The following is a 56,866-nucleotide window of genomic DNA, read 5'->3' on the forward strand; positions in this document are numbered from 1 at the left end:
GCGGGCATCGAGCTCGCGATCGTCAAGCAGGGCCCGCTCGGGGTCCTGGGCGTGCGCGGCGACGAGTCGGTCGTCGTGCCGCCGGTGCCCGTCGACGTCGTCAACGGCCTCGGCGCCGGAGACGCCTTCGGCGGCGCGCTGGTGCACGGCCTGCTGACCGGGGCCAGCCTCACCGACACCCTCGCCGGCGCCAACGCGGCCGGCTCGTTCGTCGCGGGACAGCTGTCCTGCGCCGACGCCATGCCCACCGTGGCCCAGCTCGAGACCTATCTCCAGGAGAACGGCCGATGACCGCACCCACCACCGTGACCGCCGCCGACGTGCAGGCGATCACCACGACGCGTGCCACCGACCCGGGCCGCATCGCGCGCCTCTGGGCCGAGCGCCGTCAGCCCGCGAACGGGCTGGTCGGGCAGAACCCCGACGGACGGCTCATGCTGATCGCCGCCGACCACCCGGCCCGCGGCGCGCTGCGGGCGGGCGACGACGCCCTGGCGATGGGCGACCGGTCCGACCTGCTCGACCGCATGGTCCGCGCCCTGTCGCGTCCCGGCGTGGACGGCGTGCTCGGCACCGCCGACGTCATCGAGGACCTGCTGCTGCTCGGAGCGCTCGACGACAAGGTCGTCATCGGCTCGATGAACCGCGGCGGGCTCGCGGGTACGGTCTTCGAGATGGACGACCGCTACACCGGCCACGACGCCGCGACGATCGAGGCGTTCGGCTTCCAGGGCGGCAAGATGCTGTTCCGCATCGACCCCGACGACGCGTCGACGGTGCACACCATGGAGGCCACCGCGAACGCCGTGTCCGACCTGGCGTCACGCGGTCTGATGGCGATGGTCGAGCCCTTCATCTCCGGACGTGGCGACGACGGCAAGGTCCGCAACGACCTGTCGACGGCGGCCGTCATCCGCTCGGCGACGGTCGCGGCCGGCCTCGCGCCGACGAGCGCGTACACGTGGCTCAAGCTGCCGGTCGTCGACGACATGGACGCCGTCCTGGCCGCCACGACCCTGCCGGTGCTGCTGCTCGGCGGCGAGGTCTCGGCCGACCAGGGCGCGCAGCTCGCGACGTGGTCGAAGGCGCTGGCCAACCCCGTCGTGCGCGGCATGATCGTCGGCCGCAGCCTCCTGTTCCCGCCGACCGGCACCGTCGAGGAAGCCGTCGACGCGACCGTGGGGCTGATGCACCGATGACCGACGACGTCCTGCGATCGGGCGAGGCGGCCAACGGCCCGTTCTCGCTCGAGATCACCCCGGCGGTCGCGGGCTGGGAGTTCAGCGGCCTGCGGGTCCTCGAGCTCGCCGCCGGCCGCTCCGAGCAGCTCGACACCGGCGACTCCGAGGTCATGGTGCTGTCGCTGGGCGGCTCCGCCGACGTGACCGTCGACGACCACGCCTTCTCGCTCGAGGGACGCCACAGCGTCTTCGCCGGGCCCAGCGACGTCGTCTACGCACCCCGCGACGCCTCGCTGACGATCGCGAGCGCCGACGGCGGACGCTTCGCCCTGGCCTCCGCGGTGTGCCACGAGCGTCTGGAGCCGGCGTACCTGCCGAAGGGCGACGTGCCGGTCGAGATGCGCGGAGCGGGCCAGTCGAGCCGCCAGGTCAACAACTTCGGCGTGCCCGGGGTGCTCGACGCCGTCAACATCATCGCGTGCGAGGTGCTGACCCCCGGCGGCAACTGGTCGTCGTNCGAGGTCGCCGACGGCCCGAACGGTCCCGGCATCGGGTTCCAGCGCGTCTACGGCCACGAGGGCGCCGACATCGACGTCTCGGCCGAGGTGCGCTCCGGCGACGCCGTCCTGATCCCGCACGGCTGGCACGGGCCGTCGATCGCCGCCCCCGGGTACGACCTGTACTACCTCAACGTCATGGCCGGTCCCGGCGACGAGCGGGCCTGGCTCATCTGCGACGATCCGGCGCACACCTGGATCCGCGACACCTGGGCCGACCAGTCCGTCGACCCCCGCCTGCCCTTCACGGCAGAGTCCTTCGGAGGAGAAGCATGACCGTCCTGACCGTCGCCCAGGCGACCGTCCGCTTCCTCGAGGCCCAGCACACCGAGCGTGACGGCGTCGAGACGCCGTTCTTCGCCGGCTGCTGGGGCATCTTCGGCCACGGCAACGTCGCCGGCGTGGGCCAGGCGCTGCTCGAGCGCGAGCAGTCCGGCGACCCGAGCCACCTGCGCTTCTTCCACGGCCGCAACGAGCAGGCCATGGTGCACGCCGCGGTGGCGTACGCCCGTCAGCGCGACCGCCTCGCCGCGATGGCCGTGACGGCGTCGGTCGGCCCCGGTGCGACCAACATGGTCACGGGTGCCGCGCTGGCCACGATCAACCGGCTGCCCGTGCTGCTGCTGCCCGGCGACACGTTCGCGACCCGCGTCGCGAGCCCCGTGCTGCAGGAGCTCGAGAACGTCCAGCAGGGCGACATCTCGGTCAACGACATCTTCCGTCCGGTCTCGGTGCACTTCGACCGCATCGACCGCCCCGAGCAGCTCGCCTCGGCGCTGCTGCACGCGACCCGCATCCTGACCGACCCGGCCGAGACCGGCGCCGTCACGCTGGCGCTGCCGCAGGACGTCCAGGCCGAGTCGTACGACTTCCCCGACGAGCTGTTCGCCAAGCGGGTGTGGCACGTCGCGCGCACCGTCCCGCAGCCCGCGGCCCTGGCCCGCGCGGTCGAGGCCATCCGTTCGGCCCGCCGCCCGCTGGTCGTCGCCGGCGGCGGCGTCACGTACTCGCAGGCCAACGACGCCCTGAGGGCGTTCGTCGAGGCCACGGGCATCCCGGTGGGGGAGTCGCAGGCCGGCAAGGGCGCGCTCCCGTACGACCACCCGCAGTCGGTCGGCGCGATCGGGGCCACCGGCACGACGGCCGCCAACGCGCTGGCCGAGGAGGCGGACGTCGTGATCGGCGTCGGCACCCGCTACAGCGACTTCACGACGGCCTCGCGCACCGTGTTCCAGGACGCGGGCGTGCGGTTCGTGAACCTGAACGTCTCGGCGTTCGACACCCACAAGCACTCCGCCGTCGGCCTGGTCGCCGACGCCCGCGAGGGCCTCACGGCCCTGACGGACGCGCTCGACGGCTGGCGCGCCGACGAGGCGTACACGGCCCGGGCCACCGAGCTCGCGGCCGCGTGGGACGCGACGGTCGAGCGGGCCTACACCGGCGAGGGCGCCCCCGCGGTCGCCGACGGGCTCGCGATCCAGTCGCAGGTCATCGGTGCGGTCAACGAGCTGTCCGACCCGCGCGACGTCGTCCTGTGCGCCGCCGGCTCGATGCCCGGCGACCTGCACAAGCTGTGGCGCACCCGTGATCGCAAGGGCTACCACGTCGAGTACGGCTTCTCGTGCATGGGATACGAGATCGCCGGCGGCCTCGGGGTCAAGCTCGCGGCGCTCGACCAGGAGCACGCCGAGGGCGCCGCGGCGCGCGACGTCTTCGTGATGGTCGGCGACGGCAGCTACCTCATGATGAACACCGAGATCGTCACGGCCGTCGCCGAGGGCGTCAAGGTCATCATCGTGCTGGTGCAGAACCACGGCTACGCCTCGATCGGCGCGCTGTCGCAGTCATTGGGCTCCCAGCGGTTCGGCACGGCGTACCGTTACCGCACCGAGACGGGGCTCGACGGCGGCACGCTGCCGGTCGACCTCGCGGCCAACGCGGCCAGCCTCGGCGCCGACGTCCTGCAGGTGGCGGGCATCGACGACTTCCGGGCCGCGGTGCTCACGGCCAAGGAGTCGACCCGCACGACCGTCATCCACGTCGACACCGATCCGCTGGTGCCGGCGCCCGACAGCCCCGCCTGGTGGGACGTCCCGGTCTCCGAGGTGTCCGTCCTCGAGTCGACGCAGCAGGCCCGCCGCGTCTACGAGGACCACAAGTCCCGCCAGCGTCCCTACCTGACACCCGCCTCCGACACGAAGGACCACTCATGACGCAGTACGACCACTACCTGGACGGCGCGCCGTTCCAGGGCGAGAGCGACCGCTTCGGCGACGTGTTCGACCCCGCGCGCGGCGTCGCGAAGTCGCAGGTGCGGCTCGCGACGACCGGCGACGTCGACGCCGTGGTGGCGTCGTCGCTGAAGGCGTTCCAGACCTGGAGCGAGACGTCGGTGACGGCGCGCTCGCGCATCATGTTCGACTTCCGCCAGCTGCTGGTCGAGCACGAGGACGAGCTCGCGGCGATCATCAGCTCCGAGCACGGCAAGACGATCGACGACGCCAAGGGCGAGGTCGTCCGCGGCCGCGAGGTCGTCGAGTTCGCGGCGGGCATCCCGCAGCTGCTCAAGGGCGAGTACTCCGACAGCGTCTCGGGCAGCGTCGACTCGCACACGTTCCGTCAGCCGATCGGCGTCGTCGCGGGCATCACGCCCTTCAACTTCCCGATCATGGTGCCGCTGTGGATGCACCCCGTCGCGATCGCGACGGGCAACACGTTCATCCTCAAGCCGTCCGAGCGCGTCCCCGGCGCGTCCGACCTCGTCGCCCGCCTCTACACGAAGGCCGGTCTGCCCGACGGCGTGTTCAACGTCGTGCACGGCGACAAGGTCGCGGTCGACGCGATCCTCGAGCACCGCGACATCGCGGGCGTCTCGTTCGTCGGCTCCACGCCGATCGCCAAGTACGTCCACGAGAACGCGACCCGCACCGGCAAGCGCGTCCAGGCCCTCGGCGGCGCCAAGAACCACGCCGTCGTGATGCCCGACGCGAACCTGGACTTCGCCGCCGACCACATCGTGGCCGCGGGCTACGGCTCGGCCGGTCAGCGCTGCATGGCGATCTCGGCCGTCGTCGCGGTCGGCCCCGTCGCCGACACGCTGGTCGAGAAGATCCGCGAGCGCTCAACCGACCTGAAGGTCAGCGTGGGCACCGACCCCGACGCCGAGATGGGTCCCGTCGTGACCAAGGCGTCGCGCGACCGCATCGTCGACTACATCGGCCAGGGCGAGGCGGCCGGCGCGACGGTCGTCGTCGACGGCCGCGACCTGGTCGTCGACGAGTACGAGGAGGGCTTCTTCGTGGGCCCCTCGCTGCTCGACCAGGTCACCCCTGACATGTCGGTCTACACCGACGAGATCTTCGGACCCGTGCTCACCGTGCTGCGGGTTCCGACGCTGGATGCCGCGATCGAGCTCATCAACTCGAACCCGTACGGCAACGGCACAGCGGTGTTCACTTCCTCGGGTGAGGTGGCACGGACTTTCCAGCGGAAGGTCCATGTGGGCATGATCGGCATCAACGTGCCGGTCCCGGTCCCCATGGCGTTCCACTCCTTCGGAGGCTGGAAGGACTCACTCTTCGGCGACCACCACATCCATGGTCCCGAAGGTGTGAGGTTCTACACGCAGGCGAAGGTCGTCACCACCAGGTGGCCCCACGTCAGCGAGGAATCGCTCGCTCAGCTCAACTTCCCGACGGCTCACTAGCCCTGCCCTCACCGGCTCGGGAAAAACCCACAAGACAGGAACACATCCATCATGAAGAAGATCAAGATCGTCGGTGCGATCCTCGCCGCCGGCACCCTGCTGGGCGCGTGCAGCGGCACCGGCAGCGACAGCGGCACGGCCGACACGGCCTCGAAGGACTACACGTACGCCGTCATCACGCACGGCGCGCCCGGCGACGCCTTCTGGGACCGGGTCAAGTCCGGCGCCGAGCAGGCCGGCAAGGACTACGGCGTCAAGGTCAACTACGCCTCCGACGCCGATCCGGCCAAGCAGTCGCAGCTGATCGACGGCGCGGTCGCCGACAAGGTCGACGGCATCGTCGTCTCGATGGCCAACCCCGACGGTGTCGAGGCCAGCGTCAAGAAGGCCGTCGCGGCCGGCGTCCCGGTCATCACGATCAACTCCGGTGTCGACCAGTTCAAGGACTTCGGCGCCATCACGCACATCGGCCAGACCGAGACGATCGCGGGCCAGGCCGTCGGCGAGAAGCTCAAGGAGGCCGGTTCGAAGAACGCCATCTGCGTCATCCAGGAGGCCGGCAACGTCGGCCTGGAGGAGCGCTGCAAGGCGGTCGCCGAGACGATGGGCGGCACGGTCGAGAACCTGCAGGTCGACGGCACGGACGACAACGCCGTCCAGGCCACGATCACCTCGAAGCTGCAGAGCAACACCGACATCGACACCGTCGTGACGCTCGGTGGCCAGTACGCCATCGACGCCGTCGCCGCGGTCAAGGACTCCGGCAGCAGCGCCAAGGTCGCGACCTTCGACCTGTCCGAGGACGTCATCAAGGACATCCAGGCCGGGACGATCCTGTTCGCGGTCGACCAGCAGCCCTACGTCCAGGGATTCCTCGGCGTGACGGGTCTGTACCTCAAGTCGATCAACGGCAACGACATCGGTGGCGGCCAGCCCATCAACTCGGGCCCGGCCTTCATCACCAAGGAGAACGCGGACGCCGTCCTGAAGTTCGCCTCGAACGGCACGCGCTGACCTGATCCCCGGGGGCCCGGAGCGATCCGGGCCCCCGGGGGCCCGGCACCACCAGCACCACGGCACCGCCAGCACCACGGCACGACCAGCAGCACCGCACCACCTTCACCTTCTCCATCCGCACAGCTCTTCAGCCCACCCAGGGAGCACCCACATGACCACCGCCACCGTGACGGACGAGCGCATCGCGCGGACGTCCACCGTCACCAAGCTCTTGAAACGACCGGAGATCGGCGCGCTTGTCGCGACCATCGTGATCTTCGTGTTCTTCGCCGCCACGACGAGCGTCTTCGCGACAGCTCCGGGAGCCAGCACCTGGCTGCGCGGCGCCTCGACGATCGGCATCATGGCCGTCGCCGTCGCCCTGCTGATGATCGGTGGCGAGTTCGACCTGTCGGCCGGTGCCATGACGGGCTTCACGGGCCTGGTCGTGGGTGTCCTGACGACCGAGTACGGCCTCAACATCTGGGCCGCGATCGTCGTGTCGCTGGCGCTCGCGCTTCTCGTGGGCTTCGTCAACGGGGTGCTCGTCATGAAGACGGGGCTACCGAGCTTCATCGTCACGCTCGGCACGTTCTTCGTGCTGCAGGGCATCGACCTCGCCGGCACCAAGGCACTGATCGGCCAGGTCGCGATCCAGGGCATGTCGGACGTCCCCTACTACGACCAGGCCAAGAAGGTCTTCGGATCGGCGGCCGACATCGGTGGCGGACTCGTGTACGCCTCGGTCTTCTGGTGGATCGCCGTCACGGCGATCGCCACGTGGATCCTGCTGCGCACGCGCACCGGCAACTGGATCTTCTCGGTCGGCGGACAGCAGACCGCGGCCCGTCAGATCGGCGTCCCGGTCTTCAAGACCAAGGTCGGCCTGTTCATGACGACCGCGGGCGCCGGCTGGCTCGTCGGCATGCTCCTGCTGTTCACGACGTCGACCGTCCAGAGCAACACGGGCGTCGGCCAGGAGTTCATCTACATCATCTGCGCCGTGGTCGGAGGCTGCCTCATGACGGGCGGCTACGGCTCGGCGATCGGCGCCGCCCTCGGCGCCCTGATCTACGGCATGGTCAACCAGGGCATCGTCTACTCGGGCTGGGACAACAACTGGCTCAAGGCCTTCCTGGGAGTCATGCTCCTGGGAGCGGTGCTCCTCAACGAGTGGGTTCGCAAGCGAGCGGAGACGGCACGATGAGCAAGACATCCAACCAGTCCACCGACGGCGGCACGGCGACGGTCCTGACGGCCCCGGCGGCCAACGGCACCGCGGTCATCGAGGTCAAGGACATCGGCAAGCGGTACGGCAACATCATCGCGCTGAGCGACGTCTCGACGTCGGTGCGCGCGGGCGAGGTCACCTGCGTGCTGGGTGACAACGGCGCCGGCAAGTCGACGTTCATCAAGATCCTCGCGGGTGCCCACGAGCACAGCGACGGCAGCCTGCTGATCGACGGCGAGGCCACGACGCTCTCGAGCCCCCGTGCGGCCCTCGAGCTCGGCATCGCGACGGTCTACCAGGACCTCGCGGTCGTCCCGCTCATGCCGGTGTGGCGCAACTTCTTCCTCGGCAGCGAGATCACCAAGGGCGTCGGCCCGTTCAAGAAGCTCGACGTCGACGAGATGAAGCGCATCACCAAGGACGAGCTCGCCGCCATGGGCATCGACCTGCGCGACGTCGAGCAGCCGATCGGCACCCTGTCGGGCGGTGAGCGCCAGTGCGTCGCGATCGCCCGCGCCGTGTACTTCGGTGCCCGCGTGCTGATCCTCGACGAGCCCACCGCGGCGCTCGGCGTCAAGCAGTCGGGCGTCGTGCTGAAGTACATCGCCAAGGCCCGCGACCGTGGGCTCGGCGTCGTCTTCATCACGCACAACCCGCACCACGCCTACCCCGTGGGCGACCGCTTCATGCTGCTGCGTCGCGGCAAGAGCATGGGCGACTTCCCGAAGGCCGAGATGACGCTCGAGGAGCTGACGTCGATGATGGCCGGCGGCGCCGAGCTCGAGTCGCTCGCGCACGAGCTCGAGAAGACGATGGGTCCCGACTCCGAGGTGGCGCAGACGTTGAAGGCCGACGTCACGTGAGCGCCGGCGCAGCGACGGGACAGCCCGCGCTGCGCGTCGGGATCGTGGGCTTCGGCTGGATGGGACAGGTGCACGCCCGTGCCCTGTCCCGTCTGCTGCAGCACTACCCCGACGCGCCCCTGGCACCCCGTCTGGTGGCCGTGGCCGACAACGCACCCGACGACCGCACCAAGCGGGCCGCCGACGCGTACGGCTTCGAGCACCTGCTGTCCGACTGGCGCGAGCTCGTCACGCACGACGAGATCGACCTGGTCTGCGTGACCGGCCCCAACTTCATCCACCGCGACGTCGCCGTCGCGGCGGCCGAGGCCGGCAAGCACCTGTGGGTCGAGAAGCCCGCGGGCCGAGACGCCGCCGAGACCGCCGAGATCGTCGCGGCCGTCGAGGCCGCGGGCGTCCAGGCGGCCACGGGGTTCAACTACCGCAACGTGCCGGCGGTCGACCGTGCCCGCGAGATCGTCGCGTCGGGTCGCATCGGCCGCGTCGAGCACACCGTCGTGCGCTTCCTCGCCGACTACTCGGCCGATCCGGACGCCGCGCTGTCGTGGCGGTTCCAGAACGAGTTCTCGGGGTCGGGCGTGCTGGGCGACCTCGTCAGCCACGCGGCCGACCTCGTGCGGCACGTCGTCGCCCCGATCGACGAGCTCGTCGTCGACCGGGCCACGTTCATCCCGCAGCGGCGGGCGGCCCTGCCGGGCGCGATGCACTACGAGAAGGGCGCCGGCGACCTCGGCGACGTCGAGAACGAGGACTACGTCAACGCGCTGTTCCGCCTGACGGACGGCTCGCGCGGCATCCTGGAGTCGAGCCGTACCGCGGTCGGCGAGCAGAACACGTACGGCTTCGAGGTGCACGGCACGCACGGCGCCGTGCAGTGGGACTTCCGGCGCATGAACGAGCTGCGGGTCACGAGCGTCGACCCCGACGCGGGCCAGGACTACCTCAACAGCTTCTACACGACCGAGTACGCGGGCCCCGGCGACGGCGAGCTCAGCAGGTTCCAGCCCGGCACCAACAACCCGATCGGCTTCGACGACCTGAAGGTCGTCGAGGCGCGCCGGCTCCTCGAGTCGATCGCCACCGGCATGCCGGTGGGCGCGACGATCCACGACGCGCTGGCGGCGGCGAAGGTGCTGGACGCCATGATCGAGTCATCGAACGAACGAAAGTGGGTCTCGCTGTGAGTCTTCGCGTGGGTGTCATCGGTGCGGGCGCGATGGGCGCCGACCACATCCGGACCATCTCGACCAGCGTGCCGTCGGCGCGCGTGTCGGCGGTCTACGACTTCAACACCGACACGGCCCGTGCGGCCGCGTCGCCCGTCGGGGCCGAGGTCGTCGGATCGGCCGAGGAGCTCATCGACTCCTCGTCGGTCGACGCCGTCATCATCGCCTCGCCCGACCGCACGCACGCCGACCTGGTCCGCGCGTGCCTCGCGGCGGGCAAGCAGGTGCTGTGCGAGAAGCCGCTGGCCGTCACGGCCGACGAGGCCTACGGCGTCGTCGAGGCCGAGGTCGTCGGCGGACGCCGGCTGCTGCAGGTCGGCTTCATGCGCCGCTACGACCCCGGCTTCGTCGCGCTCAAGCGCACCATCACCGACGGGGTCGTCGGCGACGTGCGGCTGGTGCACGCGATCCACCGCAACGCGTCGAGCAGCACGAGCACCGACGACGCGGGCCTCGTCACGGGCTCGATGATCCACGAGCTCGACACGATCCCGTGGCTGCTCGACGACCAGATCTCGGCGATCCGGGTCGAGTCGCCCGTCGTCGGCGGGTTCCGCGACCCACAGCTCGCGACGATCTGGACGAGCGGCGGCGTGATGGTCACCGCCGAGGTCTTCGTCAACGCGGGCTACGGCTACGACGTCCGCTGCGAGGTCGTCGGCTCGAGGGGCACCGCCTCGCTCGCTCCGTCCGAGGCGGTCAGCACGCGGGTCGCGGGCGTCGACGGCGTGCCGGTGCGCGACGACTTCGTGGCGCACTTCTCCGACGCGTACCGCATCGAGCTGGCGACGTGGGCCGGCGAGGCCCTGGCGGGCCGCACCACGGGCCCGAGCGCGTGGGACGGCTACGTCGCCAACGCCGTGGCCGAGGCCGGTGTCGCGTCGCTGGCGTCCGGCGCCCGCGAGCCCGTCGAGCTGAAGCCCCGCCCGTCGCTCTACGCCTAGCCCGGCGAGCGGCGCAGGACGGCGTGCTGGGACCCGCTCAGCCCACCGGTCCTGTGCCACTCGCGGGGCCGGTGGTGCTGCGGGCCACGAGGTGAGGTGCCAGGACGACCTCGCGGGGGGCGCCGCCGTCCAGCAGGTCGAGAGCCCCGTCGATCGCGGCCTCGGCCATCTCGGCGGCGTTCTGCGAGATCGTCGACATCTGGGCGTGGGGTCCCACCGCCAGTCGTGAGTCGTCGTAGCCGATGACCGAGACCTCGGCGGGGACGTCGACGCGTCGCCGCACCAAGAGGTCGAGGACCCCTGCGGCGCACCGGTCGTTGAACGCGACGACGCCCGTGGGCGTCGTGGGGGAGTCGAGCAGGACCTCGACGGCGCGCGAGCCGTCGTGCTCGGTGGGCCCACCGGCGACCACGCGGGCGTCCGCGCCCAGACCGTGACGCTCCACGGCGAGGGCGAACCCGCGTCGCCGGTCGTCCGCGCCCGGGGCGTCGCCACCGTCGACGTGCACGAGCCGGCGGTGCCCCAGGGCCACGAGGTGGTCGACCGCCAGGGCCACGCCGCCCGCGTCGTCGCTGTGCACCGACGAGACGCCGGCGACCTCGCTGCGCCGGGCCACGAGCAGGAGCGGGACACGGTCGGCGGTCGTCGCGAGCTCGTCGTCGGCCAGCGCCGAGCCCAGCAGCACCGCGACCTCGCACCGCTCGCGCAGCAGGGCCTGGATCGCGACGTCCTCGCGCCGGCTGGGTGCCACCGCGCTGATCGCGAGGTCGTAGCCGCGGGCCGAGGCGGCGCCGTAGAGGTGCTCGACGAGGTCGCCGTGGAAGGCCTGCTGCAGGTCGAACGTCACGCCGATCAGCCGCGAGCTCGACTGGCGCAGCTTGCGGGCGCGCTCGTCGCGCACGTAGCCCATGTCGTCGGCGATGGCCCGCACGCGGGTGCGGGTCGCGTCGCTGGCGCCGGGCACGCCCCGCATCACGATCGAGACCAGGGCCGTCGAGACGCCGGCCTCGCGGGCGACGTCGGCGAGGGTCGGCCGTGCCGCGCCCGTCCGCCTCGTGCCGGGTTGCGTCATGCGTCGTCCTCGGGTCGTCGGGGGTGCGTCGACGTGGTTGACGACGCGGTGCGGGGAGTCTATCGTCGCTCATCTAGAACGTTCTAGTCACGAAGGAAGCCCATGACCACCACCCCCGTCCGCATCGGCCTGATCGGTGCCGGCCGCATCGGTGCCTCGCACGCCGACGTCATCGCCCGCCGCGTCCCCGAGGCGACCCTCGTCGCGGTCGCCGACCCCCGACCCGGTGTCGCGTCCGAGCTCGCCGGGCCGCTCGGGGCGCGGGGCGAGACGTCCGTCGACGCCGTGCTGGCCGCCGACGACGTCGACGCCGTCGTGATCGCCGCGTCCTCCGTCGCGCACGCCGAGCTGATCGTCGCCGCCGCCCGCGCGGGCAAGCACGTCTTCAGCGAGAAGCCCGCCGGCATGACGCTCGACGAGATCGACGCCGCGCGCGCCGCGACCGCCGCCGCAGGCGTCGCCTTCCAGGTCGGCTTCAACCGTCGCTTCGCCCGCGAGTTCGTCGCGGCGCACGAGGCCGTCGTGGCGGGCCGGCTCGGCACCGTCCGGCAGCTCCGGTCGCTGACCCGCGACCCGGGCCGCGGGCCGTCCGACCCCGACGTCGTCCCGCCGTGGACGATCTTCACGCAGACCCTGATCCACGACTTCGACACCCTCAACTGGCTCAACCCCGGTGCCCACGCGGTCGACGTCGTCGCGACGGCCGACTCGCTGACGGCCCCCGGCCACCCGACGCTGCTCGACCACGCGACCGTCGTGATCCGCTACAGCAACGGGGCCATCGCGACCGCCGAGGCGAGCTTCGCCGCGACGTACGGCTACGACGTCCGCGGCGAGGTGCTGGGCTCGGAGGGCATGGTCACGATGGGCGAGGGTGCGCAGTCGTCCCTGCGCCTGCACACCGCCGACGGCCGCGTGGCCGCCACGTCGCACAGCGACACCGATCTGCTGATCGACGCCTACACGGGCGAGTTCGCCGAGTTCGCGCAGGCCGTCCGCGACGGGCGCACGCCGTCCGTCACGGGCGACGACGCCTTCGCGGCGTTCGCGATCGCCCAGGCGTGCATCGACTCGATGACGTCCGGCGCGCGGGCGGAGGTCGCACGATGACCTTCGACCTCGCGATCTGCTCGGAGATGGTCTACACCGACCTGCCGCACCTCGAGCGCGTCGAGCGCATCCACGCCGCCGGCTTCGCCGCCGAGATCTGGGACTGGACGCAGAAGGACGCCGGGGCGCTCGTCGCGACGGGTGCCCGCTTCACGTCGATGACCGGCTACGTCACGGGCGACCTCGTCACGCCCGAGGGCGCGGACGAGCTGCTGCGCACGGCCGAGCTGTCGATCCCGTTCGCCCAGGCGATCGGGTGCCCGTCGCTCAACCTGCACGGCACGGGCCTCGGCGAGGGCGGGATCCCCGTGCGTCCCGTCGAGGTCGTGACGGGCGACATGTGGCTCGCGGCCGAGAGGACGCTGTCGCGCATCGCGGAGCTGGGGGCCACGCACGGCGTCACGTTCGTGCTCGAGAACCTCAACACCGAGGTCGACCACCCGGGCACGCCGTTCGCCAGGGCCGCCGACACGCTGGCGCTCGTCGCGGCGGTCGACAGCCCGCACCTCAGGATGAACCTCGACCTCTACCACGCGCAGATCGGCGAGGGGAACCTCGTCGATCTGATCCGGCGGGCCGTCCCGCACGTGGGCGAGGTGCAGGTCGCGGACGTCCCGGGTCGCTGCGAGCCCGGCACGGGCGAGGTGCGCTGGTCGTTCGTCGCCCGGGCGCTGGCCGACGCCGGCTACGACGGCGTCGTGGCGATGGAGGCGTTCGCGATCGACCCGTCGGTCGAGGGCAGCGACCGCGCCCTCGAGGCGTTCCGCACGGCCTTCACCGTCTGACCCACCCCCCGCCCCCCGTCTGCCGAGGAGGGGGTTGCGGCCCCTTGGCGAGAGGGTTGCCGTCCTCTCCTCGGAGGGCGGTAACCCTCCCGTCAGCGGTGGGGGAGGAAGGCGCCGGGCTCGTTGTAGGGCGTCACGACCTGGATGTGCGACGGCAGGGAGTGGACCGGCCCGGGCAGGGCGCCGTGGGCCTGCATGACGACCCGGCAGGCGCGCCGCATGTCGTCGCGCAGGTCGTGGTGCAGGACGGCCGACAGCCGGCGCGACCGCAGCAGCCCGGCGTTGTCGGCGTCGAGGTCGTGCGCGACGAACGCCCGGCACGTCCGCCCCGCCCGCCGGAACGCCTCGAGCGTCGCGACGTTGCCGCCGCCGATCGAGTACACCGTGTCGATCGACGCATCGGCCTCGAGAGCCGCTGCGACGGCGTCGAGCATCGTCGCGTCGAGACCGTCGGTCTCGGCCACCTCGTGCACGGGGCGCCCGGGCGCGAGCTCGGCCCACGCCGCGCGGAAGCCGGCCCCGCGGTCGTCCTCGCCGCGGAACGCCGCACTGCTCAGCGTCGTCAGGGCCGCGCCGTGGCCGTCGCGCGTCCACTGCGACAGCAGGTACGCCGCGGTGGCCCCCGCGGCCCGGTTGTCGATGCCGACGTAGGCGATCCGCCGGCTGTCCGGCACGTCGGTCACGAGCGTGACGACGGGGATGCCGGCGGCGACGAGCTCGTCGACCGCGTTCACGACCGCGGGGTCGTCGGGTGCCTTGAGGACGACGCCCTGCGAGCCGCGCCGCGCGATGGTGCGGAGCGTCCGGACGACCTCGGGCGGCGAGCTCGTCTCCTGCAGGTGGAACCGCGCGCGGATGACCGCGGGCCGCAGGTGCGGCAGCTCGGCCTCGAGCGCGGCGCGCACGGCGGACGAGAAGCGCGCCGGCGTCTGCATCACGAGGTCGACCAGGAACGTGCGTCCCGCCACGCGCACCTGCGACGCCTGCCGGTCGAGCTCGGCGATCGCCCGCTCGACCTCGGCGACCGTGCCGGCGCGCACGCCCGGACGGCGGTTCAGCACGCGGTCGATCGTCGCGAGGCTCAGGCCGGACTGCTGCGCGATCTCGCGCAGGCGGTAGCGGTGTCCCATGCGTGCTGCACGTCTCCCTGAGGTGTTCTTGAGGTGTTTCGGCCCACCACGGAGCATACGGCCACGACTAGCGTCGGGGTGTACCCGTCACCGAGGAGATCACCATGACCGCCACCATCGACAGCGCCGCCAGCAGGTCGCCCCGCCTGCGCGAGGCCGACTGCGACGTCGACGACTTCGCCGCCGTCGTCCAGCAGACCACCGACGTCGCCGACTACCCGCACGCCGACCACGTCGAGCAGGGCGTGCTGGTCTACGACTCGGCCGTGCTGCGCGCCGCGGCGTCGACCCCCGAGGGCGCCGTCGAGGTCGAGGGCGAGCTCGTGCGCGCCCTGAGCGAGGGCCCCGGCGTCGTGGCGCTCAAGGGCGCCTTTCCCGACCCGTCGGTGGTCGACCGCGTCACGGCCGTCTTCGACGAGATCATCGTCGACGAGCGTGCCGCCGGCACCGCCCCGGGCGACCACTTCGCGAAGCCCGGCGCCAACAGCCGGGTGTGGAACGCGCTCGAGAAGCTCGCGGTGCGCGACCCCGAGGCCTTCGTCGACTACTACGCCAACGACGTCCTCGCGCTGGTCTCGCGGGCCTGGCTGGGCCCTGCCTACCAGGTGACGTCGCAGGTCAACGTCGTGCGCCCCGGCGGGGTCGCGCAGGACCCCCACCGCGACTACCACCTCGGCTTCCTGTCGAACGAGGTCGTCGAGCGCTATCCGGCCCACGTCCACCTGCTCTCGCCGGTGCTGACGCTGCAGGGCGCCGTCGCGCACTCCGACATGCCCGTCGAGAGCGGTCCGACGATGTACCTGCCGCACTCGCACAAGTACGTCCCCGGCTACCTCGCCTGGCGCCTGCCGGAGTTCCGCGCGTACTTCGCCGAGCACCACGTGCAGCTCCCGCTCGCCCTGGGCGACGCGGCCTTCTTCAACCCGGCCCTGTTCCACGGTGCGGGCTCCAACGTCTCGACCGACGTTCAGCGCATGGCGAACCTGCTCCAGGTCTCGTCGGGCTTCGGGCGCGCGATGGAGACGGTCGACCGCTCGCGGGTCTCCAAGGCGGTCTACCCCGCGCTGCTCGCGCGCCTCGCCGAGGGCGCCGACGCCGATCTCGTCGCGAACGCGGTCGCGTCGTCGGCCGAGGGGTACCCGTTCCCGACCAACCTCGACCGCGACGCCAACGTCAACGGCCTCACGCCGCTGTCGCAGGCCGAGGTCGTCCACCGGGCGCTCGCCGAGGGCTGGACGCCCGAGCAGCTCGACGCCGCGGTCGACGCCTACGACGGACGGCGGCGCACCGATGGCTGAGCCGCTGCTGGCCGACAGGGTCGTCCTCGTCAGCGGGGGCACGCAGGGGGTCGGCGGCGGCATCGCCCGGGCGGCCGTCGCCGAGGGCGCGACGGTCGTCGTGACCGGGCGTCGTCCCGACGTGGGGGAGGCGTTCGCGGCGTCCCTCGGCCCGGCCGCGAGCTTCGTCGCGTGCGACGTCGCCGACGTCGAGCAGGCCCGCGGGGCCGTCGCGACGACGATCGAGCGGCACGGCCGCATCGACGGCCTGGTCAACGCGGCCGGCCTCACGAGCCGCGGCACGCTGCTCGACACGACGCCCGAGCTGTTCGACCAGCACGTCGCGGTCAACCTGAGGGGGCCGTTCTTCCTGATGCAGGCGGCCGTCGCCGACATGGTGCGGCGCGGGGCCGGCGGGACCGTCGTCAACGTCCTGACGATGTCGTCGCACGGCGGGCAGCCGTACCTCGCGCCGTACGTCGCGAGCAAGGCCGGGCTGGCCGGTCTGACGCGCAACGCGGCGCACGCCCACCGGTGGGACCGGGTGCGCGTCAACGGCATCAACATCGGCTGGACCCAGACCGAGGGCGAGGACGCCGTGCAGCGCGAGTTCCACGACGCCGACGACACGTGGCTCGAGAAGGCGAACGCCTCGCAGCCCATGGGACGGCTCGGGCAGGTCGACGACATGGCGGCGCTGGCGGTGCTGCTGCTGTCGGACCGCAGCGGCGTCGTGACGGGCTCGGTCATCGACTGGGACCAGCACGTCGTCGGGGGATCGGACTGACCCGCGGCGGCGGGGCGAGTATGCCATCAGCGAACAGCCGTGTTTTGGCGTGTGTTCGTCCCCGGCGCCGTCTAGGTTTGTGGCGTGAACACATCTGACAGCTCCAGCCCACTGTCGCCGAGGATGGCCGGCGAGGCCGGTCCCTCGGATCTCGACGGACACATCTACCAGCGCCTGCTCAAGGAGCGCATCGTGTTCCTCGGGTCCGAGGTCCGCGACTCCAACTCCAACGCGATCGCCGCCCAGATGCTGCTGCTCAACGCAGAGGATCCCCAGGCCGACATCTTCCTCTACATCAACTCGCCGGGTGGCTCGGTCGACGCGGGCATGGCCATCTACGACACGATGCAGTTCATCTCCAACGACGTCGCGACGTTCGGCATGGGCCTGGCGGCCTCGATGGGCCAGTTCCTGCTCGCCGCCGGCACCGCGGGCAAGCGCTACGCCCTGCCGCACGCGCGCATCATGATGCACCAGCCGTCCGGCGGCATCGGCGGCTCGGCCTCCGACATCAAGATCCAGGCCGAGCAGAGCGTCCTGCTCAAGAAGCAGCTCAACCAGCTGCAGTCGGTGCACAGCGGCCAGACCGTCGAGCAGATCGAGCTCGACTCCGACCGCGACCGCTGGTTCACGCCCGAGCAGGCCAAGGAGTACGGCCTGATCGACCACGTCGTCAAGAGCGCAGGAGACCTGACCGCATGAGCTACTACATCCCGCAGTGGGAAGAGCGCACGTCCTACGGCTTCCGTCGCATCGACCCCTACACCAAGCTGTTCGAGGACCGCATCATCATGCTGGGCACCCCGATCAGCGACGACGTCGCCAACGCCGTCATGGCGCAGCTCATGTCGCTGCAGGCCATGGACCCCGACCGCGACATCAGCATCTACATCAACAGCCCCGGTGGTTCGTTCACGGCGCTGACCGCGATCTACGACACGATCCGCTACATCAAGCCCGACGTGCAGACGCTGTGCCTGGGCCAGGCCGCCTCGGCCGCCGCGATCCTGCTGGCCGCCGGCACGCCGGGCAAGCGGCTGGCGCTGCCCAACAGCCGCATCCTGATCCACCAGCCCTACACCGAGGGCACCGGCGGCCAGATCTCCGACCTCGAGATCCAGGCCAACGAGATCTTCCGCATGCGTGAGCTGATGGAGAAGATGATCTCCGACGCCACCGGCAAGTCGATCGAGGAGGTCAGCAAGGACGTCGACCGCGACAAGATCCTGACGGCGCAGCAGGCCGTCGAGTACGGACTCGTCGACGAGGTCCTCGACACGCTGAAGACCCCCGCCATCTGATCAACTCGGATCGCGACATCCGGCCTGTGACCGAGACGACGAGGCATTTCGCCGCTACCGTGGATGCCACGTCGTCTCGGTCGCTCCGGGTCCGGCCCCCCGTCACGACAGCGGCCGGATGATGCGCCGCTTCAGCAACACCCGCCTCACGGCAAGAAGGGACTCTCCCCATGGCACGCATTGGTGAAACCGCCGATCTGCTGAAGTGCTCGTTCTGCGGAAAGAGCCAGAAGCAGGTCAAGAAGCTCATCGCGGGCCCCGGCGTGTACATCTGCGACGAGTGCATCGACCTGTGCAACGAGATCATCGAGGAGGAGCTCGCCGAGGGTGCCGAGCTGAGCCTGGGCGAGCTGCCCAAGCCGCACGAGATCTACGACTTCCTCAACGGCTACGTGATCGGTCAGGACGGCGCCAAGAAGTCGCTGGCCGTCGCGGTCTACAACCACTACAAGCGCGTCCAGGCGCAGACCTCGGGCGGGCGCGGCAAGGACGACCAGGTCGAGCTGGCCAAGTCCAACATCCTGATGGTCGGCCCCACGGGCTGCGGCAAGACGTACCTGGCGCAGACCCTCGCGCGCATGCTGAACGTCCCCTTCGCGATCGCCGACGCGACGGCCCTGACCGAGGCCGGCTACGTCGGCGAGGACGTCGAGAACATCCTCCTGAAGCTCATCCAGGCCGCCGACTACGACGTCAAGAAGGCCGAGACGGGCATCATCTACATCGACGAGGTCGACAAGATCTCGCGCAAGAGCGAGAACCCCTCGATCACCCGCGACGTGTCCGGCGAGGGCGTGCAGCAGGCGCTGCTCAAGATCCTCGAGGGAACGACGGCCTCGGTGCCGCCGCAGGGCGGGCGCAAGCACCCGCACCAGGAGTTCATCCAGATCGACACGACCAACGTGCTGTTCATCGTGGGCGGTGCCTTCGCGGGCCTCGACCAGATCATCGAGCAGCGCAGCGGCAAGATGGCGCTGGGCTTCAGCGCGGCGCAGCAGGACATCGGCGCCAAGGCCGAGCCGCACAAGCTCTACAGCAAGGTGCTGCCCGAGGACCTGCTGAAGTTCGGCCTGATCCCCGAGTTCATCGGTCGTCTGCCGGTCATCGCGGCCGTCGACAACCTCGACAAGGACGCGCTGGTCGCGATCCTGACCCAGCCGCGCAACGCCCTGACCAAGCAGTACGTCCGGCTGTTCGAGATCGACGGCGTCGAGCTCGAGTTCAGCGCCGACGCCAGCGAGGCCATGGCCGACCTGGCCCTGGCGCGCGGCACGGGCGCCCGCGGCCTGCGCTCGATCATCGAGTCGGTGCTCGAGCCGGTCATGTACGAGATCCCGAGTCGCGACGACGTCGCGAAGGTCATCGTCAACGCGGCCACGGTGGCCGGCACCGAGGGCCCGCAGATCCTGACGCACGACGAGGCAGCCAAGAAGGCTTCCTAGCTGTCCGCGGGGCTGCCATACTCCACGTCGTGACCCGTCATGACGTGGAGTTCTCGTCCGACGACGAGCGCTGTGCCGCCTGGTTCTACCCACCCCGCAGCGGATCGGACCCGGCCCCCGTCGTGGTCCTCGGCATCGGCCTCGGCTCGATCAAGGAGATGGGCCTCGACCGGTACGCCACGGCGTTCCAGGAGCATGGCTACGCCGCCCTGGCCTTCGACCACCGCTCGTTCGGCGCCAGCACGGGCGAGCCGCGCCAGGTCATCGACGTCGCACGACAGCTCGACGACTGGCGTGCCGCGATCGCCTTCGCGCGGACGCGGCCCGGCGTGGACCCCGCCCGCGTCGTGGTGTGGGGCACCTCGTTCGGCGGGGGGCACGCGCTGACGCTGGCGGCCGAGCAGCCGCCGGGAGTCGTCGCGGCGATGGCCCAGTGCCCGTTCACCGACGGCATCGCCTCGGCGGCCGCGATGAGCCCGCTGAGCGCCCTGCGGGTGGGACCGCGCGCCCTCGCCGATCTCGTCGGCGCCCGCCTGGGGCGCCGCCCGATCATGATTCCGACGGCGGGCCCGCCGCACACCGCGGCCCTCATGACGTCCCACGACGCCGTGACGGGGTTCCTGGCCCTGGTGCCGCCCGAGGCGTCCGGCCGGTTCGTCAACCGGGCGGCGGCGCGCATCGGTCTGCGCATCATGGGCTACCGACCCGGGCGGCGGCTGCGTCGCGCCCGCGTGCCGATCTTCGCCGCCGTGTGCCGGCACGACACCGTCGCGCCGCCCCGTGCCGCCCTGCGGCAGCTGCGTCGCGCCCCGGACGTCGAGATCAGGACGTACGAGACGGGGCACTTCGCGATCTACCAGGATCCCTGGTGCGCTCCCGCCGTGGCCGACCAGCTCGACTTCCTCGAGCGGCGGGTTCCGGTGGGCGGCTGACGCGGTCACCGCAGCCCCCGGCGCCCCGCCCCGCACCGCTACGTTGGTCGCATGACCTCCGTCGACATCGCCCTGCTGGGAGCCACCGGATTCACCGGCGGCCTGACCGCCGACTACCTCGGCACGCACCTGCCACCCGGTGCCTCGTGGGCGATCGCGGGACGCAACCAGGCCAAGCTCGAGGCCGTCGCCGACCGGGTCGAGACCCTCGGCGGTGTGCGACCCGAGATCATCTCGGCCGAGACCGGCAACGCCGACTCGATGGCCGCGCTGGCCGGCAGCACCCGGGTGCTGATGACGACGGTCGGCCCGTACGTCCAGCTGGGCGAGCCGGCCGTGAAGGCCGCGGCCGAGGCCGGCATCGCGTACGTCGACCTGACCGGCGAGCCGGAGTTCGTCGACGCGATGTGGCTGAAGTACCACGAGACGGCGCAGCGCACGGGGGCGCGCCTCGTGCACGCCTGCGGATTCGACTCGATCCCGTACGACCTCGGCGTCCTGTTCACGGTCGAGCAGCTGCCCGAGGGCGTGCCGCTGGACGTCAAGGGCTACATCCGCGCCGGGGGCACCGCCTCGGGCGGCACCTACCACTCGGCGATCGGCGCGTTCTCGCGGCTGCGCCAGTCGGCCCGGACGGCGGGGGAGCGCAAGCGGCTCGAGGGACGTCCTGACGGCCGCCGCGTGCGCGGTGGCGGCACGATCGGACGCGGTGCCGGCGGCAGGGGGTGGGCGCTCCCGCTGCCGACGATCGATCCACAGATCGTGCTGCGCTCGGCCCGGTCGCTGGAGCGGTACGGGCCGGAGTTCACCTACTCGCACTTCGCCCAGTTCACGAAGCTTCCGATGCTGGCCGCCACGATCGGCGGCGGCGCGGTGCTCCTGGCGGGTGCGCAGCTGCCTCCGACCCGGGCGCTCCTGCTCAAGCTCAAGTCGCAGGGCGACGGACCCGACGAGCAGAAGCGCGCCTCGTCGTGGTTCTCGCTGCGCCTGATCGGCGAGGGCGGTGGCACGACGGTCACGACAGAGGTCTCGGGCGGCGACCCGGGCTACACCGAGACCGCCAAGATGCTGAGCGAGTCGGCGCTGTGCCTGGCCTTCGACGACCTGCCCGCCGTGTCGGGCCAGACCACGACGGCCGTCGCGATGGGCGACGCCCTCATCACGCGCCTGCGCGACGCGGGCATCACGTTCCGCACGCTCTGACCGACCGCCGAGTGGTGCATCCCGGCCCGCTGGGGGTCCCCCCGCGAGCGCTAGCGAGTGGGGGCGCGGTGCGGTGTGGACGGACACGCCGTCCCAGAACGTCCAGGACGCACCACTCGCGGGTCGGGGGTCAGGCGGGGGTGGGGGTCGCGACGACCGTGAAGCCCGTCGCGGACTCGTCGGCGGTGAGGGTCGGCTCGGCCGTGACGCGTCCGGCGGCCCGGACGTCGGCGAAGGCCGCGGCGAGCAGGTCGAGCTGGGCCTGGCTGCCGGTGACCGTCAGCTCGGAGATCTCGGTCTTCTGGCTGACCTTCGCGACCGACTTCGCGCCGCGGATGTCGGCCAGGACCGTCGCCGCCGCGGCCAGCACGCCCGGGTCCTGCTCGGGAGTCGTCAGGTCGGTCGACGCGACGGGCCACGCGGCGCGGTGGATCGAGCCCTCCTGCCACCACGACCAGACCTCCTCGGTGACATAGGGCAGGAACGGCGCCAGCAGGCGCAGCTGCACCGACAGCGCCAGCACGAACGCCGCCTTCGCCGACGTGCCGCCGGCGTCGTCGCGCCGGGCGCGCTCCTTGACGAGCTCGAGGTAGTCGTCGCAGAAGTCCCAGAAGAACTTCTCGGTGACCTCGAGGGCCGTCGCGTAGTCGTAGGCGTCGAAGGCCGTCGTGGCCTCGTCGACGACACCGCGCAGGCGGCTCAGCATCGCCTGGTCGATCGCCTCGGTGACGCGCGCCGGGTCGAGGTGCGAGGCGTCGGCGCCGAGGCCGTACTGCTCCTCGGCGGCCAGCACGAACTTGCTGGCGTTGAGCACCTTCATGGCGAGGCGCCGTCCGACCTTCATCTGCTGCTCGTCGAACGGCGAGTCGGCGCCCGGTCGGGCACCGGCAGCGCGCCACCGCACGGCGTCGGCACCGTAGGTCGCCAGGATCGTGTCGGGGACGACGACGTTGCCGACCGACTTGCTCATCTTCTTGCGGTCGGGGTCGACCACGAAGCCCGAGATCGAGGCGTGCGTCCACGGGGCGGTGCCGAACTCCTGGTGAGACCGGACGACCGACGAGAACAGCCACGTGCGGATGATGTCGTGGGCCTGCGGGCGCAGGTCCATCGGGAACGTCTTGGCGAACAGCTCGGGGTCGCGCTCCCACCCGCACACGAGCTGCGGGGTCAGGGACGACGTCGCCCACGTGTCGAGGACGTCGGGATCGGCGACGAAGCCGCCGGCCACGCCGCGCTGCGACTCCTCGAAGCCCGGGGGCGTCTGCGAGGCCGGGTCGACCGGCAGGGTCTCCTCGGCGGCGAAGATCGGGTCGTCGTAGTCGGGCTCGCCGTCGGCGTCGAGCCGGTACCAGACGGGGAACGGGATGCCGAAGAACCGCTGGCGGCTGACGAGCCAGTCGCCGTTGAGGCCCTCGATCCAGTTGGTCAGGCGCGACTGCATGTACGACGGGACCCACTCGATCTCGTCGCCGCGGGCCACGAGGGCCGAGCGCAGGTCGGCATCGCGTCCGCCGTTGCGGATGTACCACTGACGCGTCGAGACGATCTCGAGCGGCTTGTCGCCCTTCTCGTAGAAGTTGGCGACGCGCTGCGTCGGGGTGGGCTCGCCGTCGAGGTCGCCGCTGTCGCGCAGGGCCGCCACGACGAGCTCGCGGGCCGAGAACGTCGTCTTGCCGGCCAGCTCGGCGAACAGCTCACGTCCGGCCTCGGTGGCGATCCACTCGGGCACCTCGCGCAGGATGCGGCCGTCGCGGCCGATGACGGTGCGGTTGGCGAGCTGGAACTCACGCCACCACTGCACGTCGGTCAGGTCGCCGAACGTGCAGCAGTGCACGATGCCCGATCCCTTCTCGGGGTCGGCGAGCGTGCTGGCCAGCACGGGCACCTCGACGCCGAAGATCGGCGACGTGGCGCTGGTGCCGAACAGGTGCCGGTACCGCTCGTCGTCGGGGTGGGCGATGATCGCGACGGCCGCCGGCGTGAGCTCGGGTCGGGTCGTCTCGACGTGGTGGGTCGAGCCGTCGGAGAAGTGGTACGCGACGCGGTGGTAGGCGCCGGGGTAGTCGCGGGCCTCGAGCTCGGCCTGCGCGACGGCGGTCTGGAACGTGACGTCCCACAGCGTCGGGGCGTCCTGCGTGTACGCCTCGCCGCGGCCGACGTTGCGCAGGAAGGCCCGCTGCGACACGACCTGGGCGTTGTCGCCGATCGTCGTGTAGGTCTGCGTCCAGTCGACGCTGAGGCCGAGCGTGCGCCACAGCTGCTCGAAGACCTTCTCGTCCTGCAGCACCAGCTCGTTGCACAGCTCGATGAAGTTGCGCCGGCTGATCGGCACCTGCTTCTTCGGGTCGGGCTTCTCGGGCCGGACGAAGTCGGCCTCGTAGGGCAGCGTCGGGTCGCAGCGGACGCCGAAGTAGTTCTGCACGCGCCGCTCGGTCGGCAGCCCGTTGTCGTCCCACCCCATGGGGTAGAACACCTCCTTGCCGCGCATGCGCTGGTAGCGGGCGACGAGGTCGGTGTGCGTGTACGAGAAGACGTGGCCGACGTGCAGCGAGCCCGAGACGGTCGGCGGCGGCGTGTCGATCGAGTAGATCTCGTCGCGCGACTTCGAGCGGTCGAAGGCGTACGTGCCCTGCTCGGCCCACCGGGCGGACCAGGTGGCCTCGAGACCCTCGAGGACGGGCTTTTCGGGGACGCCGTGCGCCGTGGTGTTCTCTGGGCTGCTCACGACAGTCAAGTCTATGGGGCGGCGCGCGCCGGACCCCACGCCCCTACGCCCGGTGCGCCGGTTCGGGGGGCGCCGGCACGTGGTCGGCGAGGTCCGCCGGGCCGGCGTGGTGGCCGGACCCGTCGGTGCGCCACAGGGCGCTGGGCCACCAGACGTGCCGGCCGATGTCGAGGGTGAGCGCCGTCACGAGCACCGAGCGGACGATGATCGTGTCGAGCAGCACGCCGACCGCCACGACGAAGCCGAGCTCGGCCAGGAACACGATGGGCAGGGTCGCCAGGGCCGTGAACGTGCCGGCCAGGACGAAGCCCGCGGACGTGATGACGCCGCCCGTCGCGGCGAGACCGATCAGCGCGCCGCGACGCGTCCCGTGCCGCAGCGACTCCTCGCGCACCCTCGTCATCAGGAAGATGTTGTAGTCGATGCCGAGCGCGACGAGGAACACGAACGCGAACAGGGGGAACGACGAGTCGGCTCCCTCGAACCCGAACACGTGACGGAACACCAGGGCGCTGATGCCGATCGCGGCGGCGAACGACACCACGACGGTGAGCAGCAGCATCAGCGGAGCGGCGATCGAGCGCAGCAGCAGGGCCAGGATCAGCAGCACCACGACGAGGATCACGGGGATGATGAGCCGGTTGTCGGCGCGGGAGGCCTCCTGGACGTCCTTGTTGACGGCCGTGTTGCCGCCGACCAGCGCATCGGCGCCGTCGACGGCGTCCACCGCGTCGCGCGCCCGGTCGATCGTGGCGAACGCGGTCGCCGAGTCGGGCGCGGACGTCAGCGTGCCCTCGATGTAGGCGACCGGGCTGCCGGCGGGGCTCCTGACGGCGACGCTCGCGGGATCGATGCCGTCGACCCCGGCCAGGGCGTCGGCGACGGCATCGGCCCGGTCGCCGCTGGCGATGACGGCGACGGGCGACCCCGCGCCGCCGGGGAAGTGCTCGGCCAGCTTCTTCTCCGCCACCACGGACGGCTGCTCCTTGGTGAAGCTCTGCTCGTTGGTCAGCCCGTCGGCGTCGAGCTGCACGATGCCGAACGACAGGCCCACCAGCACCAGGGTCGTCGCGACCCACACCGTGCGCGGGGCGCGTGCGATGCGGCGGCCGACCTTCGCCCAGAGCCCGGTCTCGCTCCTGACCGGCTCACCGAAGCGCGGCACGAAGGGCCAGAAGATCCAGCGGCCGACCACGACGAGCAGCGCCGGCAGCATGACCAGCATGACGAGCAGGGCGCAGGCGATCCCGGCGGCGCCGACCGGCCCGAGGCTGGCGGTCGAGTTCATCTGCGCGAACGTCAGGCACAGCAGCCCGATGATGACGGTGGCACCGCTGGCCAGGATCGCGGGCGCCGCCCGGTGCAGGGCGTGGGCCATGGCCTCGCGGCGGTCCCGGTAGCGGTGCAGCTCCTCGCGGTAGCGGGCCACGAGCAGCAGCGCGTAGTCGACGCCGGCCCCGAGCACGAGGACGCTCAGGATGCCCTGGCTCTGCCCGTTGACCGTCAGATCGGCGTTCTTGGCCAGCAGGTACACGACGCCCTGGGCGATGCCGACCGCCCCGACCCCGCAGAACAGGAAGAGGATCGCCAGCTGCAGGCTGCGGTACGTGATCAGCAGGATCACGAACACGATCCCGACGGCCGAGAACAGCAGGATGCCGTCGATGCCCGAGAAGGCCTCGGCCTGGTCGGCGCCGAGGGCCGCCGGTCCGGCCAGGCTGACGTCGAGGCCGGCGGCGTCACGATCGGCGATCGCCGCGATGTCGTCGACCCGGTCGGGCAGCATCTCCCAGCCGTCGTCGCTCATGCGGATCGTGGCGGTCACCTGGAGGGCCTGCCCGTCCTGGGACGGGACGGGGCCCTCGACGCGGGCGACGTCGTCGACGTTCGCGAGCGACGCGACGTCGGCCGTGGCCTTGGCCAGGTCGGCGGCGGTCGTGCCGCCGTCGCGGACGTACAGGACGATCGCCGGGATGTCGTCGGGGTCGGAGAAGGCCGCCGCCCGTTCGATGACCTCGGTCGACTCGGCGTCGCCGGGCAGCCACGACGCGATGTCGTTGTCGACGACCGACGTGAGCCTGCCTCCGAGGGCACCCATGCCCATGAGGAAGACGAGCGACACGCCGAGGACGATCCAGGTGGTCCAGCGGTGGGTGACCCATGTGGCGACGTTGCGGGACATCGGTGCTCCAGGGGGGTGAGAAGGCAGCGAGAACGTGGCACCGGCACCCCGGCTTCAGGCTACGCCCGTGGCGCCCCGGAGTCATCCCCTTCCTGCTGCGATACTGGTGTGGATGACACCTACGTACGCGGAGGTCGAGCGCGCGCTCCTCGGCCGCTGGCCCGAGACCCGTCTCGAGCCCTCCCTCGACCGCATCGCCGCGATCTGCCGCCTCCTCGGCGACCCGCAGGACGCCTATGCGGTCGTCCACCTGACCGGCACCAACGGCAAGACGTCCACGAGCCGCATGATCGACACGCTGCTGCGTGCCCTCGACCTGCGCACCGGACGCTTCACGAGCCCGCACCTCCAGTCGATGACCGAGCGCATCTCGCTCGACGGCGTGCCGCTGACGGAGGCACAGTTCGTCGACGCGTTCGCCGACGTCGCCGCCTACGCCCAGATCGTGGACGACTCGTCGCAGCACCCGCTGTCGTACTTCGAGACGATGGTCGCGATGGCGTATGCCGCGTTCGCCGACGCGCCCGTCGACGTCGCGGTCGTCGAGGTCGGCATGGGCGGCTCGTGGGACGCGACGAACGTCGCCACCGGCCAGGTCGCCGTCGTCACGCCGATCGGCGTCGACCACGCGACCTACCTGGGCGACCGGCCCGAGCTCATCGCGGTCGAGAAGTCCGGCATCATCAAGGCCGGCTCGCACGCCGTGCTGGCCGAGCAGTCGCCCGAGGTCATGGACGTCCTGATGCGCCGCGCCGTCGACGTCGGTGCGATCGCGCTGCGCGAGGGCATCGAGTTCGGCGTCAACGACCGGGTCACGGCGCTCGGTGGGCAGCTGGTCGGCCTGCAGGGACTGTCGGGCTCGTACGACGAGATCTTCCTTCCGCTGCACGGCGCGCACCAGGCGCACAACGCGGCGTACGCCCTGGCGGCGGTCGAGGCGTTCACGGGCAGCAAGCAGCTCGATCCCGACCTGGTGCGCGGCGCGTTCGCGCAGGTGACGTCGCCGGGACGGCTCGAGGTCGTGCGTCGCAGCCCCACCGTGCTGCTCGACGCCGCGCACAACCCGCACGGCGCCGAGGCCACGATCGCCGCGGTGCAGGACTCGTTCTCGTTCAGTCCCCTGATCGGGGTCGTCGGCGTCATGGCCGACAAGGACGTCGAGGAGATGCTCCGGATCTTCGAGCCCGTCATGGCCGAGATCGTCGTGACGCAGAACAGCACCGACCGCGCGATGCCGGCCGACGAGCTGGCCGAGCTGGCCGGCGACGTCTTCGGCGACGAGCGGGTCGTCGTGGTGCCGCGGCTCGACGACGCGATCGAGCGGGCCGTCGCGATGGCCGACGGAGGCGACGGTGGCGACGACGCGATCGGCAGCGGTGGCGTGCTCGTCACGGGCTCGGTCGTCACGGTCGGCGAGGCCCGCGTGCTGCTGGGCGGGACCGTCGCATGAGAGGACTCGTCGCATGAGGGGCATGTGTGCCGCGATGCTGTCGCTGCAGGCCATCATCTTGGGCCTGTCGGTGCCGGTCATGATCGCGGTCGAGGACGTCCACAAGACGCTCGCGCTGATCCTCGGGCTCGGCCTGGCGGTGCTGTGCGTGCTGGTCGCGGGATCCCTGCGCCGCCCGCAGGCGTACTGGGTCGGTCACGCGATCCAGGCCGGCACGATCGCGCTGGGCTTCCTCGTGCCGGCGATGTTCTTCGTCGGGCTGATGTTCGCGGCCCTGTGGTTCGGGGCGTTCTTCCTGGGTCGCAGGATCGAGGACGACAAGGCCCGCTGGGCCCGCGAGGCCGCCGAGGCCGAGGGGCAGGACGACGACGGCGCTCAGCCGGCGTCGTGAGACCCCACCCGCAGCGCCAGCGCGGGGCACGCCAGCGCGGCTGACCGGGCCGCACGCACCAGGTCGTCCGGCAGCTCGCGACCGTCGACGACGGGGAAACCCCACTCGTCGAGCGTGATCCTCTCCGGCAGCAGCCGCGAGCACAGCCCGTGCGCGTCGCACCGGGTCCAGTCGACGTCGATCGTGCTCATCGCGTTCCCTCCTCGGGGGTCGGCAGGACGGTCGAGGCGGGCCGCCCGCACCGCCCGTGGTGCTGGTGGACGGCGAGCTCGTCGGCGAGCGCGTCGAGCGCCGAGCCGACGAAGGCCGCCGAGCCGTCGGGGTGTGCGCAGGCGCCCCGTCCGCGGACGAGCGCGAGCCGCCGGTGGGCCGATGCGGCACGGTCTGCGCCCGCCCCCGCCGCCAGGGCCGCGAGGTCGTCCGCGATCGCCGGCAGCCCGAAGAAGCACGGTCCGCACTGCCCGGCCGACTCCGCGGCGAGCCAGCGCGCGACCCGGACGACCTCGTCGACGACGCACGTGCCGGGGTGGGGGCGCGCGATGACTCCGGCGCCGAGGGGGGAGCCCGCGGCGCGCAGGGCGGCCCGGTCGACCGTCAGCCCGTCGACGTCGCGGCGCCACGTGCCGTGGTAGCCGCCGACCAGCACGGGGGCCGTCGTCGCCGGCAGCAGCACCGACAGCGGCGTGCCGTTCGGCACCTCGACGACACCCCGGACGGGCGCGTCGCCCAGCACGGTCAGCAGGCTCGTCCCCGGCTCGGCGGTGCTGCCCGTGCGGGCGTACTCGGCGACCCCCATGCGGCCCAGCAGGGCGAGGTGGGCGAACGTCTCGACGTTCGAGCCGAACGTCGGCAGGCCGTCGACGCCCGAGACGTGCGGCAGCACCCGGCGGCCGCCCGGCACCGCCCGTCCGGTTGCGAGGCCGTTGACGACGGCACGGATCTCGCCACCGACGAATCCGCCGTCCGCGGCACGGACGACCCGCACGACGGTCGCGTCGGTCCGCTCCGCCACGGCGTGCACGAGCGAGTCGTGGGCGGCGGCGTCGTGCACCACGATCGTGACGTTCGCCGTGCCGAGCGCGTCCGCGACGACCAGCGCTCCGTCGATCACGAGGTGCGGCGCGCACGTCATGAGCACGCGGTCCTTGCGGCTCGCGGGCTCGCCCTCGCTGCCGTTGAGCAGCACCGCGACGTCGCGTCCGGACGGCATGGCGGCGAGCTTCGCGGTGACGGGGAAGGCCCCGCCGCCGCGGCCGAGCAGGTTGACGTCGCGCGTCGCGGCCACGAGCCAGCTGCGTCGGCGCAGCACCGGCGCGCCGTGCAGCAGCAGGTGCCGGGCGTGGTCGACGCGGCCGTGCTCGGCGACCCCGGCGAGCAGCCGGGGGGCGCCGATCGACGAGACGGGTGTCGTGGGGGAGTCGAGGACGGCGGTCATGGGTGGCTCCTGACGAGGGTGCGGGCGGAGGCGAGGGGAGCGCGGCGGGCGGCCGCGTGGTCGCGCAGGCGCAGACCGACCGCGACGGCGACGGCGAGTCCGCAGGCGGCGTAGATCGCGGTCGTCCACGTGGCGCCGGTGTCGGTGCCGGCGAGGATGCCGTGGGCCATCGCCGCGGCCCACCCGGCGTACGCGGCCAGGTGCACGCGGCGCCACGTGCGGGTGGCCCGCGCCGAGGTCGCGAGTCGTCCGCGGGCGGCGCCCGACACCGCGACGACCACGAACGCGTAGACCGCGAGCGTCCCGAGGCCGAGGGCGAGCGGACGGTAGCCGGCCGTGAACGGCACGACGGTCGAGGTCAGGGAGACGTCGACGTAGACGTCGAGGACGATCAGCACCGCGTGGGCCAGCAGCATCGTCAGCCCGAGCACCGCGGCCGAGCGGTGCGCCACCTGCACCAGGAACCGGCGGTCGAGCTGTCGTTCGGTGGGACGCGCGCGGTGACGGGACGCCAGGGCACCCATCGCCGTCGACGCCGTGAACGCGATCAGGGCGACCATGCCGGTGGCGCGTGCGAGGTACCAGATCATGGCTACGCCGCCCGCGTCTCGGCCGGCCAGTCGCCGACGTGCTGCACGGTGCCGTCGCGTCCGACCAGGCGCGCCGCGACGTCGAGGCCACGCAGGTGGGGCACGGCGTCGTGGCCCAGCACGAGGGCGGCGGTGCTCGCGGTGTTGGCCCGGACGGCGGTGGGGGCCCAGACCGTGACGGTGCGCCACGGCCCCTCGGCCGGGCGACCCGTGCGCGGGTCGATCACGTGGTGCGCCGCGCCCGAGGGGGTGCGCCAGCGCCGCGAGATCGTGGACGACGTCGCGAGGCCGCCGCGCTCGAGGCCGACGGGCTGCCCGGGCTCGCCCGACCGCTCGCTGACCTGCACCTGCCAGGGCCTGCTGCGCGAGCCGGCGATCGCGACGTCGCCGCCGATCTCGACCAGCACCGCCGTGTCGAGCGACCTCGCGACGCGGCGTGCCGCGACGTCGGCGGTCCACGCCTTGGCCGTCGCGCCGAGGTCGAGGCACACGTCGGTCGGCAGCCCGACGAGCGACAGCGTCCGGTCGGTGCGCACCGTGGTCCAGTCGGCGCGGGGGAGGGGTTCGTCGTCCGTCATGACCAGCAGGTCGCGGACCGCCGTGATGTCGTCGGCGTACCCGGCGCGCAGCAGGTGGGCGCCGATCGTGGGGTCGACGGCTCCTCCCGACTCCTCGGCCGCGCCCAGCGCGACGTCAAGCAGCTCCATCGTGCGGCGGCGGACGGGCACGAGCCGACCCGCGGCCCGGTTGACCCGCGACACGTCGGAGGTCGCGGTGAAGCGGTCGGCCGACAGCGCGACGTCGGCCATGAGCGCCACGACCTGCTGCTTGGCCGCCATCAGCGCGTCGGGGCGCGTGACGGTCACCCGCACGCGGCACGACCAGTCGGTCCAGATCGCCGACGCGGTCATGACGCGTTGCTCCCACCGTCGGACGAGCCGCTCGAGCTGCCGGCGTCGGCGCTCGTGAGGCCCGAACCGGACGAGGTCGTGCCGGAGTCGGTCGTGCCGGAGTCGGACGGGGTCGACCCGGTGGCCGAGCCGGAGTCCGTCGACGTCGACGTCGTGCCGGTCGAGGTGGAGTCGGTCGTGGTGGAGCTCTCGGACGCGTCGTCGTCGCGGGCGGCGCACGCCGTCAGCGCACCGGTCATCAGGATGCTCGTGGCGGCGATCGCGGCGAGGTGCCGGCGCGACCGCGCCATCAGGTGGGCTCGGGGGCCGTGGGAGGTGGTGGTCATGCATCCAGCGTCGTCGCCGGGGCGTCAGGCGCGCCTCAGCCGAACGTCAAATGCCGGTCAAATGATGCTGTGAGGAGCCTGCATGACGAGGCGGACCGTGTGCGACCCGTCGTCGTTCGAGAGCACGTCGAGGTGGCCGCCGGTCGACTCGGCGCAGCTGCGGGCGATGTCGAGCCCGAGGCCGCTCGACCCGCGGTCGCTGCGCCCGCGGCGGGCGGCGCCGAGAGGGATCCCGGGCCCGTGGTCGACGACGTCGATGTCGGCGCCGACGTCGGTGCGGCGCAGGACGACGGCCAGGGCGCTGCCCTCGGGGGTGTGTGCGACGACGTTCTCGATCAGGGCGTCGAGCGCGGCGGCGAGCTCGTCGGCCGTGCACGCCACCGTCGCGGTGGTGCCCGGGTCGACGACCGTGACGTCGCGGTCCTGGTCCTCGGCCAGCGGCGTCCAGAACGCCACCCGCTCCCGCAGCACCTCGCGGGCGTCGCACGACCGGTCGTCGCGCTCGGCGCGGGGCAGGCGGGCGTGCTGGATGACGGCGGTCAGCGTCCGCTCGAGCACCGCGACGTGCCGGGCGAGCTCACGCGAGCGCTCGGAGTCGGGGAGGGCCTCGACGTCGAGCCGGATCGCCGTCATGGGGGTGCGCAGCCGGTGCGACAGGTCGGCGATCGTCTCGCGCTCGGACGCCAGCAGCTCCTCGATGCGCCCGGCCAGCTGGTTGAGCGCCGTCGAGACCTGGGCGACCTCGCGCGCACCCGACACCGGTGCCCGCGCGTCGAGGTGCCCGGCGCTCAGCTCGGTGGCGGTCGCGGCCGTGGCGACCAGCGGCCGGGTGAGGCGGCGCGACACGACCTCGGCACCGACGACCGCCACCAGCAGCAGGGCGAGGGCGCCGCCGCCGATGACGGCCCACCGCTCGTGCACCTCGTGGTCGACGTCCCCGTCGCTGACGAAGGCCCGCACGAGGGCGCGTCCCGACGTGCTGTCGGCGCCGATGTCGACGAGCCAGCCGCCGCCGACGCGCTCGGTGCGGGGCGCCGAGACCGTGCCGAGGTCGTCGCGGTCGTCGTCGCGGTCGCCGTCGCCGTCGCCGCGACGAGGGCCGTCCGGCGCGTCGGGCACGTCGTCCGGCAGGGCAGCGCCGACCGACGTGCCGTCGGGCAGCAGCACCGTCACGGCGGTGTCGGTGCGCTCGTTGACGCGGTCGACGTACTTGCCGGCCTGCACGCCCGTGTAGGCGTTGGTCGTCAGGTAGTCCGCGACGCCCTGGGCGACGTACTCGGTCTCGCGGACGACCCGGTCGGACGCCGACTGCTTCAGCGCGATCGCCAGCGGCACCGCGAACAGCACCAGCACGAGCGCCGTGAGCCCCGTCGCGAGGAGCAGGATGCGGCGGCGCAACGTCATGACGGATCGACCAGCTTGACGCCCACCCCGCGGACGCTGTGCAGGAAGCGCGGCTCGGCGGCCGACTCGCCCAGCTTGCGACGCAGCCACGACACGTGGACGTCGACGGTGCGGTCGCCGCCGCCCCACGGCAGGTTCCACACGTCGGCGAGCAGGTCGCGCTTCGACACGACCTGCCCAGGACGCTGTGCGAGGTACAGCAGGAGGTCGAATTCCTTGCGGGTCAGCACGAGCGGCGTGCCCGCGAGGTGCGCCTCGCGGCCCTGCGGGTCGATGCTGAGCTCGGCGACGTCGACCGTGCCGACGTGCTCGTGCGCGTCGGTGCGGCCCCGGCGCAGCACGGCGCGGACGCGGGCCAGCACCTGGGCGGCCGAGTAGGGCTTGATGAGGTAGTCGTCGGCGCCGGCGTCGAGCAGGCGCACGATCTCGCGCTCGTCGTCGCGTGCCGTCGCGACCAGCACCGGCACGTCGCCGAGCGAGCGGATCATCGCCAGCACGTCGGCACCGTCGAGGTCGGGCAGCCCGAGGTCGAGGATCACGGCGTCGGGCGCGAAGTCGCCGAGGCGGCCCAGCGCGTCGCCGCCCCGCGCGACGGCCGCGACCGTGACGCCCTGCTGCGTCAGGGCACGGGTCAGGCCCGCGCGGATGTCGTCGTCGTCCTCGACGACCAGGATGCGCAGCATGCAGCGAGCGTAGCCGTCGCGCGAGCATGTCGCGGGAGCGTCGGCGGCGGTAGGGTCGGTGACATGGTCAGGGTGCTGGCGGTCGCCGACGAGGAGGTCCTCGCGGTGCGCTCGCGGCTCCGTGACCTGCGGATCGACCTGCTGCTCGCGGCCGGCGACCTGCCGTGGGACTACCTCGAGCGGGTCGCCGCCGAGGTCGACGCCCCCGCGGCGTTCGTGCCCGGCAACCACGACCCGGGCATCTCGCGGACGTCCACCGGCCCGCGCGGCTTCGTCGCCGTCGACGAGCGCATCGTCACGGTCGGCGGGCTGCGCGTCGCCGGTCTCGGCGGGTGCGTGCGCTACAACGGCGGCGCGCACCAGTACACGCAGGCGCAGTACGAGCGGCGGGCCCGCACGATGCTGGCGCACGACCGCGCCGACGCCCCGGTCGACGTCCTGCTGACGCACGCGCCGCCGCTCGGGCTCGGCGACGACGACGACCCGAGCCACGTGGGCATCGCGGCGCTGCACGGCGTGCTCGAGTCGCTGCGTCCCACCTGGCACCTGCACGGGCACATCCACCCGTTCGGCATGGTGAAGAACGATCGGCAGGTCGGGCCGACGACGGTGCGCAACGTCATCCCGTGGCACGTCGTCGAGGTCGAGCCGCGAGCCGCCGCGGCCGCCGTGCGGAGAGGGGCCTGACGTGGTCAGCAGCTCGGGATCACCGCGCGTCGACGCCGAGAGCGACTTCATGCGCGCCCGCCGGCACCAGGTGCTGTCGGGGCTCGCGGCCCGGCTGACCGGCGACACCGAGGACGTCGTGCAGGCGATGTCGTTCGACGAGGTCGTCGACGCCCTCGGACGCCGCGCCGAGCACTACGTCGGCACCAAGGTCATCCCGCTCGACGCGATCGTCGGCTCGGTCGACAAGGTGCGCGACTTCGACCGCCGGTTCCGGCCGACGTCGACCGTCAGCCGGCAGCGGTGGGAACGGCTGGGGCGGGNGTGGGAACGGCTGGCGCGGGCGAGCCGCGTCGGCGAGGTCATCCCGCCGATCGACGTCTACCAGGTCGGCGACTACTACTTCGTCCGCGACGGGCACCACCGCGTCTCGGTGGCCCGCAGCCTGCGGGTCGACCTCATCGAGGCGAGGGTGACGGCGATCGAGACGTTCCTGGCGCCCGTCGGCATCGAGGCCCGGGCCGCGCTCGAGCTCAAGTTCTGGCGTCGGCTGATGCTGCAGCGCGTGCCGTTCTCGGGCGAGGCGCGCGCTGCGGTCGCCGTCAGCGAGCCGTCGATGTACGGCGAGATCGCCGAGGCCGCAGAGGCCTGGGCGGCCCGCGCGATGCACGCCGAGGGGGCCTACATGGACCGCGAGACGATGGCCGCCCGCTGGTACGCCGAGGAGTTCCGACCGGTCGTCGACATGATCGAGGAGGCCGGCGTCCGCGGCGACGACGAGCGCCCCGCCGAGGCCTACGTGCGGGTCGCGTGCGAGCGCTACCGCCTGATCCGCGAGCACGAGTGGAACGCCGAGGTGCTGGCGACCATCAAGAAGAACAAGAAGAAGCGCTAGGGCTAGAGGCCGACCGTCAGGTTATCGCCCGTGGCCGGGTCGAACAGGTGCATCTGGTCGGTGTCGATGAACAGCGTCGTGTCGCTGTCCTCCGCGGCGTTGCTGGAGGCGTCGAGCGACACCACGAGCTGCGTGCGCAGGGAGTCGCTGTCGGACTCGCGGGCGAGCTCCTTGAGCTGGTCCTGCACCTTCGCCTCGGCCTCGTACGGCACGTACGCGTACTGCTGGTCGCCGAGCCACTCGCGGACGTCGATGTGTGCCGCGAACGTGCGCGACGAGTCGAGCTTGCCCTCCTCGATCACCGAGACGTCCTCGAAGTGCTCGGGACGGATGCCGGCCATCAGCAGGCCCTTGCCCTCGGTCTTCGCGGCCTTGTCGGCCGCCAGCGGGAACGTGCCGAACGGCAGCGTGACCTGGCCGTTCTCGACCGTCGCCGGCAGGAAGTTCATGGGCGGCGAGCCGATGAACCCGGCGACGAACAGGTTGACGGGCTGCTCGTAGAGCTCGCGGGGCGTGGCCAGCTGCTGCAGCACGCCGCGCTTCATGACGGCGACCCGGTCGCCGAGCGTCATGGCCTCGGTCTGGTCGTGCGTGACGTAGACCGTGGTGATGCCGAGCTTCTTCTGCAGGCGGGCGATCTCGGTGCGCATCTGCCCGCGCAGCTTGGCGTCGAGGTTCGACAGCGGCTCGTCGAACAGGAAGGCCTTGGCGTCGCGGACGATCGCGCGTCCCATCGCGACGCGCTGGCGCTGGCCGCCCGACAGGTTGGCGGGCTTGCGCTCGAGGTGCTCGTCGAGGTCGAGCGTCTTGCTGGCCTCGCGCACCTTGGCGTCGATGTCCTGGTCGCTCCACTTGGCCAGGCGCAGCGGGAACGCGATGTTCTCGTACACCGTGAGGTGGGGGTAGAGCGCGTAGTTCTGGAAGACCATCGACAGGTTGCGGTCGCGCGGCGCCAGGTCGTTGACCCGCTCGCCGCCGATCAGCATGTCGCCCGACGTGATGTCCTCGAGGCCGACGATCATGCGCAGCAGCGTCGACTTGCCGCAGCCCGACGGCCCGACGAGGATCAGGAACTCCCCGTCGGCGACGTCGATGCTGACGTCGTTGACGGCCGGGAACCCGTCGCCGTACTTCTTGACGATGTTCTTCATCTCGATGGTGGCCATGTGATCAACCCTTCACTGCGCCGGCGGTCAGGCCGGCGACGATCTTGCGCTGGAAGAACAGGACGAGGACGACGATCGGGATCGTCGCCACGACGGCGCCCGCCGCGAGGAGCGACGCGGGCCGGTTGAACGGATCGGCGCCGACGAAGAACGACAGGGCCGCGGGGATCGGGCGGGCGTTCTCGGTCGACGTCAGCGAGATGCCGAAGACGAAGTCGTTCCACGCGAAGAAGAACGTCAGGATCGCCGCGGTGAACACGCCGGGCGCCGCGAGCGGCACGATGACCTTGCGGAACGCCTGCCACGACGTCGCGCCGTCGACCTGGGCGGCCTGCTCCATCTCCCACGGGATCTCGCGGAAGAACGCCGACAGCGTCCAGATCGCGAGCGGCAGCGTGAACGACATGTAGGGGATGATCAGGCCGAGCCACGTGTCGTAGATGCCGATCGTGCGCCACATGTCGAACAGCGGGCCGACCAGCGAGACGACGGGGAACATCGCGATCACGAGGGCCGTGGTGAGCACGAACTTCTTGCCCTTGAACTCCAGGCGCGCGATCGCGTAGGCGGCGAGGGTCGCGAGCGTCACCGACAGGATCGTGGCGATCAGCGAGATGCCGATCGAGTTGATGATCGAGCGGCGGAACTGGTCGTCCTGCAGCACGTCGGCGTAGTTGCTCCACCCCGCGCCGCCACCGCCGGACGGGAAGAAGCCGGGGGAGCCGTTGGTGACGGACTCCTGCGACTTGAACGACAGCGAGATGATCCACGCCACCGGCAGCAGGCACCAGATCAGGATCAGCGCGCAGCCGATGACGGTGCCGATGTTGTTCTTGAGGCCGGTCAGTGTCCTTGGCATGTCAGCCCTCCTGCCGCGCGTCGGCGAGATTGACCTTGAAGAGCTTGACGATGATGAACGCCACCACCAGCACCGACAGGAACAGCAGCACCGAGAGCGCCGATCCGATGCCGAGCTGGAACTGCTCGATCACCTGCCGGTAGGTCAGGAACGAGATCGACTCGGTGCCGTTGGCGCCGGCCGTCATGACGAAGATGTTGTCGAAGATGCGGTAGGCGTCCAGCGCTCGGAACAGCACCGCGACCATGATCGCGGCCCGCATGTTGGGCAGGATGACCTTGTACAGCCGCTGCCACCAGGTCGCGCCGTCGACCTTGGCGGCCTCGAGCATGTCCTCCGACACCTGGGCCAGGCCCGCGAGCAGCAGCAGCGACATGAACGGCGTCGTCTTCCAGATCTCGGACGCCATGATCGCGATCAGCGAGGAGTTGCGCTCGGCGAACCAGTTGAAGTCGGTGCCGATGAACGGCAGCCAGTCGTTGACGAAGCCGTTGGTGTTGGAGAAGGCGAACTGCCACGCGAAGCCCGACACCACGGTGATGACGCCGTAGGGGATCAGGATCGACGTGCGGATGACGCCGCGGGCGAAGATCACCTTGTGCATGACCATCGCGAACGCGAAGCCGATCACGAGCTCGAACGCGACCGTGACGATCATGATGATGACCGTGACGAGGGTGTCGCGCCAGAACAGGCCGTCGGTCAGCGCCGTGACGTAGTTGTCGATGCCGATGAACTTGCGGTCGTCGGGCGCCGTCAGCGAGTACGTGAACAGCGACAGGTACAGCGCCCGCAGCATCGGGAACGCCGTCACCAGCAGCATCAGCGCCAGCGGCAGTGCGACGAGCTTGAGGGCCAGCCGGTTCTCCGAGCGCGAGCGGTCGGACGTCGGTTCCTTGTCCTTCTTGCCGTTGCCGGCCTTCGCCTCGTTGGCGATCACGGAGGTCATAGCAGCGCCTTCCCGCTCAGGACCGCCTCGAGGAAGGCGGCCGACCTCGCCGGCGTCGAGGGTCCGACGGACGTCGGGGAGTGCCAGCGCGACTGGATCGCGCTCGACACCTGGCTGTAGAAGGCGCTCTTCGGGCGGGGTCCGCCCGAGTCGACGCTCTCGCTCCACAGCGTCAGGAGCTCGGCGGGGTACGCCTCCTTGAGCTCGTCGGAGCCGTAGACCGACTGACGCGACGGCATCAGGCCCTCGTTGACGGCCAGGTCGGTCTGGGCCTGCGCGCTCGTCACGCAGACCGCGGCCTGCTGGGCGAGCTCGGGGTGCTTGCTGTACGCGCCGACGCCGATGTCGATGCCGCCGATGGGGGGCTTGGACTCCTCGCCCTGGACGGTCTGGGGGTAGCGCGCGAAGCCGAGGTCGCCGAGCTCGGCCTCGTCCTTCGGGCCGCCGGGCTTGCCGATCAGGCCCTCGTAGTTCTTGTAGACGAACGTCCAGTTCGTCATGAACTCGCCGGCACCGCTCTCGGGGAACATGCGGCCGAGGCTCGTGCCCTCGTTGGACGTCGTGAAGTCGGGCTGGGTGGCGCCGGACTTCGCGAGCTTCTCGATCACGGCGGCGGCGTCCTCACCGGCCTTGGAGTCGATCGTGACCTTGGCGTCGCGGCCGTCCTCGACGGTCTTCGGGTCGAGGATGTTGCCGCCGGCGCCCTGGATCAGCGAGTTGATCCACACGACGTACGCCTCGTACTTGTTGGCCTGCACGCCGACGGTGCCGTCGTTGTCGGCGGCGGCGTCGATGACCTGGTCCCACGTGACGGGCTGCGTCATGTCGAGACCGGCGGCCTGCGCGAGCGACTTGCGGTACCAGAGCACCTGCGTGTTGGCCCACTGCGGAGCCGCGACGACCTTGTCCTCCCACGTGACGGTCTCGCCGGCCCCCTTGAGGACGTCGTCGTCGAGCACCTGGTCGGCGAGCTCGCCCTCGAACGGCAGCAGCCAGTTCGCGTTGGCGAACTCCGGCACGAAGACCGGGTCGAGGCTCATGAGATCGGTCGAGGTGTCCTTGGCCGCCAGGCGGCGCGCGAGCTGCGTGCGCTGGTCGGTCGCGCTGGAGGGCAGCAGCTGGATCTTGATCGTGTAGTCGTCGGTGCTGCAGCTCTTGGCCAGGGCGTTGAGCGTGTCCTGGCCGTCCGGGTTGATGTACCAGTTCAGCGTGGGCTTGCCGCCGCCTCCGCCGCACGCGGCGAGGACGCTCATCGACAGCGCGGCCGCCGCGAGGCCGACGGTGGCCCTCGTGCTCCTGCTGGTCCTGCGGGCTGGTCGTCTCGTCATGTCTCCCCCTACCGGCCCTGTCACGTCCCGCGTCAGTGACACGGGTCACAGGGTGCTGACGAACCTATCCGCGCGCCCGGACGGCCGCAACATCGGGTCAGGCGTCGAGCCAGACCGCCTCGTCGGCACCCAGCAGGCGCACGGGCTCGATGTCGCTGCTCGTGGCCAGGATGACGGCGTCCTCGGGCAGCTCGACCGGCGTCGCGCCGAGGTTGGCGAGCACCGTGACGGCCCCCTCGTCGGACGTGACCGTGAAGGCCAGGACGTCGTCGGGGTGGCCGTCGAGCCACGTGAGCTCGCCGCGACCGAGACGACGCTCGCGACGCAGGCGCAGCAGCGTCGTGTAGACGTCGAGGGTCGAGCCGACGACACCGCGCTGGCGGTCGGCGGCGAGCGCGCCGTACTCGGCGGGCTGGGGGAGCCACGACTGCGCGCCGGGGCCGAAGCCGTACGACGGGTCGCCGCCCTCCCACGCGACGGGCACCCGGCACCCGTCGCGCCCCTTCGACGCGCCGCCGGTGCGCGCGAACGTGGGGTCCTGCCGCGAGTCGTCGGGCAGGTGCGTGGCCTCGGGCAGACCGAGCTCCTCGCCCTGGAAGAGGTAGGCCGAGCCCGGCAGGGCGAGCATCACGGCCGTCGCGGCCCGGGCGCGTCGCAGGCCGACCACCGCATCGGGCTGCGGGTCGTCCGGCCCGATGCCGGCGATCTTCTGCAGGCCCGGCTGCTGCGGGTACCCCAGCCGCGAGGCGTGGCGGACGACGTCGTGGTTCGACAGCACCCACGTCTGCGGAGCCCCGACCGCGGCGACCTGCTCGAGCGAGTGCGTGATGGTCTCGCGCTGGTCGGCCGCGAGCCACGGCGTCATGAGGTACTCGAAGTTGAACGACTGGTGCAGCTCGTCGGGGCGGACGTAGCGCGCCAGCGCCTCGCCCGGCAGCACCCACGCCTCGGCGCACAGGATGCGGTCGGCGTCCTCTCCCTCCCGCGCGTACGAGTCGGCGATGCGCCGCCAGTCGCGGTAGATCTCGTGGACGCCCGGCTGGTCCCACATGGGCAGCCTGGACGTCGGGCTGACGGAGTCGTCGTCGTCCACGTCGGCGTCGGGCAGGCCGTCGGCCTTGACCATCCCGTGCGCGACGTCGATGCGGAAGCCGTCGACGTCGCGGTCGAGCCAGAAGCGCAGGACGCCCTGCATCTCGTCGCGCACCTCGGGGTTCGTCCAGTCGAGGTCGGGCTGGCTGGTGTCGAACATGTGCAGGTACCACTGGCCGGGTCGGCCGCCGGGCTCGGTGACGCGGGTCCACGCGCGTCCGCCGAACTTGCTGGGCCAGTTGTTGGGCGGCAGCTCGCCGGACTCGCCGAGGCCGTCGCGGAACAAATAGCGGGCGCGCTCGGGGCTGCCCGGGGCCGCCGCGAGGGCTGACCGGAACCACGGGTGCTCGCTCGAGGTGTGGTTGGGGACGATGTCGACGACGACCCGCAGGCCGAGCTCGTGGGCCCGCGCGACGAGCGCGTCGAAGTCGTCGAGCGTGCCGAAGACGGGGTCGACGTCGCGGTAGTCGGCGACGTCGTAGCCCGCGTCGTTCTGCGGCGACGTGTAGAAGGGGGACAGCCACACGGCGTCGACGCCCAGCTCGGCCAGGTGCGGGAGGCGTGCCGTGATGCCGGGCAGGTCGCCGATCCCGTCGCCGTCGGAGTCGGCCCACGACCGGGGGTAGATCTGGTAGATCACGGCGTCGCGCCACCAGGGCGTGATGGTCATGGTCGGGTCCTCCCGGTCGCACGCTACGTTACTGAACATGTCGCAACGTACCCTCGTCCTGATCAAGCCCGACGCAGTGCGTCGGGGACTCGTCGGCCAGATCCTGTCGCGCTTCGAGTCGAAGGGACTGACCCTCGTGGCGCTCGAGCAGCGCACGATCGACGCGGCCCAGGCCGACGCCCACTACGCCGAGCACGTCGAGCAGCCGTGGTACCCGCCGCTGCGCGACTTCGCGACGTCCGGCCCGCTCGTGGCGCTGGTGCTCGAGGGCGACGAGGCGATCTCGGTCGTCCGCCTGCTCAACGGCGTGACCGACGGCCGCGCCGCGGCCCCCGGCACGATCCGCGGCGACCTGTCGCTGTCCAACCGCGAGAACCTCGTGCACGCGTCCGACTCCGAGGAGTCGTCGGCGCGCGAGATCGCGCTCTGGTTCCCGCACCTCTGACGCGCGTCGTCGTCCGGCCGGTCCGGACGACTACAGCGCGACGGTGCCGCTGACACCCACGACGGTGTCGCCGCCGACCCAGACGTCGTCGTCGACCCGCTCGACGTGCACGCGCCCGCGCCGCCCGAGCCGCGTGCCCTGTGCCGCGACGTAGGAGTCGGTGGCCAGGCCCGATCCGATCAGCCACTGGCCGATCGCGGCGTTGAGGCTGCCGGTGACGGGGTCCTCGCCGGGCGAGCCCGGGTAGAAGGCGCGCACCTCGACGTCGGCGGGCCCGCCGGCGGCGTGGGGTCCGACGACGCCGACCTTGTCGAGCTCGCCGAAGCCGCGGGGCTCGATCGCGAGGACGGCGTCGGCGCTGCGCAGCAGCAGGGCGATCCATCCCGGGCCGTTGTCGGCCCACTGCGCGCCGATGACGTCGGCACGCTCGATGCCGAGCGCGTCGGCGACCTGCCGCACGTCCGCCTCGTCGACCGGTCCGCCGCGGCGCAGCGGGGGAGCCGCGAAGGCGAGCCGCGAGCCGTCCTCGCGCACCCGCACCAGACCGGCACCGCACTCCTGCACCAGCTGTCCGGGCCTCTGTGGCTCCCCCCCNGCCACCCGTCGTGAAGATGCGCAGCCGGTAGTCGGCGGCGGGATCGGTCGGGGCGAGCAGGAACGTGGTCTCCGACAGGTTGGTCCAGCGCGCGAACGCGGCCATCTGCTCGTCACCGAGCCCGTCGGCGTCGTGCACCACGGCGACGGGGTTGCCGTACATGAGCTCGTCGGTGAACACGTCGACCTGGGTGAACCGCATGCCCCGACCCTATCGACGCACATCGGGGGATCGGGACGCACGATCCTGAGACGTCGGGGTCGTCCCAGCAACCCTGATGTCTCAGGCATGGTCGCGTCACCTCGACAGACACGGTGACCGCGAAGTTCCCCGTCACGGCCTGACGCGCGGGGTCGGGGCGTGCCCCGTACGGTGGGGGACGAGCTCGCACCGTCACTTACCTGGAGGTCCCATGTCGTTCCGCCTGTCCCACGTCCCGCTGCGTCTGACCGCCGGGTCCTTCATCCTCAACTCCGGCCTGTCGAAGTGGTCGGCCGACGCCGAGACCGCGCAGCAGCTGCACGGCTTCGCCGCCGGCACGTACCCCGCGGTCCAGAAGGTCGAGCCGCCCGTCTTCGTCAAGGCCCTCGCCGCCGGCGAGATCGCCCTCGGCGCGGCGCTGCTGTTGCCCGGCGTCTCGTCGACCAAGGCCGGCGCCGGTCTCGTCGCGTTCTCGGGCGGCCTGCTCGGCCTGTACGCCAAGACGCCCGGCATGCGCGACGGCATCCGCCCGACGCAGCAGGGCACCGCGATCGCCAAGGACATCTGGCTGCTCGGCATCGGCAGCAGCCTCGTGATCGACGGCAGCGGCGACAGCCACAAGGTGCGCAAGGCCGAGCGCAAGACGGCCCGCGCCGAGCGCAAGGCCGCTCGCCTCGAGCGCAAGAACTCCTCCGACGGCCTGGTCTCGAAGAAGCAGAGGAAGGCGCTGAAGAAGTCGACCAAGAAGGCCAAGAAGAAGGCTGCCAAGACCCTCGCGAAGGCCACCGCGCACTGATCGACCCGCGGCCGGGCGGGGCCGGGTGCCACGGGGGCCTGCGACACTGGACCCCATGGCCACCCACCCCACGCCCGACGCCCAGGTGCTCGCCGGCCGCCCGTTCCCGCTGGGTGCCCACCCCGAGGCGGGCGGCGTCCGGTTCGCCGTCGCGAGCCGTGTCGCCGAGCGGGTCGAGCTGTGCCTCGTCGACGACGAGGGCGCCGAGCGGCGCATCGAGCTGACCGAGCGGACGTTCGGCGTCTGGCACGGACTGGTCCCGGGTGTCACGCCCGGCCAGAAGTACGGCTTCCGCGTCCACGGTCCGTACGACCCCGCGACGGGGCTGCGGTGCAATCCGCACAAGATCCTGGTCGACCCGTACGCGCGCCGCATCAGCGGCACGACGACCGATCTCGACGCCGCCCTCGGGTACGCCGACGACCCGGACGGCCCGCCGAGCTCGGTCGACTCGCTCGGCAGCGTGCCGCTCAGCGTGGTGACGAGCCCCGGCGGGCCCGACACCGGCGTCAAGCCCGAGATCCCGTTCGAGGAGACCGTGGTCTACGAGCTGCACGTCAAGGGGTTCACGGCGCAGCACCCCGACGTGCCCGAGGCGTTGCGCGGCACCTACCTCGGTCTGGCACACCCGGCCGTCATCGACTACCTCGTGCGTCTCGGCGTCACGGCCGTCGAGCTCCTGCCGGTGCAGGCGTTCAGCGACGAGCCGTCGCTGGTGCGCGACGGGCGCCACAACTACTGGGGCTACTCGCCGCTCGGCTACTTCGCCCCCCACGCGGGATACGCCAGCGAGCCGGGCCGCGAGGTCGAGGAGTTCCGCACGATGGTCGCGGCGCTGCACGCCGCCAACATCGAGGTCATCGTCGACGTCGTCTACAACCACACGTGCGAGGGCGGTCCCGACGGGCCGACCCTGAGCTTCCGCGGCTACGAGGCCACGGCCTACTACCTGCACGACGACGACGGCCACATGGCCGACATCACGGGCTGCGGCAACACGCTCGAGGCGAGCTCGCCGACCGTCATCCGCCTGGTCACCGACTCGCTGCGGTACTGGACGACCGAGCTCGGCGTCGACGGCTTCCGGTTCGACCTCGCCAGCACCATGGGACGTCCGCGCGGCGGCGCGTTCGACGCCGACTCGGCGCTGCTGACCGCGATCACGACCGATCCGGTCCTCTCGCGATGCAAGCTCGTCGCCGAGCCCTGGGACGCGACGGGCGAGGGCTACAAGGTCGGCTTCTTCGCCGCCCAGTGGGCCGAGTGGAACGGCGTCTACCGCGACACCGTCCGCGACTTCTGGCGCGGCGCGACCGGTGTCGACGACCTGGCGTACCGGCTCTCGGGCTCGTCCGACCTCTACGACCACACGCTGCGCCGTCCGTGGCAGTCGATCAACTTCGTCAACGCCCACGACGGGTTCACGCTGCGCGACCTCGTGTCGTACGACGAGAAGCACAACGAGGCCAACGGCGAGGACAACCGCGACGGCACCAACGACAACCGCTCGTGGAACCACGGCGTCGAGGGCGAGACCGGCGACGCCGACGTGACGGCGCTGCGGGCCCGCCAGGCCCGCAACCTGTTCGCGACGCTGCTGCTGTCGACCGGCACCCCGATGTTCGTCGCGGGCGACGAGCGCTGGCGCACCCAGCACGGCAACAACAACGCCTACTGCCTCGACGACCCGACGTCGTGGGTCGACTGGGACGAGTCGCCGGAGTCCGAGCAGATGCTGGCGTTCGCCCGGCGGGTCGTCTTCCTGCGGGCCAACAGCCCCGCGCTGCGCCAGCCCGAGTTCTTCGACGGGCGCACCACGCCGACCGGTCGTCCCGACCTGATCTGGCTGAGGCCCGACGGCCAGGAGATGGACGAGGAGGCGTGGGCCGCCGACGAGTGCCGCACGCTCGGCATGTGGATCGACGGCTCCAACAGCCAGTCGCGCACCCGCGAGGGCGAGCTGCAGGCCGATCACTCCTGGCTGCTGCTGATGCACGCCGGCGCCGAGCCGGTCGAGGTGACGCTGCCCGGCGCCGAGTTCGGGACGACGTTCGAGCCGGTGCTCGACACCACCACGTCCGACGGCGCACCACGGTCCGACGAGCCGCTGCCGGCGGGTGCCGTCGTGACGCTCGCAGGGCGGTCGCTGCTGCTGCTGGAGGCCCCGCGAGAGCGATGACACAGTGTGAGACCGGGCGTGGGCGGGTACAGGAGCGCCCGTGACCAACAGCCCACGTCTCATCGCCGTCGCCGAGCCCCGCCGCGCCGAGGCCGTCGTCCTCGTCCTGCACGGCGGGGCGAGCCGTCGGGACGACCCGCGCGTCAGCCCGACGCAGCTCTCGGTGCTGCGCATGATCCCGATCGCGCAGCGCGTCGCGAAGGCCGACCGGCGCCGCCTCGCGGTCTACCGCCTGCTCAACTCGACGAGGGGCTGGGACACCCGCCACACGCCGGTCGACGACGTCCACTGGGCGATCGACCAGCTGCGCCACGGATTCGGGTCCGACCTGCCGGTCGGGCTCGTGGGCCACTCGCTCGGAGGGCGGGCCGCGATCCTGGCCGCCGACCGCCCCGAGGTGCGCAGCGTCGTGGCGCTCAACCCGTGGGTCTACCCGACCGACGGCGACATCGACCTGCACGGCCGGCGGGTGCTGGTCGTGCACGGCACCGACGACCGCATCGCGCCCGCCGACCGCTCCGCCGACGCGGCCCGGCGCCTCGCCCGCTCCGCCGACGTCTCGTACGTCCGCGTCGCCGGCGGCAAGCACGCGATGCTGCGGCGGGGCCGCGAGTTCGAGCGGCTCGCCGCCGACTTCGCCGCGGCGACCCTGCTCGACGACCGCACGCCCCGCGGTGTCGTGGCGCAGGCGCTGGCGGGGGAGTCCCCGATCGAGATCTGATCGGTGGGTTGTTGCATCACGAGCGAGGCATGGAAGGCTGGGTACCGGACTTCCAAGAGCACGACAGGACCGACCACACAGGAGCGTGCATGACTGGCCGTCTGGGCATCGACGACGTCACCCCCGAGGTGGCAGGCGGACGCGACCCCGCCAAGGCCGTGGCGGGCGAGCACGTCCCGGTCACGGCGACGGTCTGGCGCGAGGGGCACGACGCCGTCGCCGCCACCGTCGTCTGGTGGGGGCCCGACGGTGCCGAGCGCACGTCCCGCATGACCGAGGTCGGCACCGGCCTCGACCGCTTCGCGACGACGATCGTGCCCGACGCACCCGGCACCTGGACGTTCCGCGTCGACGCCTGGGGCGATCCGTGGGCCACGTGGACGCACGCCGCGTCGGTCAAGCAGGCCGCCGGCCAGAGCGCCGCCGAGCTCGCGAACGACCTCGAGATCGGTGCGCGCCTCCTCGACCTGCGGGCCGGGCACGCCGCGTCGCTGCGCGATGCCGCCGCGGCCCTGCGCGACGCGACCCTGCCGCTCGACGAGCGTCTCGCCCCGGCGCTGGGCGACGTCGTACAGGCGGCGATGCACGACGAGCCCGTCCGCGAGCTGCTGACCCAGGGCGTGCCGCACACGCTGACGGTCGACCGCGGTCGCGCCGCCTTCGGCTCCTGGTACGAGCTGTTCCCGCGGTCGACCGGCGGCGTCGACAAGAACGGCGTTCCCCGCCACGGCACGTTCAAGACCACCGCGAAGGCGCTCGACCGCGTCGCGCAGATGGGCTTCGACGTCGTGTACTTCCCGCCGATCCACCCCATCGGGCGGCTCAACCGCAAGGGCAGGGACAACACGCTGACGCCGACGCCCGACGACGTCGGGTCGCCGTGGGCCATCGGCGCGGCCGAGGGCGGGCACGACGCCGTCCACCCCGATCTCGGCACCTTCAAGGACTTCGACGCCCTCGTGCGCCGCGCCACGAAGCTCGGTCTCGAGGTCGCGCTCGACCTCGCGCTGCAGGCTGCCCCCGACCACCCGTGGGCGGCCGAGCACCCCGAGTTCTTCACGGTCCTGCCCGACGGCACGATCGCGTACGCCGAGAACCCGCCCAAGAAGTACCAGGACATCTACCCGCTGAACTTCGACAACGATCCCGACGCGGCGTTCGCCGAGATGCTGCGCATCACGATGGTCTGGGTCGAGCGGGGCGTGCGCATCTTCCGCGTCGACAACCCGCACACCAAGCCGACGAGCTTCTGGGCGTGGCTCATCGCGACGGTCAAGCAGACCCATCCCGACGTGCTGTTCCTCGCCGAGGCGTTCACCCGGCCTGCCCGCCTTTACGGGCTGGGGCGCGCGGGCTTCACGCAGAGCTACACCTACTTCACGTGGCGCACCACGAAGGCCGAGATCGTCGAGTTCGCCGAGGAGATCCGCGACCGCTGGGACGAGTCGCGGGCCAACCTGTTCGTCAACACCCCCGACATCCTGCCCGAGCACCTGCAGGTCGGCGGGCCCGCGATGTTCGCGATCCGTGCCGCGCTCGCGTCGACGCTGTCGCCGACGTGGGGCGTGTACTCCGGCTTCGAGCTGTTCGAGCACGAGCCGCAGAAGCCCGGCAGCGAGGAGTACCTGCGCTCGGAGAAGTTCGAGCTCAGGCCCCGCGACTGGGCCACCGCGCTGGCCGAGGGACGCTCGCTCGAGCCGTGGCTGACGCGCCTCAACGAGATCCGGCGGGCCCATCCGGCCCTGCAGCAGATGCGCACCCTGCACGTCCACGACGTCGACCACGACGCCCTGGTCGCCTACTCCAAGCAGGACCCTGCAACGGGCGACACGGTGCTGGTCATTGTCTCGCTCGACCCGCACGAGGCGCGCGAGGGCACGATCCACCTCGACCTGCCGGCCCTCGGCCTGCGCTGGGACGACCGCCTGGTCGCCCACGACGAGGTCACCGGCGAGACGTACGAGTGGGGGGCCGAGAACTACGTGCGACTCGACCCGCACCGTGCCGTCGCCCACATCATCACCCTTCAGCGCAAGCCTGAGCAGCCCGAGAGAGAGCTCACATGACCGACGACCTGACCACCGAGGCGCACGACGCGCCCGCCCCCGACGCGGCCCTCGACGGGCTCGACGACATCCCGCACACGGGTGAGGGCGTCGAGGAGGACGGCACGCTCGTCCAGCCGAACTCGGACGACTTCGAGCACGCCCACCAGGCCGCCGCCCGGCCCGACTGGTTCAAGCACGCGGTCTTCTACGAGGTGCTCGTGCGGGCCTTCGCCGACTCCAACGGCGACGGCACGGGCGACCTGCGCGGTCTGGCGGGCAAGCTCGACTACCTGCAGTGGCTCGGCGTCGACTGCCTGTGGCTGCCGCCGTTCTACGCCTCGCCCCTGCGCGACGGCGGCTACGACATCAGCGACTTCCGCGCGGTGCTGCCCGAGTTCGGCACGGTCGACGACTTCGTCTTCCTGCTCGAGGAGGCGCACAAGCGCGACATCCGCGTCATCACCGACCTCGTCCTCAACCACACGTCCGACGCGCACCCGTGGTTCCAGCAGTCGCGCAACGACCCCGAGGGCCCGTACGGCGACTACTACGTGTGGAGCGACGACGACTCGAAGTACTCCGACGCGCGCATCATCTTCGTCGACACCGAGACGTCGAACTGGACCTACGACCCCGTGCGGGGCCAGTTCTTCTGGCACCGGTTCTTCAGCCACCAGCCCGACCTGAACTTCGAGAACGCCGAGGTCCGCGAGGCGATGATCGACGTCCTGCGCTTCTGGCTCGACCTCGGCATCGACGGGTTCCGGCTCGACGCCGTGCCCTACCTGTTCGAGGAGGAGGGCACCAACGGCGAGAACCTCCCGCGCACGCACGAGTACCTGCGCGAGGTGCGCGCGACGATCGACCGCGAGTACCCCGGTCGCATCCTGCTGGCCGAGGCCAACCAGTGGCCCGCCGACGTCGTGGAGTACTTCGGCGACCCGGCGGTCGGTGGCGACGAGTGCCACATGGCGTTCCACTTCCCGCTGATGCCGCGCATCTTCATGGCGGTGCGCCGCGAGTCGCGCTTCCCGATCTCGGAGATCCTGCAGCAGACGCCCGAGATCCCGTCCGGCACGCAGTGGGGCATCTTCCTGCGCAACCACGACGAGCTGACGCTCGAGATGGTCTCGGACGAGGAGCGCGACTACATGTACGCGGAGTACGCCAAGGACCCGCGCATGAAGGCCAACATCGGCATCCGTCGCCGGCTCGCGCCGCTGCTCGACAACGACCGCAACCAGCTCGAGCTGTTCACCGCGATGCTGCTGAGCCTGCCCGGCTCGCCCGTCCTGTACTACGGCGACGAGATCGGCATGGGCGACAACATCTGGCTGGGCGACCGCGACGCGGTCCGCACGCCGATGCAGTGGTCGCCCGACCGCAACGCGGGCTTCTCGCGCTCCGACCCGGGCCGGGTCTACCTGCCGCCGATCATGGACCCGACGTACGGCTACGAGGCGATCAACGTCGAGGCGCAGCAGGACAACGCCGCGTCGCTGCTGAACTGGACGCGCCGCATGATCGCGATCCGCAAGCAGCACAGCGCGTTCGCCGAGGGCGAGTTCATCGACCTGGGCGGCTCCAACCCCAGCGTGCTGGCCTACCTGCGGCGCTGGGAGCGTCCGGACGGCGAGCTCGACGTCGTCCTGTGCGTCAACAACCTGTCGAGGTTCCCGCAGCCCGTCGAGCTCGAGCTCGGGACGTACGAGGGATTCACGCCGGCCGAGCTGACCGGCAACGTCCGGTTCCCCCGGATCGGCGAGCTGCCGTACCTGCTGACGCTGCCGGGCCACGGCTTCTACTGGTTCCAGCTGTCGGAGCGCGGCGACGAGGGCGAGCGGAGGAGCAAGGTATGAGCGAGCGCCAGCGAGTGATGATGAGGCAGAGGCTCGTGCCGTCGCCTCCGTACCATGCTCTTCTCACGGAGGTGACGGCATGAGCGGACCCCTGGACACCACCGAGACCGGCGGCGGGACGCACGACGGGGTGGCGGACGCGCTCGCGGCGCTGCTGCCCGAGTGGCTGCCGACGCAGCGGTGGTTCGCGGGCAAGGACCGCGACATCACGGCCGTGCGCGCGCTGAGCTGCACGACCGTCACGGAGGGCGACCCCCTGCTGCTGCACCTCGTCGTCGAGGTCGAGCAGGACGGCCGTCTCGAGCCGTACCAGCTGCTGGTCGGCAGCCGCCGCGCTGAGGTGCCCGACGTGGCGGCGTCCGCGACGATCGGCGAGGTCGACGGCGCGACGTACTACGAGGCGTCCGGCGACGCCGACCTCACGGCCGCGCTGCTCGACCGGATGGTCGACGGCGCCCTGGTCGACGGCCTGCTGTTCGAGACCGAGCCCGGTGCCGAGCTGACGGCGGGCCTGCGCGCCCACCCCATCACGACCGAGCAGAGCAACACCTCGCTGGTGTACGGGTCGCAGTACATCCTCAAGCTGTTCCGCAAGCTGTCGCCGGGCCTGAACAAGGACCTGCGCCTGCACCGCGCCCTGCGCGAGGTCGGCTCGCAGCACATCGCCGAGCCGCTCGGGTCGATCAGCGGCACGCTCGACGGCGAGCCCACGACGATCGGCATGCTGCAGCGGTTCATGCCCGACGCCGTCGACGGCTGGGTCATGGCGAGCACCAGCGTGCGCGACCTGATGGCCGATCCCTCGGTCTCGCCCGAGGACCTCGGCGGCGACTTCGCCGGCGAGGCCTCGCGGCTGGGTCGCGCCGTCGCCGACGTCCACGCCGACCTGCGGGCGGCCCTCGGCACGGAGGACGCCGACGCCGCCGAGCTCGAGCGCACCGTGACGGTCATGCTCGAGCGGCTCGACCGCGTCGCGGACGACGTCCCCGAGCTCGCCCCGCACGTCCCCGGGCTGCGCTCCGCGTTCGACGCGATGCGGCACCACGAGGTGCCCGTGCAGATGCAGTCCATCCACGGCGACCTGCACCTCGGCCAGGTGCTGCGCACGCTGAGCGGCTGGCTGATCCTCGACTTCGAGGGCGAGCCCGCCGCCTCGGTGGCCGAGCGCTCACGGCTGCGGTCGGCGCTGCGCGACGTCGCCGGCATGCTGCGCTCGTTCGACTACGCGGCGCAGCAGCTGCTGGTCGGCGGGCCCGACGACCCCGTGCTCGCGGACGTCGCGATGCGCTGGGCGCGACGCAACCGCGACGCGTTCTGCGACGGCTACGCCGAGGTCGCGGGCACCGACCCGCGCGACGCCGCCGTCCTGCTGCGCGCGCTCGAGCTCGACAAGGCCGTGTACGAGGTCGCGTACGAGCACGCCAACCGTCCCGACTGGCTCTCGGTGCCCCTCGCGTCGATCGAGCGCCTCATGACCGAAGGACCCTCATGACCACGCAGCACGACTGGCCGGCCAGCATCGGCGAGCTCGACCTCCACCTGATCGGCGAGGGGCGCCACGAGCGGCTCTGGGACGTCCTCGGCGCGCACGTCCGCACCCTCGACGACGCCGACGGCACCGCGGTCGACGGCACGTCGTTCGCGGTGTGGGCACCCCACGCCCGCGCGGTGCAGGTCATCGGCGACTTCAACTTCTGGGGCGGGGGCGACCACGCGATGCGTCCGATCGGCGCCGGCGTGTGGGACCTGTTCGTCCCGGGCGTCGGCGCCGGCACGGCCTACAAGTTCCGCATCGAGGGACCCGACGGCGCGTGGCACGAGAAGGCCGACCCGATGGCGTTCGGCACCGAGGTGCCGCCCGCGACGGCCTCGGTCGTCACGACCGCGACGCACCGGTGGGCCGACGACGCGTGGATCGCCGACCGCGCGTCCCGCACGCCGCTCGCCTCGCCCATGAGCATCTACGAGGTGCACCTCGGGTCGTGGCGTCCTGGCCTCGACTACCGCGAGCTGGCCGACGAGCTCGGCGACTACCTGACCGAGACGGGCTTCACGCACGTCGAGCTGATGCCGGTCGCCGAGCACCCGTTCGGCGGGTCGTGGGGCTACCAGGTGACGTCCTACTACGCGCCGACGTCGCGGTTCGGGTCGCCCGACGACTTCCGCTGGTTCGTCGACCAGCTGCACCAGCGCGGCATCGGCGTCATCGTCGACTGGGTGCCCGCGCACTTCCCGAAGGACGAGTTCGCGCTGGCCCGCTTCGACGGCACCCCGCTCTACGAGCACCCCGACCCGCGCCGCGGCGAGCAGCCCGACTGGGGCACGTACGTCTTCGACTTCGGACGCCGCGAGGTGCGCAACTTCCTCGTCGCCAACGCGCTGTACTGGTTCGAGGAGTTCCACCTCGACGGCCTGCGCGTCGACGCGGTCGCGTCGATGCTCTACCTCGACTACTCGCGCAACGAGGGCGAGTGGGTGCCGAACCAGCACGGCGGTCGCGAGAACCTCGAGGCCGTCCAGCTGCTGCAGGAGCTCAACGCGACGGTCTACAAGCACCACCCCGACGTCATGATGATCGCCGAGGAGTCGACCGCGTGGCCCGGCGTCAGCCGTCCGACCGACGGCGGGGGGCTCGGCTTCGGCTTCAAGTGGAACATGGGCTGGATGCACGACACGCTGTCGTACCTCGGGCACGACCCCATCCACCGCTCGTACCACCACGGCGAGATGACGTTCTCGATCGACTACGCGTTCACCGAGAACTTCGTGCTCCCGCTGTCGCACGACGAGGTCGTGCACGGCAAGGGCTCCCTGTGGGGCCGCATGCCGGGCGACGCGTGGAACAAGGCGGCCGGCGTCCGCGGGCTGCTGGCGTTCATGTGGGCCCACCCGGGCAAGCAGATGCTGTTCATGGGCGGCGAGTTCGGCCAGGAGTCGGAGTGGGCCGAGTCGCGCTCGCTCGACTGGGGCCAGCTCGACGACCCGCTGCACCTGGGCATCCTGCACCTCGTGACCGACCTCAACGCGTTCTACCGCTCGGCGCCCGCGCTGTGGACGATCGACGACCGTCCCGAGGGGTTCCGGTGGATCGACGCCAGCGACACCGCGGGCAACGTCATCGCCTTCGTGCGCACGGGGTCGGACGGCTCGCAGGTCGCGTGCGTCGCGAGCTTCGCGGGGGAGCCGCACCACGACTACCGCATCGGCCTGCCGTCAGGGGGCACGTGGCGCGAGGTGCTCAACACCGATGCCGAGGTCTACGGCGGCTCGGGCGTCGGCAACCTCGGCGCGGTCGAGGCCGAGGACGTCCCGCTGCACGGCTTCGAGCACTCGGCCGTGCTGCAGCTGCCCCCGAGCGGCGTCCTCTGGCTGACCCCGACCACCTGATCCGGCTGTGCTCGGCCCCCACCATGGGCCGAGCGCAGCGAGGCTGGCGCCCACGCGAAGCGTGGAGGCGACGGAGTCGCCTGCGGGCGTAGCCCGCGCGCCCCTAGTGGTGGTGGGCCGACAGCACGACGCGCTGCAGCACGCGCAACGAGCCCGTGACCGACCGCTCGACGAACTCGCCACCGTCGAGGGCCTGGCGGTAGATGCGGTAGGGCGCCTGGCCGCCGTCGGCCGGGTCGGGGAAGACGTCGTGGATCACCAGGACGCCACCGAGCCGCACGTGTGGCGCCCAGCCCCGGAAGTCGGCCTGCGCCGCCTCGTCGGTGTGGCCGCCGTCGACGAAGACCAGGTCGAGCGGCGTCTGCCACCACCGCGAGACGGCCGACGAGCGACCCACCATCGCGACCACGACGTCCTCGAGGCCCGAGTCGGCGATCGCCCGCCGGGCGAACGGCAGGGTGTCCATCAGGCCCAGGTGCGGGTCGACGAGGGACTCGTCGTGGTACTCCCAGCCGGGCTGCTGCTCCTCCGAGCCGCGGTGGTGGTCGATCGTCACGACGGTCGAGCCCGTCACGGACGCCGCGTGGGCGAGGTAGATCGTCGACTTGCCGCAGTACGTGCCGATCTCGAGCGCGACCCCGCCCTCGCGCAGGTGCCCGACCGCGGCGGCGTGCAGGGCCAGCCCCTCGTCCGCGGGCATGAACCCCTTGGTCGCCTCGACCAGCGCGACCAGCTCGTCGGGCAGCGTCACGGGAGCCGGGGCGGCGGACGCCTCCTCACCGTCCGCGCGGTCGTCGGGTGCCTGGGGGGAGGGGGTCACAGGGGGCACGGGGTCTCGACCTTCCAGTCGCGGAGCAGGGGCAGGCCGGTGCCGCGGAACAGCCCGCTGCCCGGGGTCGTGCGCGACAGCGCGTCGGCGGCGAGCACGACGGTGGCGGCGGTCCAGGTCGTGCGCTCGACGGGCCACCGGACGTCGTCCTCGTAGACCAGGCCGGTCCAGTAGGAGCCGTCCGGGTCGCGCAGGTGCTGCATGTCGGACAGCAGGGCCACGGCGTCGTCGGCGCGCCCGACGACGTCGAGGGCCAGCACGAGCTCGCACGTCTCGGCGCCCGTGACCCAGTTGTTCGGCGTCACGCAGCGCACGCCGCGCCCCGGCACGACGTAGTCGTCCCACCGCTCGTCCAGGCGTGCACCGGCCGCGTCCGCGGACATCGCGCCGCCCAGCACCGGGTAGTACCAGTCCATCGAGTGCGGCTTCCCGACGAACAGCCCGGGGTGCTCGTCGAGCGCGTGACGCAGCCGCGCGGCCGCGAGCTCCCAGTCGGGGCGGCCCGCCCCCACGAGCTCGGCCAGCGCGACACCGCAGCGCAGGCTCAGGTGGATGCTGGCGTTGCCCGTCACGAGCGCCTCGGAGACCAGCCGGCCGTCGGCGGACGCCCACACGACCGCACCGTCGTCGCGCTGCATCGTCAGGGCGGCGTCGAGTCCCCGCTCGACGACGGGCCACATCGTCTCGGCGAACGTCCGGTCGCCCGTCACGAGCCAGTGGTGCCAGACGCCGGTCGCGACGTACGCGCAGAAGTTGGAGTCGACGTGCGCGTCGGTGACGACCTCGCCGTCGTAGCGGATCGCCCACGAGCCGTCGTCGCGCTGGGCCGACCGCGACCACTCGTACGCGCGGGCCGCCTCGTCCAGACGGCCCGCGGCGCTGAGCCCCATCGCCGCCTGCACGTGGTCCCACGGATCGGTGTGACCGCCCTCGAACCACGGGATCGCGCCGGACGCGAGCTGTGTCCGGGCGATCGCGTCAGCCGTCTGCGCGACCTGCGCGGTGGTCAGGACGCCCGCGACGTGGGGGAGCGGGTGCGGCATTCAGAACGGCTTGGTGAAGTAGAGCGCGACGCTCTTGCCGATGACGGGGTCGAGCGCCCGCTCGGCCAGACGCGTCGCCGCCGGGGCCTTCATCATGTCCCACACCAGCAGGCGGTGGTAGGCGCGCACGAGGGGGTGCTGGTCGCGGTCGACGCCGACGGCGCACTTGATCCACCAGTAGGGGGAGTGCAGCGCGTGCGCGTGGTGGCGGTGCGTCGTGGTCAGACCGTGCGCCTCGACCATGGCCTGCAGCTCGTCGGCCTTGAAGATCCGGATGTGCCCGCCCTCGTTGGCGTGGTACTCGTCCGACAGCGCCCAGCAGATGCGCTCGGGCAGCCACCGCGGGACCGTGACGGCCAGGGTGCCGCCGGGGGCCGTGATGCGCACGAGCTCGGCGACGGCCTGCTCGATCTCGGGCACGTGCTCGAGGATCTCCGAGGCCAGCACGACGTCGAACTCACCGTCGGCGTAGGGCATGTCGAGGATCGTGCCGACCGTGACTCGGGCCGCTCCACCGGGCGGCACCTCGCCGACCTCCGACATCGCGCCGAACATGTCGTCGACGCCCTTGAGCTCGACCTCGTCCATGTCGAACGCCGTCACGTCGGCGCCGCGGCGCAGGGCCTCGTAGGAGTGGCGGCCGGCTCCGGCACCGACGTCGATGAAGCGGGTGCGTCGGCCGACCCGCAGGCGGTCGAAGTCAACGGTCAGCATGGGGGCGTCCTCGTGTCTGGGGTGGCGGTGGTCAGGAGTGGCTGGCCCGCGCGGCGGCGACGGCCTCGGCGTAGGCCTCGACGGTCTTCTCGGCGACCGCCGTCCAGCTGTAGCGCTCGAGCGCCCGGCGGCGTCCGGCCGCACCGAGCCGCTCGCGCGTCTCGGGCGACTCGACGAGGGTGCGGATCGCCGCGGCGAGCGCCTCGGCGTCGCCCGGCTCGACCAGCACGGCGCACTCGCTGGCTCCGTCGTCGTCGACGCCGACGACCTCGGGCAGGGCCCCCGCGCGGGTCGCGACGACCGGCGTGCCGCACGACATCGCCTCGACCGTCGGCAGCGAGAAGCCCTCGTAGAGCGACGGCACGCACATGATCTCGGCCGAGGCCAGCAGCTCGCCGAGGTCGTCGTCGGAGATGCCGTTCGCGACGTGCACGGCATCGGCGATCCCGAGCTCGGCGATGCGCCGCTCGGTCGCGCCGCCGGGCTCGAGGTGCGAGACGAGCTCGAGGTGGACGTCGTGCTCGGTGCGCACCTTGGCGATCGCCTCGAGCAGGTGGACGACGCCCTTGAGCGGCTTGTCG

Annotated in this window: 51 protein-coding genes and 2 pseudogenes (2 of these 53 cut by a window edge); 31 read left to right on the forward strand and 22 right to left on the reverse strand. The window is 71.8% G+C overall.

From position 1 onward, the window contains the following. From iolC to ASD10_RS16740, 11 genes and pseudogenes are all read left to right on the forward strand, one after another. On the forward strand, positions 1–291 hold the 3' end of the coding sequence (gene iolC / locus ASD10_RS16695; protein WP_056611834.1) for a 5-dehydro-2-deoxygluconokinase. 633 nt of this gene lie to the left of the window's left edge; only the last 291 of its 924 coding nucleotides appear in the window; its start codon lies beyond the left edge, outside the window; its stop codon occupies positions 289–291. Beyond that, positions 288–1,199 carry a hypothetical protein gene (locus ASD10_RS16700; protein WP_056611552.1) on the forward strand — a complete coding sequence of 304 codons (912 nt, stop codon included), beginning with the start codon at positions 288–290 and terminating at the stop codon, positions 1,197–1,199. Before iolC ends, ASD10_RS16700 begins: the two co-directional genes overlap by 4 nt. Continuing rightward, positions 1,196–1,697 (forward strand): 5-deoxy-glucuronate isomerase (locus tag ASD10_RS19405; RefSeq protein WP_235502092.1); only part of this gene is annotated, 502 nt, incomplete at its 3' end. The genes ASD10_RS16700 and ASD10_RS19405, both read left to right, overlap by 4 nt. A gap of 1 nt (position 1,698) precedes the next feature. Further along, positions 1,699–2,014, forward strand: a pseudogene (locus tag ASD10_RS19410) (5-deoxy-glucuronate isomerase); the annotation flags it as partial. Further along, entirely contained in the window at positions 2,011–3,951 is a 1,941-nt protein-coding gene (gene iolD / locus ASD10_RS16710) for a 3D-(3,5/4)-trihydroxycyclohexane-1,2-dione acylhydrolase (decyclizing) (RefSeq protein ID WP_056611559.1), read from the forward strand. The pseudogene ASD10_RS19410 and the gene iolD, both read left to right, overlap by 4 nt. After that, positions 3,948–5,444, forward strand: coding sequence for a CoA-acylating methylmalonate-semialdehyde dehydrogenase (locus ASD10_RS16715; RefSeq protein ID WP_056611562.1), 1,497 nt, complete (start codon positions 3,948–3,950; stop codon positions 5,442–5,444). Before iolD ends, ASD10_RS16715 begins: the two co-directional genes overlap by 4 nt. Before the next feature lie 51 nt (positions 5,445–5,495). Further along, positions 5,496–6,458 (forward strand): sugar ABC transporter substrate-binding protein, encoded by a 963-nt coding sequence (locus ASD10_RS16720; RefSeq protein WP_056611565.1) that lies wholly within the window; start codon positions 5,496–5,498, stop codon positions 6,456–6,458. 154 nt (positions 6,459–6,612) lie between these two features. Further along, entirely contained in the window at positions 6,613–7,647 is a 1,035-nt protein-coding gene (locus tag ASD10_RS16725) for an ABC transporter permease (protein WP_056611568.1), read from the forward strand. Then, complete coding sequence (locus ASD10_RS16730; RefSeq protein WP_082556358.1) at positions 7,644–8,534, forward strand: ATP-binding cassette domain-containing protein; 891 nt, start codon at positions 7,644–7,646, stop codon at positions 8,532–8,534. Before ASD10_RS16725 ends, ASD10_RS16730 begins: the two co-directional genes overlap by 4 nt. Next, positions 8,531–9,718 carry a Gfo/Idh/MocA family protein gene (locus ASD10_RS16735; protein ID WP_082556359.1) on the forward strand — a complete coding sequence of 396 codons (1,188 nt, stop codon included), beginning with the start codon at positions 8,531–8,533 and terminating at the stop codon, positions 9,716–9,718. The genes ASD10_RS16730 and ASD10_RS16735 overlap by 4 nt, the downstream gene beginning before the upstream one ends. Next, the gene (locus tag ASD10_RS16740) at positions 9,715–10,704 is read left to right on the forward strand and encodes a Gfo/Idh/MocA family oxidoreductase (protein ID WP_157432708.1); all 990 of its coding nucleotides are present in this window, start codon (positions 9,715–9,717) and stop codon (positions 10,702–10,704) included. Before ASD10_RS16735 ends, ASD10_RS16740 begins: the two co-directional genes overlap by 4 nt. Positions 10,705–10,741: 37 nt before the next feature. Here the strand turns inward: ASD10_RS16740 and ASD10_RS16745 are convergent, their stop codons facing one another. Next, the gene (locus ASD10_RS16745) at positions 10,742–11,776 is read right to left on the reverse strand and encodes a LacI family DNA-binding transcriptional regulator (RefSeq protein ID WP_056611573.1); all 1,035 of its coding nucleotides are present in this window, start codon (positions 11,774–11,776) and stop codon (positions 10,742–10,744) included. A gap of 102 nt (positions 11,777–11,878) precedes the next feature. Here ASD10_RS16745 and ASD10_RS16750 point away from each other — a divergent pair, with 102 nt between their 5' ends. Together ASD10_RS16750 and ASD10_RS16755 are read left to right on the forward strand one after the other, a co-directional pair. Further along, positions 11,879–12,886, forward strand: a complete 1,008-nt coding sequence (locus ASD10_RS16750) for a Gfo/Idh/MocA family oxidoreductase (RefSeq protein WP_056611576.1) — start codon at positions 11,879–11,881, stop codon at positions 12,884–12,886. After that, complete coding sequence (locus ASD10_RS16755; protein WP_056611578.1) at positions 12,883–13,671, forward strand: TIM barrel protein; 789 nt, start codon at positions 12,883–12,885, stop codon at positions 13,669–13,671. Before ASD10_RS16750 ends, ASD10_RS16755 begins: the two co-directional genes overlap by 4 nt. Positions 13,672–13,763: 92 nt before the next feature. On the opposite strand, the gene ASD10_RS16760 is transcribed toward ASD10_RS16755, so the two are convergent. Next, positions 13,764–14,801, reverse strand: a complete 1,038-nt coding sequence (locus ASD10_RS16760) for a LacI family DNA-binding transcriptional regulator (protein ID WP_056611581.1) — start codon at positions 14,799–14,801, stop codon at positions 13,764–13,766. Between the two features lie 104 nt (positions 14,802–14,905). On the opposite strand from ASD10_RS16760, the gene ASD10_RS16765 reads away from it, so the two are divergent. From ASD10_RS16765 to ASD10_RS16795, 7 genes are all read left to right on the forward strand, one after another. Further along, on the forward strand, positions 14,906–16,099 hold the full coding sequence (locus ASD10_RS16765) for a phytanoyl-CoA dioxygenase family protein (protein WP_056611583.1): 1,194 nt from the start codon (positions 14,906–14,908) through the stop codon (positions 16,097–16,099). Further along, positions 16,092–16,865 carry an SDR family oxidoreductase gene (locus ASD10_RS16770; protein WP_056611586.1) on the forward strand — a complete coding sequence of 258 codons (774 nt, stop codon included), beginning with the start codon at positions 16,092–16,094 and terminating at the stop codon, positions 16,863–16,865. The genes ASD10_RS16765 and ASD10_RS16770 overlap by 8 nt, the downstream gene beginning before the upstream one ends. Positions 16,866–16,988: 123 nt before the next feature. Next, positions 16,989–17,567: an ATP-dependent Clp protease proteolytic subunit gene (locus ASD10_RS16775; RefSeq protein ID WP_056611589.1), complete on the forward strand. Its 579-nt coding sequence runs from the start codon at positions 16,989–16,991 to the stop codon at positions 17,565–17,567. Continuing rightward, the gene (locus tag ASD10_RS16780) at positions 17,564–18,166 is read left to right on the forward strand and encodes an ATP-dependent Clp protease proteolytic subunit (protein WP_056611591.1); all 603 of its coding nucleotides are present in this window, start codon (positions 17,564–17,566) and stop codon (positions 18,164–18,166) included. Before ASD10_RS16775 ends, ASD10_RS16780 begins: the two co-directional genes overlap by 4 nt. A gap of 170 nt (positions 18,167–18,336) precedes the next feature. After that, the gene (gene clpX, locus ASD10_RS16785; RefSeq protein WP_056611594.1) at positions 18,337–19,608 is read left to right on the forward strand and encodes an ATP-dependent Clp protease ATP-binding subunit ClpX; all 1,272 of its coding nucleotides are present in this window, start codon (positions 18,337–18,339) and stop codon (positions 19,606–19,608) included. Between the two features lie 29 nt (positions 19,609–19,637). After that, complete coding sequence (locus ASD10_RS16790) at positions 19,638–20,540, forward strand: alpha/beta fold hydrolase (RefSeq protein ID WP_056611597.1); 903 nt, start codon at positions 19,638–19,640, stop codon at positions 20,538–20,540. Between the two features lie 51 nt (positions 20,541–20,591). Beyond that, positions 20,592–21,743, forward strand: coding sequence for a trans-acting enoyl reductase family protein (locus ASD10_RS16795; protein WP_056611600.1), 1,152 nt, complete (start codon positions 20,592–20,594; stop codon positions 21,741–21,743). A gap of 130 nt (positions 21,744–21,873) precedes the next feature. On the opposite strand, the gene valS is transcribed toward ASD10_RS16795, so the two are convergent. Beyond that, on the reverse strand, positions 21,874–24,471 hold the full coding sequence (gene valS, locus ASD10_RS16800; RefSeq protein WP_056611603.1) for a valine--tRNA ligase: 2,598 nt from the start codon (positions 24,469–24,471) through the stop codon (positions 21,874–21,876). 43 nt (positions 24,472–24,514) lie between these two features. Next, positions 24,515–26,653 (reverse strand): MMPL family transporter, encoded by a 2,139-nt coding sequence (locus ASD10_RS16805; protein WP_056611606.1) that lies wholly within the window; start codon positions 26,651–26,653, stop codon positions 24,515–24,517. Between the two features lie 112 nt (positions 26,654–26,765). Between ASD10_RS16805 and ASD10_RS16810 the strand changes: the two genes are divergently transcribed. Together ASD10_RS16810 and ASD10_RS16815 are read left to right on the forward strand one after the other, a co-directional pair. Then, complete coding sequence (locus ASD10_RS16810; RefSeq protein ID WP_056611609.1) at positions 26,766–28,103, forward strand: folylpolyglutamate synthase/dihydrofolate synthase family protein; 1,338 nt, start codon at positions 26,766–26,768, stop codon at positions 28,101–28,103. A gap of 13 nt (positions 28,104–28,116) precedes the next feature. Further along, positions 28,117–28,494, forward strand: coding sequence for a DUF4233 domain-containing protein (locus ASD10_RS16815; protein ID WP_082556360.1), 378 nt, complete (start codon positions 28,117–28,119; stop codon positions 28,492–28,494). Here ASD10_RS16815 and ASD10_RS16820 read toward each other — a convergent pair. Genes ASD10_RS16820 through ASD10_RS16850 form a run of 7 tightly spaced genes read right to left on the reverse strand, consistent with a single transcriptional unit; the run spans position 28,479 to position 33,843 of the window. Beyond that, positions 28,479–28,685 carry a ferredoxin gene (locus tag ASD10_RS16820; protein ID WP_056611615.1) on the reverse strand — a complete coding sequence of 69 codons (207 nt, stop codon included), beginning with the start codon at positions 28,683–28,685 and terminating at the stop codon, positions 28,479–28,481. The two genes, ASD10_RS16815 and ASD10_RS16820, sit on opposite strands and share 16 nt — an antisense overlap. Beyond that, a complete protein-coding gene (locus ASD10_RS16825) occupies positions 28,682–29,929 on the reverse strand; it encodes an NADH-ubiquinone oxidoreductase-F iron-sulfur binding region domain-containing protein (RefSeq protein ID WP_056611617.1) in 1,248 nt (415 codons plus the stop codon). The genes ASD10_RS16820 and ASD10_RS16825 overlap by 4 nt, the downstream gene beginning before the upstream one ends. Continuing rightward, entirely contained in the window at positions 29,926–30,519 is a 594-nt protein-coding gene (locus ASD10_RS19555) for a hypothetical protein (protein WP_056611620.1), read from the reverse strand. The genes ASD10_RS16825 and ASD10_RS19555 overlap by 4 nt, the downstream gene beginning before the upstream one ends. Positions 30,520–30,521: 2 nt before the next feature. Continuing rightward, positions 30,522–31,430 (reverse strand): FAD:protein FMN transferase, encoded by a 909-nt coding sequence (locus ASD10_RS16835; RefSeq protein ID WP_056611623.1) that lies wholly within the window; start codon positions 31,428–31,430, stop codon positions 30,522–30,524. Further along, positions 31,427–31,756 (reverse strand): hypothetical protein, encoded by a 330-nt coding sequence (locus ASD10_RS16840; RefSeq protein WP_157432709.1) that lies wholly within the window; start codon positions 31,754–31,756, stop codon positions 31,427–31,429. The genes ASD10_RS16835 and ASD10_RS16840 overlap by 4 nt, the downstream gene beginning before the upstream one ends. A gap of 57 nt (positions 31,757–31,813) precedes the next feature. Next, complete coding sequence (locus ASD10_RS16845) at positions 31,814–33,160, reverse strand: HAMP domain-containing sensor histidine kinase (RefSeq protein WP_056611629.1); 1,347 nt, start codon at positions 33,158–33,160, stop codon at positions 31,814–31,816. Further along, a complete protein-coding gene (locus ASD10_RS16850) occupies positions 33,157–33,843 on the reverse strand; it encodes a response regulator transcription factor (RefSeq protein ID WP_056611632.1) in 687 nt (228 codons plus the stop codon). Before ASD10_RS16850 ends, ASD10_RS16845 begins: the two co-directional genes overlap by 4 nt. 63 nt (positions 33,844–33,906) lie before the next feature. Here ASD10_RS16850 and ASD10_RS16855 point away from each other — a divergent pair, with 63 nt between their 5' ends. Continuing rightward, a complete protein-coding gene (locus ASD10_RS16855; protein ID WP_082556361.1) occupies positions 33,907–34,530 on the forward strand; it encodes a metallophosphoesterase in 624 nt (207 codons plus the stop codon). Between the two features lie 876 nt (positions 34,531–35,406). Here ASD10_RS16855 and ASD10_RS16865 read toward each other — a convergent pair. From ASD10_RS16865 to ASD10_RS16885, 5 genes are all read right to left on the reverse strand, one after another. Beyond that, positions 35,407–36,570: an ABC transporter ATP-binding protein gene (locus ASD10_RS16865; protein WP_056611635.1), complete on the reverse strand. Its 1,164-nt coding sequence runs from the start codon at positions 36,568–36,570 to the stop codon at positions 35,407–35,409. A 4-nt stretch (positions 36,571–36,574) separates the two neighbouring features. After that, positions 36,575–37,429, reverse strand: coding sequence for a carbohydrate ABC transporter permease (locus ASD10_RS16870; protein ID WP_056611638.1), 855 nt, complete (start codon positions 37,427–37,429; stop codon positions 36,575–36,577). A gap of 1 nt (position 37,430) precedes the next feature. Continuing rightward, complete coding sequence (locus ASD10_RS16875; RefSeq protein ID WP_056611641.1) at positions 37,431–38,378, reverse strand: carbohydrate ABC transporter permease; 948 nt, start codon at positions 38,376–38,378, stop codon at positions 37,431–37,433. After that, complete coding sequence (locus tag ASD10_RS16880) at positions 38,375–39,706, reverse strand: extracellular solute-binding protein (protein WP_082556362.1); 1,332 nt, start codon at positions 39,704–39,706, stop codon at positions 38,375–38,377. Before ASD10_RS16880 ends, ASD10_RS16875 begins: the two co-directional genes overlap by 4 nt. 97 nt (positions 39,707–39,803) lie before the next feature. Then, positions 39,804–41,468, reverse strand: coding sequence for a glycoside hydrolase family 13 protein (locus ASD10_RS16885; protein WP_056611645.1), 1,665 nt, complete (start codon positions 41,466–41,468; stop codon positions 39,804–39,806). A 37-nt stretch (positions 41,469–41,505) separates the two neighbouring features. On the opposite strand from ASD10_RS16885, the gene ndk reads away from it, so the two are divergent. Further along, entirely contained in the window at positions 41,506–41,913 is a 408-nt protein-coding gene (gene ndk, locus ASD10_RS16890; RefSeq protein WP_056611650.1) for a nucleoside-diphosphate kinase, read from the forward strand. A 30-nt stretch (positions 41,914–41,943) separates the two neighbouring features. On the opposite strand, the gene ASD10_RS16895 is transcribed toward ndk, so the two are convergent. After that, the coding region (locus tag ASD10_RS16895; protein ID WP_235502100.1) for a PhzF family phenazine biosynthesis protein at positions 41,944–42,507 on the reverse strand (564 nt) is incomplete at its 5' end. 1 nt (position 42,508) lies between these two features. Continuing rightward, positions 42,509–42,709, reverse strand: a pseudogene (locus tag ASD10_RS19420) (PhzF family phenazine biosynthesis isomerase); the annotation flags it as partial. A gap of 211 nt (positions 42,710–42,920) precedes the next feature. Between ASD10_RS19420 and ASD10_RS16900 the strand changes: the two are divergent. The 7 genes from ASD10_RS16900 (at position 42,921) to glgB (ending at position 53,699) form a co-directional block, all read left to right on the forward strand. Further along, positions 42,921–43,505, forward strand: coding sequence for a hypothetical protein (locus tag ASD10_RS16900; RefSeq protein ID WP_082556363.1), 585 nt, complete (start codon positions 42,921–42,923; stop codon positions 43,503–43,505). A gap of 55 nt (positions 43,506–43,560) precedes the next feature. Next, positions 43,561–45,684, forward strand: coding sequence for a glycogen debranching protein GlgX (gene glgX, locus ASD10_RS16905; RefSeq protein ID WP_056611653.1), 2,124 nt, complete (start codon positions 43,561–43,563; stop codon positions 45,682–45,684). 40 nt (positions 45,685–45,724) lie between these two features. Beyond that, complete coding sequence (locus ASD10_RS16910; protein ID WP_200938346.1) at positions 45,725–46,405, forward strand: alpha/beta hydrolase; 681 nt, start codon at positions 45,725–45,727, stop codon at positions 46,403–46,405. An 89-nt stretch (positions 46,406–46,494) separates the two neighbouring features. Continuing rightward, on the forward strand, positions 46,495–48,471 hold the full coding sequence (locus ASD10_RS16915; RefSeq protein WP_056611656.1) for an alpha-1,4-glucan--maltose-1-phosphate maltosyltransferase: 1,977 nt from the start codon (positions 46,495–46,497) through the stop codon (positions 48,469–48,471). Further along, positions 48,468–50,312: a maltose alpha-D-glucosyltransferase gene (gene treS / locus ASD10_RS16920; protein WP_056611659.1), complete on the forward strand. Its 1,845-nt coding sequence runs from the start codon at positions 48,468–48,470 to the stop codon at positions 50,310–50,312. Before ASD10_RS16915 ends, treS begins: the two co-directional genes overlap by 4 nt. Before the next feature lie 79 nt (positions 50,313–50,391). Next, positions 50,392–51,804 carry a hypothetical protein gene (locus ASD10_RS16925; RefSeq protein ID WP_056611662.1) on the forward strand — a complete coding sequence of 471 codons (1,413 nt, stop codon included), beginning with the start codon at positions 50,392–50,394 and terminating at the stop codon, positions 51,802–51,804. Then, on the forward strand, positions 51,801–53,699 hold the full coding sequence (gene glgB, locus ASD10_RS16930; RefSeq protein ID WP_082556364.1) for a 1,4-alpha-glucan branching protein GlgB: 1,899 nt from the start codon (positions 51,801–51,803) through the stop codon (positions 53,697–53,699). The genes ASD10_RS16925 and glgB overlap by 4 nt, the downstream gene beginning before the upstream one ends. Before the next feature lie 103 nt (positions 53,700–53,802). Here the strand turns inward: glgB and ASD10_RS16935 are convergent, their stop codons facing one another. The 4 genes in view from ASD10_RS16935 to ASD10_RS16950 are tightly spaced (at most 31 nt apart) and all read right to left on the reverse strand, a layout consistent with a single transcriptional unit that may run on beyond the window. After that, on the reverse strand, positions 53,803–54,528 hold the full coding sequence (locus ASD10_RS16935; RefSeq protein WP_235502101.1) for a class I SAM-dependent methyltransferase: 726 nt from the start codon (positions 54,526–54,528) through the stop codon (positions 53,803–53,805). After that, positions 54,516–55,571 carry a prenyltransferase gene (locus ASD10_RS16940; RefSeq protein WP_056611665.1) on the reverse strand — a complete coding sequence of 352 codons (1,056 nt, stop codon included), beginning with the start codon at positions 55,569–55,571 and terminating at the stop codon, positions 54,516–54,518. The genes ASD10_RS16935 and ASD10_RS16940 overlap by 13 nt, the downstream gene beginning before the upstream one ends. Continuing rightward, positions 55,572–56,285: a bifunctional 2-polyprenyl-6-hydroxyphenol methylase/3-demethylubiquinol 3-O-methyltransferase UbiG gene (locus ASD10_RS16945; protein WP_056611669.1), complete on the reverse strand. Its 714-nt coding sequence runs from the start codon at positions 56,283–56,285 to the stop codon at positions 55,572–55,574. Positions 56,286–56,316: 31 nt separating this feature from the next. After that, positions 56,317–56,866: the final stretch of a glycosyltransferase family 4 protein gene (locus tag ASD10_RS16950; protein WP_056611672.1), read on the reverse strand. 707 nt of this gene lie beyond the right edge of the window; the window shows 550 of its 1,257 coding nt (coding positions 708–1,257); its start codon lies off the right edge, out of view; the stop codon is at positions 56,317–56,319.

Source organism: Aeromicrobium sp. Root472D3, assembly GCF_001426485.1.
In the GTDB taxonomy this organism is placed as follows: Bacteria; Actinomycetota; Actinomycetes; order Propionibacteriales; family Nocardioidaceae; genus Aeromicrobium.

Bases quoted from the DNA above. Each gene is read 5' to 3' on its own strand.
- ASD10_RS16805 (WP_056611606.1), bottom strand. From the start codon at position 26,653: ATGTCCCGCAACGTCGCCACATGGGTCACCCACCGCTGGACCACCTGG.
- ASD10_RS16770 (WP_056611586.1), top strand. From the start codon at position 16,092: ATGGCTGAGCCGCTGCTGGCCGACAGGGTCGTCCTCGTCAGCGGGGGC.
- treS (WP_056611659.1), top strand. From the start codon at position 48,468: ATGACCGACGACCTGACCACCGAGGCGCACGACGCGCCCGCCCCCGAC.
- ASD10_RS16755 (WP_056611578.1), top strand. From the start codon at position 12,883: ATGACCTTCGACCTCGCGATCTGCTCGGAGATGGTCTACACCGACCTG.
- ASD10_RS16720 (WP_056611565.1), top strand. From the start codon at position 5,496: ATGAAGAAGATCAAGATCGTCGGTGCGATCCTCGCCGCCGGCACCCTG.
- ASD10_RS16855 (WP_082556361.1), top strand. From the start codon at position 33,907: ATGGTCAGGGTGCTGGCGGTCGCCGACGAGGAGGTCCTCGCGGTGCGC.
- ASD10_RS16725 (WP_056611568.1), top strand. From the start codon at position 6,613: ATGACCACCGCCACCGTGACGGACGAGCGCATCGCGCGGACGTCCACC.
- ASD10_RS16840 (WP_157432709.1), bottom strand. From the start codon at position 31,756: ATGACCACCACCTCCCACGGCCCCCGAGCCCACCTGATGGCGCGGTCG.
- ASD10_RS16940 (WP_056611665.1), bottom strand. From the start codon at position 55,571: ATGCCGCACCCGCTCCCCCACGTCGCGGGCGTCCTGACCACCGCGCAG.
- ASD10_RS16865 (WP_056611635.1), bottom strand. From the start codon at position 36,570: ATGGCCACCATCGAGATGAAGAACATCGTCAAGAAGTACGGCGACGGG.
- ASD10_RS16870 (WP_056611638.1), bottom strand. From the start codon at position 37,429: ATGCCAAGGACACTGACCGGCCTCAAGAACAACATCGGCACCGTCATC.
- clpX (WP_056611594.1), top strand. From the start codon at position 18,337: ATGGCACGCATTGGTGAAACCGCCGATCTGCTGAAGTGCTCGTTCTGC.
- glgB (WP_082556364.1), top strand. From the start codon at position 51,801: ATGACCACGCAGCACGACTGGCCGGCCAGCATCGGCGAGCTCGACCTC.
- glgX (WP_056611653.1), top strand. From the start codon at position 43,561: ATGGCCACCCACCCCACGCCCGACGCCCAGGTGCTCGCCGGCCGCCCG.
- ASD10_RS16745 (WP_056611573.1), bottom strand. From the start codon at position 11,776: ATGACGCAACCCGGCACGAGGCGGACGGGCGCGGCACGGCCGACCCTC.
- ASD10_RS16700 (WP_056611552.1), top strand. From the start codon at position 288: ATGACCGCACCCACCACCGTGACCGCCGCCGACGTGCAGGCGATCACC.
- ASD10_RS16775 (WP_056611589.1), top strand. From the start codon at position 16,989: ATGGCCGGCGAGGCCGGTCCCTCGGATCTCGACGGACACATCTACCAG.
- ASD10_RS16750 (WP_056611576.1), top strand. From the start codon at position 11,879: ATGACCACCACCCCCGTCCGCATCGGCCTGATCGGTGCCGGCCGCATC.
- ASD10_RS16715 (WP_056611562.1), top strand. From the start codon at position 3,948: ATGACGCAGTACGACCACTACCTGGACGGCGCGCCGTTCCAGGGCGAG.
- ASD10_RS19555 (WP_056611620.1), bottom strand. From the start codon at position 30,519: ATGATCTGGTACCTCGCACGCGCCACCGGCATGGTCGCCCTGATCGCG.
- ASD10_RS16875 (WP_056611641.1), bottom strand. From the start codon at position 38,378: ATGACCTCCGTGATCGCCAACGAGGCGAAGGCCGGCAACGGCAAGAAG.
- ASD10_RS16765 (WP_056611583.1), top strand. From the start codon at position 14,906: ATGACCGCCACCATCGACAGCGCCGCCAGCAGGTCGCCCCGCCTGCGC.
- ASD10_RS16885 (WP_056611645.1), bottom strand. From the start codon at position 41,468: ATGACCATCACGCCCTGGTGGCGCGACGCCGTGATCTACCAGATCTAC.
- ASD10_RS16810 (WP_056611609.1), top strand. From the start codon at position 26,766: ATGACACCTACGTACGCGGAGGTCGAGCGCGCGCTCCTCGGCCGCTGG.
- ASD10_RS16825 (WP_056611617.1), bottom strand. From the start codon at position 29,929: ATGACCGCCGTCCTCGACTCCCCCACGACACCCGTCTCGTCGATCGGC.
- ASD10_RS16945 (WP_056611669.1), bottom strand. From the start codon at position 56,285: ATGCTGACCGTTGACTTCGACCGCCTGCGGGTCGGCCGACGCACCCGC.
- ASD10_RS16730 (WP_082556358.1), top strand. From the start codon at position 7,644: ATGAGCAAGACATCCAACCAGTCCACCGACGGCGGCACGGCGACGGTC.
- ASD10_RS16780 (WP_056611591.1), top strand. From the start codon at position 17,564: ATGAGCTACTACATCCCGCAGTGGGAAGAGCGCACGTCCTACGGCTTC.
- ASD10_RS16915 (WP_056611656.1), top strand. From the start codon at position 46,495: ATGACTGGCCGTCTGGGCATCGACGACGTCACCCCCGAGGTGGCAGGC.
- ASD10_RS16760 (WP_056611581.1), bottom strand. From the start codon at position 14,801: ATGGGACACCGCTACCGCCTGCGCGAGATCGCGCAGCAGTCCGGCCTG.
- iolD (WP_056611559.1), top strand. From the start codon at position 2,011: ATGACCGTCCTGACCGTCGCCCAGGCGACCGTCCGCTTCCTCGAGGCC.
- ndk (WP_056611650.1), top strand. From the start codon at position 41,506: ATGTCGCAACGTACCCTCGTCCTGATCAAGCCCGACGCAGTGCGTCGG.
- ASD10_RS16845 (WP_056611629.1), bottom strand. From the start codon at position 33,160: ATGACGTTGCGCCGCCGCATCCTGCTCCTCGCGACGGGGCTCACGGCG.
- ASD10_RS16900 (WP_082556363.1), top strand. From the start codon at position 42,921: ATGTCGTTCCGCCTGTCCCACGTCCCGCTGCGTCTGACCGCCGGGTCC.
- ASD10_RS16835 (WP_056611623.1), bottom strand. From the start codon at position 31,430: ATGACCGCGTCGGCGATCTGGACCGACTGGTCGTGCCGCGTGCGGGTG.
- ASD10_RS16795 (WP_056611600.1), top strand. From the start codon at position 20,592: ATGACCTCCGTCGACATCGCCCTGCTGGGAGCCACCGGATTCACCGGC.
- ASD10_RS16925 (WP_056611662.1), top strand. From the start codon at position 50,392: ATGAGCGGACCCCTGGACACCACCGAGACCGGCGGCGGGACGCACGAC.
- ASD10_RS16815 (WP_082556360.1), top strand. From the start codon at position 28,117: ATGAGGGGCATGTGTGCCGCGATGCTGTCGCTGCAGGCCATCATCTTG.
- ASD10_RS16880 (WP_082556362.1), bottom strand. From the start codon at position 39,706: ATGACGAGACGACCAGCCCGCAGGACCAGCAGGAGCACGAGGGCCACC.
- ASD10_RS16820 (WP_056611615.1), bottom strand. From the start codon at position 28,685: ATGAGCACGATCGACGTCGACTGGACCCGGTGCGACGCGCACGGGCTG.
- ASD10_RS16850 (WP_056611632.1), bottom strand. From the start codon at position 33,843: ATGCTGCGCATCCTGGTCGTCGAGGACGACGACGACATCCGCGCGGGC.